This window comes from Streptomyces ambofaciens ATCC 23877 (genome assembly GCF_001267885.1).
GTDB lineage: Bacteria > Actinomycetota > Actinomycetes > Streptomycetales > Streptomycetaceae > Streptomyces > Streptomyces ambofaciens.
Map to the genome: position 1 here is coordinate 2,492,855 of NZ_CP012382.1, position 55,467 is coordinate 2,548,321.

55 protein-coding genes and 1 tRNA gene (1 of these 56 running past the window's edge) are annotated in these 55,467 nt (G+C 72.6%); 30 read left to right on the forward strand and 26 right to left on the reverse strand.

Going from position 1 to position 55,467, the window contains the following annotated elements; translation table 11 throughout:
• Positions 1-96: 96 nt before the first annotated feature.
• Positions 97-384, forward strand: coding sequence for a hypothetical protein (locus SAM23877_RS11235; RefSeq protein ID WP_053130001.1), 288 nt, complete (start codon positions 97-99; stop codon positions 382-384).
• A 15-nt stretch (positions 385-399) separates the two neighbouring features.
• Here the strand turns inward: SAM23877_RS11235 and SAM23877_RS11240 are convergent, their stop codons facing one another.
• Genes SAM23877_RS11240 through SAM23877_RS11250 form a run of 3 tightly spaced genes read right to left on the reverse strand, consistent with a single transcriptional unit; the run spans position 400 to position 3,592 of the window.
• Positions 400-1,488 (reverse strand): prenyltransferase/squalene oxidase repeat-containing protein, encoded by a 1,089-nt coding sequence (locus SAM23877_RS11240; RefSeq protein ID WP_053130004.1) that lies wholly within the window; start codon positions 1,486-1,488, stop codon positions 400-402.
• Positions 1,485-2,219 carry a class I SAM-dependent methyltransferase gene (locus SAM23877_RS11245; protein WP_030181520.1) on the reverse strand — a complete coding sequence of 245 codons (735 nt, stop codon included), beginning with the start codon at positions 2,217-2,219 and terminating at the stop codon, positions 1,485-1,487. The genes SAM23877_RS11240 and SAM23877_RS11245 overlap by 4 nt, the downstream gene beginning before the upstream one ends.
• Complete coding sequence (locus tag SAM23877_RS11250; RefSeq protein ID WP_053130007.1) at positions 2,213-3,592, reverse strand: glycosyltransferase family 4 protein; 1,380 nt, start codon at positions 3,590-3,592, stop codon at positions 2,213-2,215. Before SAM23877_RS11250 ends, SAM23877_RS11245 begins: the two co-directional genes overlap by 7 nt.
• 193 nt (positions 3,593-3,785) lie before the next feature.
• Here SAM23877_RS11250 and SAM23877_RS11255 point away from each other — a divergent pair, with 193 nt between their 5' ends.
• From SAM23877_RS11255 to SAM23877_RS11280, 6 genes are all read left to right on the forward strand, one after another.
• Positions 3,786-4,466, forward strand: a complete 681-nt coding sequence (locus tag SAM23877_RS11255; protein ID WP_053130010.1) for a TetR family transcriptional regulator — start codon at positions 3,786-3,788, stop codon at positions 4,464-4,466.
• Between the two features lie 253 nt (positions 4,467-4,719).
• Positions 4,720-5,985, forward strand: a complete 1,266-nt coding sequence (locus tag SAM23877_RS11260; RefSeq protein WP_053130013.1) for an SCO2321 family membrane protein — start codon at positions 4,720-4,722, stop codon at positions 5,983-5,985.
• Positions 5,982-6,635, forward strand: coding sequence for an SCO2322 family protein (locus SAM23877_RS11265; protein WP_053130016.1), 654 nt, complete (start codon positions 5,982-5,984; stop codon positions 6,633-6,635). The genes SAM23877_RS11260 and SAM23877_RS11265 overlap by 4 nt, the downstream gene beginning before the upstream one ends.
• On the forward strand, positions 6,622-7,932 hold the full coding sequence (locus SAM23877_RS11270) for an energy-coupling factor transporter transmembrane component T (protein ID WP_244902931.1): 1,311 nt from the start codon (positions 6,622-6,624) through the stop codon (positions 7,930-7,932). Before SAM23877_RS11265 ends, SAM23877_RS11270 begins: the two co-directional genes overlap by 14 nt.
• Positions 7,929-9,617: an ABC transporter ATP-binding protein gene (locus SAM23877_RS11275; RefSeq protein ID WP_053130019.1), complete on the forward strand. Its 1,689-nt coding sequence runs from the start codon at positions 7,929-7,931 to the stop codon at positions 9,615-9,617. The genes SAM23877_RS11270 and SAM23877_RS11275 overlap by 4 nt, the downstream gene beginning before the upstream one ends.
• Positions 9,614-10,456 carry an ECF transporter S component gene (locus tag SAM23877_RS11280; RefSeq protein WP_053130022.1) on the forward strand — a complete coding sequence of 281 codons (843 nt, stop codon included), beginning with the start codon at positions 9,614-9,616 and terminating at the stop codon, positions 10,454-10,456. Before SAM23877_RS11275 ends, SAM23877_RS11280 begins: the two co-directional genes overlap by 4 nt.
• A 125-nt stretch (positions 10,457-10,581) precedes the next feature.
• Here the strand turns inward: SAM23877_RS11280 and SAM23877_RS11285 are convergent, their stop codons facing one another.
• Positions 10,582-11,352 (reverse strand): calcium-binding protein, encoded by a 771-nt coding sequence (locus tag SAM23877_RS11285; protein WP_053130025.1) that lies wholly within the window; start codon positions 11,350-11,352, stop codon positions 10,582-10,584.
• Positions 11,353-11,722: 370 nt separating this feature from the next.
• Between SAM23877_RS11285 and SAM23877_RS11290 the strand changes: the two genes are divergently transcribed.
• Positions 11,723-12,397: a lytic polysaccharide monooxygenase auxiliary activity family 9 protein gene (locus SAM23877_RS11290; protein ID WP_466110417.1), complete on the forward strand. Its 675-nt coding sequence runs from the start codon at positions 11,723-11,725 to the stop codon at positions 12,395-12,397.
• Positions 12,398-12,578: 181 nt separating this feature from the next.
• Here SAM23877_RS11290 and SAM23877_RS11295 read toward each other — a convergent pair whose 3' ends face one another.
• Entirely contained in the window at positions 12,579-13,571 is a 993-nt protein-coding gene (locus SAM23877_RS11295) for a GlxA family transcriptional regulator (RefSeq protein WP_053130031.1), read from the reverse strand.
• 147 nt (positions 13,572-13,718) lie between these two features.
• Between SAM23877_RS11295 and SAM23877_RS11300 the strand changes: the two genes are divergently transcribed.
• Positions 13,719-14,309, forward strand: coding sequence for a cysteine hydrolase family protein (locus SAM23877_RS11300; protein ID WP_053130034.1), 591 nt, complete (start codon positions 13,719-13,721; stop codon positions 14,307-14,309).
• Positions 14,310-14,318: 9 nt separating this feature from the next.
• Here SAM23877_RS11300 and SAM23877_RS11305 read toward each other — a convergent pair whose 3' ends face one another.
• A complete protein-coding gene (locus SAM23877_RS11305; RefSeq protein WP_079030142.1) occupies positions 14,319-14,762 on the reverse strand; it encodes an ATP-binding protein in 444 nt (147 codons plus the stop codon).
• A 94-nt stretch (positions 14,763-14,856) separates the two neighbouring features.
• Between SAM23877_RS11305 and SAM23877_RS11310 the strand changes: the two genes are divergently transcribed.
• The 3 genes from SAM23877_RS11310 (at position 14,857) to SAM23877_RS11320 (ending at position 17,597) form a co-directional block, all read left to right on the forward strand.
• On the forward strand, positions 14,857-15,705 hold the full coding sequence (locus SAM23877_RS11310; RefSeq protein WP_053130037.1) for a helix-turn-helix domain-containing protein: 849 nt from the start codon (positions 14,857-14,859) through the stop codon (positions 15,703-15,705).
• Complete coding sequence (locus SAM23877_RS11315) at positions 15,665-15,871, forward strand: DUF397 domain-containing protein (protein WP_053130040.1); 207 nt, start codon at positions 15,665-15,667, stop codon at positions 15,869-15,871. The genes SAM23877_RS11310 and SAM23877_RS11315 overlap by 41 nt, the downstream gene beginning before the upstream one ends.
• Before the next feature lie 94 nt (positions 15,872-15,965).
• Positions 15,966-17,597, forward strand: a complete 1,632-nt coding sequence (locus SAM23877_RS11320) for a hypothetical protein (RefSeq protein ID WP_053130044.1) — start codon at positions 15,966-15,968, stop codon at positions 17,595-17,597.
• Here SAM23877_RS11320 and SAM23877_RS11325 read toward each other — a convergent pair.
• Positions 17,557-19,710: a bifunctional glycosyltransferase 87/phosphatase PAP2 family protein gene (locus SAM23877_RS11325; RefSeq protein WP_053130047.1), complete on the reverse strand. Its 2,154-nt coding sequence runs from the start codon at positions 19,708-19,710 to the stop codon at positions 17,557-17,559. The genes SAM23877_RS11320 and SAM23877_RS11325 overlap by 41 nt on opposite strands.
• Positions 19,711-20,165: 455 nt before the next feature.
• Between SAM23877_RS11325 and proP the strand changes: the two genes are divergently transcribed.
• Entirely contained in the window at positions 20,166-21,551 is a 1,386-nt protein-coding gene (gene proP, locus SAM23877_RS11330; protein ID WP_053130056.1) for a glycine betaine/L-proline transporter ProP, read from the forward strand.
• Between the two features lie 34 nt (positions 21,552-21,585).
• Here the strand turns inward: proP and SAM23877_RS11335 are convergent, their stop codons facing one another.
• Complete coding sequence (locus SAM23877_RS11335; protein ID WP_053130059.1) at positions 21,586-21,978, reverse strand: FHA domain-containing protein; 393 nt, start codon at positions 21,976-21,978, stop codon at positions 21,586-21,588.
• Positions 21,979-22,129: 151 nt separating this feature from the next.
• On the opposite strand from SAM23877_RS11335, the gene SAM23877_RS11340 reads away from it, so the two are divergent.
• The gene (locus tag SAM23877_RS11340) at positions 22,130-22,537 is read left to right on the forward strand and encodes a DnaJ family domain-containing protein (RefSeq protein ID WP_053130062.1); all 408 of its coding nucleotides are present in this window, start codon (positions 22,130-22,132) and stop codon (positions 22,535-22,537) included.
• A gap of 10 nt (positions 22,538-22,547) precedes the next feature.
• On the opposite strand, the gene SAM23877_RS11345 is transcribed toward SAM23877_RS11340, so the two are convergent.
• Positions 22,548-23,189 carry a hypothetical protein gene (locus tag SAM23877_RS11345; RefSeq protein WP_053130067.1) on the reverse strand — a complete coding sequence of 214 codons (642 nt, stop codon included), beginning with the start codon at positions 23,187-23,189 and terminating at the stop codon, positions 22,548-22,550.
• 5 nt (positions 23,190-23,194) lie between these two features.
• Entirely contained in the window at positions 23,195-23,863 is a 669-nt protein-coding gene (locus SAM23877_RS11350) for a hypothetical protein (RefSeq protein ID WP_053130070.1), read from the reverse strand.
• Between the two features lie 167 nt (positions 23,864-24,030).
• Between SAM23877_RS11350 and SAM23877_RS11355 the strand changes: the two genes are divergently transcribed.
• Together SAM23877_RS11355 and SAM23877_RS11360 are read left to right on the forward strand one after the other, a co-directional pair.
• Positions 24,031-24,531, forward strand: a complete 501-nt coding sequence (locus tag SAM23877_RS11355) for a GNAT family N-acetyltransferase (RefSeq protein WP_079030143.1) — start codon at positions 24,031-24,033, stop codon at positions 24,529-24,531.
• Positions 24,532-24,706: 175 nt separating this feature from the next.
• Positions 24,707-26,077: a peptidoglycan-binding protein gene (locus tag SAM23877_RS11360; protein ID WP_053130076.1), complete on the forward strand. Its 1,371-nt coding sequence runs from the start codon at positions 24,707-24,709 to the stop codon at positions 26,075-26,077.
• Between the two features lie 462 nt (positions 26,078-26,539).
• Here SAM23877_RS11360 and SAM23877_RS11365 read toward each other — a convergent pair whose 3' ends face one another.
• A complete protein-coding gene (locus tag SAM23877_RS11365; RefSeq protein WP_053130078.1) occupies positions 26,540-27,205 on the reverse strand; it encodes an HAD family hydrolase in 666 nt (221 codons plus the stop codon).
• 249 nt (positions 27,206-27,454) lie between these two features.
• The gene (locus tag SAM23877_RS11370) at positions 27,455-28,036 is read right to left on the reverse strand and encodes a TMEM165/GDT1 family protein (RefSeq protein ID WP_053130086.1); all 582 of its coding nucleotides are present in this window, start codon (positions 28,034-28,036) and stop codon (positions 27,455-27,457) included.
• Positions 28,037-28,459: 423 nt separating this feature from the next.
• On the opposite strand from SAM23877_RS11370, the gene SAM23877_RS11375 reads away from it, so the two are divergent.
• The 4 genes from SAM23877_RS11375 to SAM23877_RS11390 all read left to right on the forward strand — a co-directional run bounded on the left by SAM23877_RS11375 (position 28,460) and on the right by SAM23877_RS11390 (position 32,411).
• Positions 28,460-29,104, forward strand: a complete 645-nt coding sequence (locus SAM23877_RS11375; protein ID WP_053130089.1) for an HNH endonuclease family protein — start codon at positions 28,460-28,462, stop codon at positions 29,102-29,104.
• Between the two features lie 88 nt (positions 29,105-29,192).
• A complete protein-coding gene (locus SAM23877_RS11380; protein ID WP_053130091.1) occupies positions 29,193-30,827 on the forward strand; it encodes an alkaline phosphatase D family protein in 1,635 nt (544 codons plus the stop codon).
• 239 nt (positions 30,828-31,066) lie between these two features.
• Positions 31,067-31,522, forward strand: a complete 456-nt coding sequence (locus SAM23877_RS11385) for a DoxX family protein (protein ID WP_053130093.1) — start codon at positions 31,067-31,069, stop codon at positions 31,520-31,522.
• Between the two features lie 214 nt (positions 31,523-31,736).
• Positions 31,737-32,411 carry a DedA family protein gene (locus tag SAM23877_RS11390; RefSeq protein WP_053130096.1) on the forward strand — a complete coding sequence of 225 codons (675 nt, stop codon included), beginning with the start codon at positions 31,737-31,739 and terminating at the stop codon, positions 32,409-32,411.
• 55 nt (positions 32,412-32,466) lie between these two features.
• Here the strand turns inward: SAM23877_RS11390 and SAM23877_RS11395 are convergent, their stop codons facing one another.
• Both SAM23877_RS11395 and SAM23877_RS11400 read right to left on the reverse strand, forming a co-directional pair.
• Entirely contained in the window at positions 32,467-32,700 is a 234-nt protein-coding gene (locus SAM23877_RS11395; RefSeq protein ID WP_053130102.1) for a DUF2277 domain-containing protein, read from the reverse strand.
• Between the two features lie 4 nt (positions 32,701-32,704).
• Entirely contained in the window at positions 32,705-33,238 is a 534-nt protein-coding gene (locus SAM23877_RS11400) for a GNAT family N-acetyltransferase (RefSeq protein WP_053130107.1), read from the reverse strand.
• Between the two features lie 115 nt (positions 33,239-33,353).
• Between SAM23877_RS11400 and SAM23877_RS11405 the strand changes: the two genes are divergently transcribed.
• Positions 33,354-33,710: a hypothetical protein gene (locus SAM23877_RS11405; protein ID WP_053130110.1), complete on the forward strand. Its 357-nt coding sequence runs from the start codon at positions 33,354-33,356 to the stop codon at positions 33,708-33,710.
• 105 nt (positions 33,711-33,815) lie between these two features.
• Here SAM23877_RS11405 and SAM23877_RS11410 read toward each other — a convergent pair.
• A tRNA-Val gene (locus tag SAM23877_RS11410) sits at positions 33,816-33,890 on the reverse strand.
• Positions 33,891-34,108: 218 nt separating this feature from the next.
• Here SAM23877_RS11410 and SAM23877_RS11415 point away from each other — a divergent pair.
• The 4 genes from SAM23877_RS11415 to SAM23877_RS11430 all read left to right on the forward strand — a co-directional run bounded on the left by SAM23877_RS11415 (position 34,109) and on the right by SAM23877_RS11430 (position 37,978).
• Positions 34,109-34,879 carry a DUF4097 family beta strand repeat-containing protein gene (locus tag SAM23877_RS11415; RefSeq protein WP_053130113.1) on the forward strand — a complete coding sequence of 257 codons (771 nt, stop codon included), beginning with the start codon at positions 34,109-34,111 and terminating at the stop codon, positions 34,877-34,879.
• Positions 34,880-34,950: 71 nt separating this feature from the next.
• Positions 34,951-36,357 carry a coiled-coil domain-containing protein gene (locus SAM23877_RS11420; RefSeq protein ID WP_053130115.1) on the forward strand — a complete coding sequence of 469 codons (1,407 nt, stop codon included), beginning with the start codon at positions 34,951-34,953 and terminating at the stop codon, positions 36,355-36,357.
• Between the two features lie 257 nt (positions 36,358-36,614).
• Positions 36,615-36,842: an FmdB family zinc ribbon protein gene (locus SAM23877_RS11425; protein ID WP_053130117.1), complete on the forward strand. Its 228-nt coding sequence runs from the start codon at positions 36,615-36,617 to the stop codon at positions 36,840-36,842.
• A 290-nt stretch (positions 36,843-37,132) separates the two neighbouring features.
• Complete coding sequence (locus tag SAM23877_RS11430; RefSeq protein WP_053142367.1) at positions 37,133-37,978, forward strand: DedA family protein; 846 nt, start codon at positions 37,133-37,135, stop codon at positions 37,976-37,978.
• Here SAM23877_RS11430 and SAM23877_RS11435 read toward each other — a convergent pair.
• The 3 genes from SAM23877_RS11435 to SAM23877_RS11445 all read right to left on the reverse strand — a co-directional run bounded on the left by SAM23877_RS11435 (position 37,896) and on the right by SAM23877_RS11445 (position 42,416).
• Complete coding sequence (locus SAM23877_RS11435) at positions 37,896-38,708, reverse strand: HAD family hydrolase (protein WP_053130119.1); 813 nt, start codon at positions 38,706-38,708, stop codon at positions 37,896-37,898. The two genes, SAM23877_RS11430 and SAM23877_RS11435, sit on opposite strands and share 83 nt — an antisense overlap.
• Positions 38,708-41,185: a phosphoribosyltransferase gene (locus SAM23877_RS11440; protein ID WP_107408722.1), complete on the reverse strand. Its 2,478-nt coding sequence runs from the start codon at positions 41,183-41,185 to the stop codon at positions 38,708-38,710. Before SAM23877_RS11440 ends, SAM23877_RS11435 begins: the two co-directional genes overlap by 1 nt.
• A gap of 64 nt (positions 41,186-41,249) precedes the next feature.
• On the reverse strand, positions 41,250-42,416 hold the full coding sequence (locus SAM23877_RS11445) for an HpcH/HpaI aldolase/citrate lyase family protein (RefSeq protein WP_053130123.1): 1,167 nt from the start codon (positions 42,414-42,416) through the stop codon (positions 41,250-41,252).
• 210 nt (positions 42,417-42,626) lie between these two features.
• On the opposite strand from SAM23877_RS11445, the gene SAM23877_RS11450 reads away from it, so the two are divergent.
• On the forward strand, positions 42,627-43,595 hold the full coding sequence (locus tag SAM23877_RS11450) for a TerD family protein (protein ID WP_053130127.1): 969 nt from the start codon (positions 42,627-42,629) through the stop codon (positions 43,593-43,595).
• A 21-nt stretch (positions 43,596-43,616) separates the two neighbouring features.
• Here the strand turns inward: SAM23877_RS11450 and SAM23877_RS11455 are convergent, their stop codons facing one another.
• The 6 genes from SAM23877_RS11455 to SAM23877_RS11480 form a co-directional block, all read right to left on the reverse strand.
• The gene (locus tag SAM23877_RS11455; protein ID WP_053130129.1) at positions 43,617-44,354 is read right to left on the reverse strand and encodes a TerD family protein; all 738 of its coding nucleotides are present in this window, start codon (positions 44,352-44,354) and stop codon (positions 43,617-43,619) included.
• A 185-nt stretch (positions 44,355-44,539) separates the two neighbouring features.
• Positions 44,540-45,682 carry a DUF475 domain-containing protein gene (locus tag SAM23877_RS11460; RefSeq protein WP_053130132.1) on the reverse strand — a complete coding sequence of 381 codons (1,143 nt, stop codon included), beginning with the start codon at positions 45,680-45,682 and terminating at the stop codon, positions 44,540-44,542.
• A 49-nt stretch (positions 45,683-45,731) separates the two neighbouring features.
• Positions 45,732-46,307: a TerD family protein gene (locus tag SAM23877_RS11465; protein ID WP_053130134.1), complete on the reverse strand. Its 576-nt coding sequence runs from the start codon at positions 46,305-46,307 to the stop codon at positions 45,732-45,734.
• Positions 46,308-46,416: 109 nt separating this feature from the next.
• Entirely contained in the window at positions 46,417-46,992 is a 576-nt protein-coding gene (locus SAM23877_RS11470) for a calcium homeostasis/redox stress adaptation protein (protein WP_053130137.1), read from the reverse strand.
• Between the two features lie 142 nt (positions 46,993-47,134).
• Entirely contained in the window at positions 47,135-47,593 is a 459-nt protein-coding gene (locus tag SAM23877_RS11475; protein ID WP_053130140.1) for a peroxiredoxin, read from the reverse strand.
• A 124-nt stretch (positions 47,594-47,717) separates the two neighbouring features.
• Complete coding sequence (locus SAM23877_RS11480) at positions 47,718-48,155, reverse strand: DUF3052 domain-containing protein (protein WP_053130143.1); 438 nt, start codon at positions 48,153-48,155, stop codon at positions 47,718-47,720.
• A gap of 386 nt (positions 48,156-48,541) precedes the next feature.
• Between SAM23877_RS11480 and aceE the strand changes: the two genes are divergently transcribed.
• Positions 48,542-51,298, forward strand: a complete 2,757-nt coding sequence (aceE, locus tag SAM23877_RS11485) for a pyruvate dehydrogenase (acetyl-transferring), homodimeric type (RefSeq protein ID WP_053130146.1) — start codon at positions 48,542-48,544, stop codon at positions 51,296-51,298.
• Positions 51,299-51,376: 78 nt separating this feature from the next.
• Positions 51,377-52,234, forward strand: coding sequence for a potassium channel family protein (locus SAM23877_RS11490; RefSeq protein ID WP_079030145.1), 858 nt, complete (start codon positions 51,377-51,379; stop codon positions 52,232-52,234).
• A gap of 37 nt (positions 52,235-52,271) precedes the next feature.
• Here SAM23877_RS11490 and SAM23877_RS11495 read toward each other — a convergent pair whose 3' ends face one another.
• Both SAM23877_RS11495 and SAM23877_RS11500 read right to left on the reverse strand, forming a co-directional pair.
• Entirely contained in the window at positions 52,272-52,580 is a 309-nt protein-coding gene (locus SAM23877_RS11495) for a hypothetical protein (RefSeq protein ID WP_053130149.1), read from the reverse strand.
• 230 nt (positions 52,581-52,810) lie between these two features.
• Complete coding sequence (locus tag SAM23877_RS11500; protein ID WP_053130152.1) at positions 52,811-54,433, reverse strand: MFS transporter; 1,623 nt, start codon at positions 54,431-54,433, stop codon at positions 52,811-52,813.
• Between the two features lie 145 nt (positions 54,434-54,578).
• Here SAM23877_RS11500 and SAM23877_RS11505 point away from each other — a divergent pair, with 145 nt between their 5' ends.
• Entirely contained in the window at positions 54,579-55,253 is a 675-nt protein-coding gene (locus SAM23877_RS11505) for a TetR family transcriptional regulator (protein WP_053130155.1), read from the forward strand.
• 72 nt (positions 55,254-55,325) lie between these two features.
• On the forward strand, positions 55,326-55,467 hold the 5' end (the start) of the coding sequence (locus SAM23877_RS11510; RefSeq protein ID WP_053130157.1) for an alpha/beta hydrolase family protein. It continues 1,067 nt past the right edge of the window; 142 of the gene's 1,209 nt are visible here — the first part of the coding sequence; it begins with the start codon at positions 55,326-55,328; its stop codon lies off the right edge, out of view.

Here is a 55,467-nt window from a genome sequence, read left to right on the forward strand (position 1 = left end):
TCGCGCTCGGCCCAACGGCCCCCCGTCCGGACCCGGTTCCGGAAGGGGGGCCGTTCGCACAGGTTTCCGTCGGGCTTCCGGGGCCATACGCAAGGCATGTCTAGATACCACGGATCCAGCTCCGCGGGCAGGGCCATCGCGGTCGTCGCGGACATCATGGCCCTCATCCTCGGCCTGTGGATACTGATGTACCTGTTGGACGCCAACCGGGGCAACGACCTGGTGCAGTTCGTCCATGACGCGGCCAACTGGCTCGCCGGCTGGTCCCGCGACCTGTTCACCTTCGACGAGGCGTGGGCGCGTGTCGTCGCCGGCTACGGTCTGGCCGCCGTGGTCTACCTCTTCGTCGGCCACGCCATCGCCGGCCGCGTCGGCCATCGCTGACCGCCCGCTCACCGCTCAGACGCAGCAGTCCGGGTCGAGGCCTCGGGGCAGGCGGTCGCCGGAGAAGACCTGGCAGGTCGCCTCGTGTCCGCCGAGCGCGGCCACGGCGAGGAGCACGGAGCCGGCCGTCCACGTGGTCAGTTCCCGCGGCCAGACGGCGTCGTCCTCGAAGACGTAGCCCGTCCAGTACAGGCCGCTGTCCGCGTCCCGCAGGTGCTGGATGGACTGGAGGATCTCCAGGGCGTGGTCGGACTCGCCCACCGCCCACAGGGCGAGCGCGAGTTCGGCCGACTCGCCTCCCGTGACCCACGGGTTGGGGACGACGCAGCGCACCCCGAGGTCCGGGACCACGAACCGGTCCCAGCTCTCCGCGATGCGGGACCTGGCCTCCGTGCCGGTCAGCGCGCCGCCCAGTACCGGGTAGTACCAGTCCATCGAGTAGCGGCCCTTGTCCAGGAACCGCTCCGGGTGGCGGCGGATGGCGTGCCGCAGCGCGCCCGCCGCCAGCTCCCAGTCGGGCTGCGGCTCTTCGCGCTGCTCGGCGATGGCCAGCGCGCAGCGCAGCGCGTGGTGGATGGAGGAACTGCCGGTCAGCAGCGCGTCGGTGGTGTCCGTGCCGTCGTCGTCGCGCCGCCAGCCGATCTGTCCGCCCGGCTGCTGGAGGCCCAGTACGAACTCGACCGCGGCGTGGACGACGGGCCACATCCGGTCCAGGAACGGGTCGTCGCCGGTGGCGAGGTGGTGGTGCCAGACGCCGACCGCGACGTAGGCGACGAAGTTGGTCTCCCGGCCGCGGTCGGTGACCTCGCCGAAGTCGCCGTCGGCGTAGGCCGCGTACCAGGAGCCGTCCGGGTTCTGGTGCCGGGCCAGCCACTCGTACGCCCGCTCGGCGGCCTCGTGCTCGCCGGCCGCGTCCAGTGCCATCGCGGCCTCGACGTGGTCCCACGGGTCGAGGTGGTGTCCGCGGAACCACGGGATCGCCCCGTCCTCGCGCTGTGCGGCGAGGATGCCGCGGACGGTCGCGGCGGCTTCGGCGTCGGTGAGGACGCCGGGCAGGACCAGGTGTTCGGTGCGGGGGGTGCGAGGGCTCCGGGGCGAGGTCACGCGGCGTCCACCGGCGGCAGGTGCGGCTTGGTCGCGTACGCCACGAAGCTCTTGCCGATCAGCGGGTTCAGCGCCTGCTCGGCGACCCGCGTCGCCAGCGGCTTCTTCATGATGTCCCAGACCAGCAGCTTGTGGTACGCCCGCACCGGCAGCGCCTTGTCGTTGTCGACGCCGAACGCGCACTTCAGCCACCAGTACGGCGAGTGCAGCGCGTGCGCGTGATGGGTGCCGTAGGGCTTCAGGCCCGCCTCGCGGATACGGGCGAGGAGCTGGTCCGCCCGGTAGATGCGGATGTGGCCGCCCTCGACCTCGTGGTAGGCGTCGGACAGGGTCCAGCACACCTTCTCGGGGCCGTAGCGGGGCACCGTGATCGCGATGCGCCCCCCCGGCTTCAGGACGCGGACCATCTCGGCGAGGACGCCCTTGTCGTCGGGGATGTGCTCCATCACCTCGGAGATGATGACGACGTCGAAGGACTCGTCCGGGAAGGGCAGGGCCAGCGCGTCGCCCTCCATCGCGGTGGCGGTGGCGCCGGCCGGGGCCTCACCGGCCTCCTCCATCGCCGCGAACCACTTGGCGACCTCGCGGATCTCCTCGGCGTTCCGGTCCAGCGCGACGACCCGGGCGCCGCGCCGGTAGCACTCGAACGCGTGCCGGCCGGCCCCGCAGCCGAGGTCCAGCACGCGGTCGCCCGGGGCGAGCGGGAACCGGGAGAAGTCGACGGTCAGCACGTGGCCCTGCTTTCGGGGTAGACGCCGGTGTCACTGGTGGGGGCCGCGGGGACGGGCCCCGGGGTGGTCGCGGAGGGGCCGACGGCCTCGCGGTAGCGGGCGGCCGTGCCCTCGGCGGCGCGGGCCCAGGTGAAGTGCCGCAGCACGCGCTCGCGGCCGGCCGCGCCGAGCCGGACCCGCAGTTCGCGGTCGCCGAGCAGCCGGTTCAACCCGGCGGCCAGGGCGCCCGCGTCGCCGGGCGGCACCGCGAGGCAGGTCTCCCCGTCGGGTCCGGCGACCTCCGGGACGGCCCCGCCGGTGGTGGCGAGCAGCGCCGTGCCCGTCGCCATGGCCTCGGCGGCCGGCAGCGAGAACCCCTCGTACAGCGACGGCACGCACGCGACCTCGGCCGAGCGCACGAGGTCGACCAGTTCGGCGTCCGAGATGCCCTTGACGAACTCGACGGCGCCTTCGAGGCCGTACCGCTCGATCGCCTGCGCGACGGGCCCTTCGGCGGGCCGCTTGCCGACGACGACGAGGTGCGCGCGGGGGTGCTCGGTACGCGTCTTCGCCAGCGCCTCGACGAGGAAGACCAGGCCCTTGAGCGGCACGTCCGCGCTGGACGTCGTCACGATCCGGCCCGGCACGACGGGCACCGACGGATCCGGCGAGAACAGGTCGGTGTCGGCGCCGATGTGGACGACGTGGATGCGGTCGTCCCGTACGCCGAGGTGGTCGATGATCTCGCTGCGGGAGGTGCCGGAGACGGTGAGCACCGAGGGCAGGCGGCGCGCGACGCGCTTCTGCATGCGGGTGAAGGCGTACCAGCGGCGCACGGAGCACCGGCGCTTCCAGCCGTCCGCGGCGTCGAGTTCCAGCTGCCGGTCGACGGTGATGGGGTGGTGGATCGTGGTGACGAGGGGGGCGCCCACGTCACCCAGCAGCCCGTAGCCGAGGGTCTGGTTGTCGTGGACGACGTCGAAGTCACCGCGGCGGGCGCGCAGATGGCGGCGGGCGCGCAGCGAGAAGGTCAGCGGCTCGGGGAAACCGCCGGTCCACATCGTGCCGACCTCCAGCGCGTCGACCCAGTCGCGGTACTCGTCGCGCTTCGGGGTGCGGAAGGGGTCGGGCTGGCGGTAGAGGTCGAGGCTGGGCAGCTCGGTGAGGGACAGCCGGTCCGCGAGACCCTCGTCCAGCACGGGGTAGGGCTGGGCGCCGATGACCTCCACCCGGTGGCCGAGGCGGGCCAGTTCGCGCGAGAGGTGGCGGACGTAGACGCCCTGGCCGCCGCAGAACGGGTTCCCCTTGTAGGTGAGGAGCGCGATGCGGAGCGGTCGCATGCCGTCGGCGGCGGGCTCGGGACGGGCACCCGTCCGACTGGCCTCAGCGGTCACTCCGGGCCCCCTTCTCACTGCATTGTCCCGCGACACTATGCCGGGACGTTAATCTAGAACAAGTTTCAGACTTGATCGTTCAGAGGCTCCGAATCTACCGGCAGGTAGGTGTGCTGTGACGAGTGGATCAGGTGATTCACGCCACGGCCGGGCGCCCCGTGCGGCACCCGGCGGGCCGGACGAGGGGGAGAAGGTGACCAAGGTGGACAACCCGGAAGCGGAAGCCTCCGTTCCGCCGCGCCGATCCGCCGCCCCGCCCCTCACCGAGCGGCAGCTGGCCCGCCGCCGCCGCATCCTGCACGCGACCGCCCGGCTGGCCTGCCGGGGCGGTTTCGAGGCGGTGCAGATGCGCGAGGTCGCGGAGTCCTCGCAGGTCGCCCTCGGCACGCTCTACCGCTACTTCCCGTCCAAGGTCCATCTGCTGGTCGCGACCATGCACGACCAGCTGGAGCAGTTGCACGGCACCCTGCGCAAGAGCCCGCCGGCCGGGGCGACGGCCGCCGACCGGGTGGCGCAGACCCTGATGCGGGCCTTCGCCGCCCTGCAGCGCGAACCCCGGCTGGCCGAGGCGATGGCCCGCGCCCTGACCTTCGCCGACCGCAGCGTCTCCCCGGAGGTCGACCAGGTCTCCCGGCAGACCACGGCGATCATCCTGGACGCGATGGGCGGCCTGGAGAACCCCACCGCCGAGCAGCTCTCCGCGGTCCGCGTCGTCGAGCACACCTGGCACTCGACCCTGATCGCCTGGCTCTCCGGCCGGGCGTCGCTCGCCCAGGTGGGCGTGGACATCGAGACGGTGTGCCGGCTGATCGACCTGACGGGCACCGGGGCGGACGGGCGGGCGCCCCGGCCCGGCCCTGTCGGCTCCGGGTAAAGTGGCCGCGTCGTCATCACACCCGTACGGGGGGAAGCCGGTGCAATTCCGGCGCTGACCCGCAACCGTGAGCCGTACGCCGCACCCCCGTGAGGGCTTTCGCGGCCGGTGAGCCGGACTGCCCCGGGCGGACGTGACCGGCTCACGTGCCCGGCACCCGCCGGCGCACGGGCACCGTCGAGGCATACGGGGCCGAGCCGCCCGGGGGTGCCCGTGCTGCCCGGCCCCGCGCAGGGAAAGGCACCCGCCGATCATGAACGTCCGCCGTCGCAGCAGCGCCGCGGCCCTGGCCGCCATAGCCGTGATCGGCGCCGCCGCCGCGCCCGCGGTCGCCGCCGATCCGTCGTCCTCCCCGTCCGCGTCCGCCCCGGCCAAGTCCGGGTCCACCGGCCTGTACGGCACCGCCGACCCCCAGTACGACGGGGTCTGGCGCCAGTCCCTCGCACTGCTCGCGCAGGACACCGTGGGCGTGGTCCCGTCGCCGAAGGCCGTGGACTGGCTCACCGGGCAGCAGTGCGACAGCGGCGCCTTCGCCCCCTTCCGCGCCGACCCCGCCAAGGCCTGCGACGCCAAGACCATGGTCGACACCAACAGCACGGCCGCCGCCGTCCAGGCGCTGTGGGCCGTCGGACGCGGTGACGTCGTCGACTCCGCCCTCAAGTGGCTGAAGTCCGTGCAGAACGAGGACGGTGGCTGGGGCTACACCCCCGGCGGTCCCAGCGACGCCAACTCGACCTCCGTCGTGATCGGCGCCCTGTCCGCCACGGAGACCGACCCCGAAAAGGTCGTGAAGGACGGCAAGTCCCCGTACGACGCCCTGCTGACGTTCGCCCTGCCCTGTGCCGAGGACGAGGGCGCCGGCGCCTTCGCCTTCCAGCCCGACAAGGACGGCAAGCTGCTCGCCAACGCGGACGCGACGGCCGCCGGAGTCCTCGGCGCGCTCGGCAAGGGCCTGGTCACCGAGGCCGGTACGGAGTCCGCCGCCGCCACCTGCGCCGACGCGAAGAAGCCCACCCGTGAGCAGGCCGCCGCGAACGGCGCCGCCCACCTCGCCGCGGTCGTCGCCGAGAAGGGTCACCTGACGTCCGCCCTCGGCGGCTCCGCCGACCAGCCCGACTACGGCAACACCGCCGACGCGGTCGTCGCACTCGCCGCGCAGGGCGGTGCCGACAAGGCGGCGAAGCCGCTGGCGTGGCTGGAGAAGAACGCCGCGACGTGGGCCGCGCAGAGCGGCCCGGCCGCCTACGCCCAGCTGATCTTCGCCGCCCACGCCACCGGTACCGACCCGCGCGCCTTCGGCGGCACCGACCTGGTGGCGGCGCTGAACGCGACGGGTCCGGGCCCGCAGGGCGGCAAGGTGAGCGACAGCGCCACCACCGGCGACGAGGACGGCGCGAAGGAGAACGACGAGAAGGACGACTCCGGCTTCGGCGTCTGGTGGTTCGTCGGCGTCTGCCTGGTCTTCGGCATCGGCGTCGGCTTCCTGCTGAGCGGCCGCAACAAGAAGCGCCAGCCGTGACCCGCCGCGTCGTCCTCCTCTTCCTGGCCGCGTTCCTGCTGATCGGGGGCGCGGGCCAGGCGCAGGCCGCCGGCTACCGCTACTGGTCCTTCTGGGACCGCGACGGCGGGAGCTGGACCTACGCCACCCAGGGACCGTCCCTCACCCGCCCCTCCGACGGCGACGTCCAGGGCTTCCGCTTCTCGGTGAGCGAGAACTCGGACGACGCGGCACAGCCGCGCGGCACCGCCGACTTCGCGTCGATCTGCGCGAGGACACCGGCCGAGGACGGCAGCAAGCGCGTCGCCCTCGTCCTCGACTTCGGCACCGCGTCCGACGCCCCGTCCGGCGAGAATCCGCCGGCCCCGCGCACGGCCTGCGCCCGGGTCTCCCCCGACGCGACGACGGCCGACGCCCTGGCCGCCGTCGCCGGTCCGCTGCGCTACGACACCAACGCCCTGCTGTGCGCCATCACGGGGTACCCGAAGGCGGGTTGCGGCGACCAGGTGTCGGGGAAGGAGCAGCCGGCGGCGACGGCGAAGACGGAGGCGAAGGGCACTCAGGACGACGACGGCCCCTCGGTCGGCCTCTACGCGGGCATCGCCCTGGTGGCGGTCCTCGCCGGAGCGGCGACCTGGCAGGCGAGGCGGCGCCGGAATGCCACCGACTGACCCTGCCCCCGGCACCCCGGCGCGCGTCCTGGCCGCGGGCGGTCGTACCGCCGCGACCCGGGCGGAGGCCGGGTACGCACCCGCCGGGGACCCTCCGGCGGCCCGGACGAGCGTCCCCGCCCCCCGCCACCGCCCCGAGAGCCTGCACCCCGGCGCCTGGTGGCTCTGGGCGCTGGCTCTGGGCACCGCCGCCACCCGCACCACCAACCCGCTTCTCCTCGCCCTCCTCGTCACCGTCTCCGCCTACGTGGTCATCACCCGCCGGCCGCACGCCCCCTGGTCCCGCTCCTACGGCGCCTTCGTCAAGCTCGCCCTGGCCGTCCTGGTCATCCGCCTGCTGTTCACCACCGTCCTGGGCTCCCCGATCCCCGGCACGCACACCCTCTTCACCCTTCCCGAAGTCCCCCTCCCGGACTGGGCGCAGGGCATCCGGCTCGGCGGCCGGGTCACCGCCGAGGGCCTCGCCTTCGCGCTGTACGACGCGATGAAGCTGGCCGCCCTCCTCGTGTGCGTGGGCGCCGCGAACGCCCTGGCCAACCCCTCCCGCCTCCTCAAGTCCCTGCCCGGCGCCCTGTACGAGACGGGCGTGGCCGTCGTCGTGGCCCTGACCTTCGCGCCGAACCTCATCGCCGACGTCCAGCGGCTGCGCGCCGCCCGCCGCCTGCGGGGCCGACCCGACAAGGGGGTGCGCGGCCTGCTCCAGGTCGGACTGCCGGTGCTGGAGGGCGCGCTGGAGCGTTCCGTCGCCCTCGCCGCCGCGATGGACGCCCGCGGCTACGGCCGTACCGCCCAGGTCCCCGCCGCCGTACGCCGGACCACCGCCGCCCTCACCCTGGGCGGCCTGCTCGGCGTCTGCGCGGGGACGTACGGGCTGCTGACCGCCGCGGGCGGCACGTACGGCGTCCCGGTGCTCGTGCTCGGCGTCGCCGCGGCCCTGGCCGGGCTGTGGCTCGGCGGTCGCCGGACCGTTCGCACCCGCTACCGCCCGGACCGCTGGGGCGCCCGCGCCTGGCTGGTCACCGCCTCCGGCGTCGCGGTCGCGGCGCTGATGTTCCTCGCCGCCGCGCGCGAGCCCGCGGCGCTGCACCCGGGCGTGGTCCCGCTGGTGGCTCCGGCCCTGCCGCTGTGGCCGGCGGCGGCCGTCCTCCTCGGCCTGCTCCCGGCGTTCGTCGCCCCCGCCCCCCACCCCGTCGCCCCCGTACCCCGACCCGCCGGTACGGCCCTGCGTCCCGGAACTCCCGCCCCGCACCCCACCGCTCCCGCCCCCCACCCCGTACCCGTCAAGGAGCCGTCGTGATCCGCTTCGAGGATGTCTCCGTGACGTACGACGGAGCGGCCGGACCCACCGTCCGGGGCATCGACTTCGAGGTTCCCGAAGGCGAACTCGTCCTGCTCGCCGGTCCGTCCGGCGTCGGCAAGTCCACCGTGCTCGGCGCCGTCAGCGGCCTCGTGCCGCACTTCACCGGCGGCACGCTGAGCGGCCGGGTCACCGTGGCCGGCCGCGACACCCGCACCCACAAGCCGCGCGAACTCGCCGACGTGGTCGGCTCCGTCGGCCAGGACCCGCTGTCCCACTTCGTGACCGACACGGTCGAGGACGAACTCGCCTACGGCATGGAGTCCCTCGGCCTGGCCCCGGACGTGATGCGCCGCCGCGTCGAGGAGACCCTCGACCTGCTGGGCCTGTCCGACCTGCGGGCCCGCCCCATCGCCACGCTCTCCGGCGGCCAGCAGCAGCGCGTCGCCATCGGCTCGGTCCTCACCCCGCACCCCGAGGTGCTCGTCCTGGACGAGCCGACCTCCGCGCTGGACCCGGCCGCGGCCGAGGAGGTCCTGGCCGTCCTCCAGCGCCTCGTCCACGACCTCGGTACGACGGTCCTGATGGCCGAGCACCGACTCGAGCGGGTCATCCAGTACGCCGACCAGGTCGTCCTGCTCCCGTCCCCGGGCGCGGCCCCGCTCCTCGGACCGCCGGCCGAGGTGATGGCCGTGTCCCCGGTGTACCCGCCGGTGGTGGGGCTGGGCAGGCTGGCGGGCTGGTCCCCGCTGCCGCTGACGGTCCGGGACGCCCGGCGCCGCGCGGCCCCGCTGCGGGAGCGGCTGGCCGGCCGCGAGATCCCGCACCGCACGCCACCGGCCGCCGCGCTCCCGGCACCCCCCGCTCCCCGCCCCCGCCCCCGCCGGGGGTGGCGCGGCAGGGCCGCCCCACGGACGCCCTCCGCCCCCGCCCCCTACGCCGCCGAAATCCGCTCCCTCCACGTCCGCCGCGACCGGATCCAGGCGCTGTACGACGTCGACCTGACCGTCTCCCCCGGCGAGACGGTCGCCCTCATGGGCCGCAACGGTGCCGGGAAGTCCACCCTCCTCTCCGCGCTCGTGGGCCTCGTCGAACCGTCCGCGGGTGCGGTGCGGGCCGGCGACGCCGTACCGCACCGCACGGCCCCCCGGGACCTCGTACGCCGGGTCGGCCTGGTCCCGCAGGAGCCGCGCGACCTGCTGTACGCCGACACGGTCGCCGCCGAGTGCCGGGCCGCCGACCAGGACGCGGGGGCGGCCGAGGGCACCTGCCGCGCCCTGCTGACGGAGCTGCTTCCCGGCGTCACCGACGACACCCACCCCAGGGACCTCTCCGAGGGCCAGCGCCTCACCCTCGCCCTGTCCGTCGTCCTGACGGCCCGCCCACCGCTCCTCCTCCTGGACGAGCCGACGCGCGGCCTGGACTACGCGGCGAAGGCCCGGCTGGCCGGCATCCTGCGCGGCCTGGCCGGCGAGGGCCACGCGATCGTGCTGGCCACGCACGACGTGGAGCTGGCCGCCGAGCTGGCCGACCGGGTGGTCCTGCTCGCCGAGGGCGAGGTGATCGCCGACGGTCCGGCGGCGGACGTGGTGATGGCCTCCCCGTCCTTCGCGCCGCAGGTCGCCAAGGTGCTGGCGCCGCGGAAGTGGCTGACGGTCGCACAGGTGCGGGAGGCCCTGGCATGACCGGCGCCGGCACCGCCCGCCGCGACCGCCAGGCCCGCGCCGTCCGCCTCGGCCCCCGTTCCGTCGCCGCCCTCGTGCTGGTCAGCGCGGTGGGGGTGGCGGGCTTCGGCTGGCCCTTCCTCGCCCCTCCGGACGCCTCGGTGAACGCCCACACCCAGGACGCGCCGTGGCTCTTCGCGGGCGTGCTGGTGCTCATGGTGGCGGTGGTCGCGGCGACGATCTCGGAGTCGGGTCTCGGACCCAAGGCCGTGGCGATGCTCGGCGTGCTGGCGGCGGCGGGCGCGGCGCTGCGTCCCATCGGCGCGGGGACGGCCGGTCTGGAACCGATGTTCTTCCTGATGGTGCTGAGCGGCCGGGTCCTCGGCCCCGGCTTCGGCTTCGTCCTCGGCTCGGTCACCATGTTCGCGTCCGCGCTGCTCACCGGCGGGGTGGGCCCGTGGCTGCCGTTCCAGATGCTGTCGATGGGCTGGTTCACGATGGGGGCGGGTCTGCTGCCCTTCCCCGACCGGCTGCGCGGCCGTGCGGAGCTGCTCGTGCTCGCCGCGTACGGTTTCCTGGCCGCGTTCGCCTACGGCGCGGTGATGAACCTCGCGGGCTGGACCTTCATGAACACGCTCGCCTCGAACATCGCCTTCGACCCGGACGCCTCCGTACCGGACAACCTGGCCCGCTTCGTCGCCTACTGCCTGGCCACGTCCCTCGGTTGGGACGGGGGCCGCGCCGCCGTGACGGTGGTCCTGACCCTCGCGCTCGGAACGCCGGTCCTCAAGGCGCTGCGCCGGGCCACCCGCCGGGCGGCCTTCGAGGCGCCGGTCGCCTTCGAGCGGCCGACGAAGTGAACCACCCCCCGCGTGACCGGGAACGCCGACGGCGGTAACCCCGCGCCCGCGACGCCGGTCGCGCCGCGGGGCGGGGCCTTCGTAGGGGGTGGCGCCCGCACGGGAGGACGGTGCGCCGGGTGCGCCTACGGGAGGACGAGGTCGCGGCCCGGTCCGCCGTCGACGGTGTCCTTTCCGAGGCCGCCACCGACGAGGTCGTCGCCGCCTTCGCCGTGCAGCATGTCGGCGCCGGGGCCGCCGAGCAGGATGTCGCGGCCGTCCCCGCCCATGGCGTGGTCGTCGCCGGAGCCGGCGTACACGGTGTCGTCGCCGCCGTAGCCCTCGATCATGTCGTCGCCCGCGCCACCCCACATCCGCTGGTTCTCGTCGTCACCCATGAGGTGGTCCATGCCGTCGCCGCCGTGCAGCACGGCGGGCCCCATGACCATGTCGTTCCCGTCGCCGCCCAGCACCGTGCGTGCGGTGTGGGCGTGCAGTTCGTCGTCGCCGGAGCCGCCGCTGACGGTGCCGACGCCGGGGGTGAAGGCGGCGACCGTGTCGTCGCCGTCGCCGAGGTGGATGTCGATCCGGTCGGGACGGGGGCCGTCGGCGGGCAGTTCGCAGACGACGGCGGTGGTGTCCTCGGGCGAGGAGTGCGCGCAGTGGTCGCCCGGTTGGAGCGGTACCACGTCGCGGAAGCCGATCCGCTGGATACCGTCGCTGGTGTACATGAAGAAGACGTTGAGGTCGTTGGTGTGGCCCGCGGCTGCCGTGAAGACGATCGACTGGGTCTCCCAGTCGGCTCCGACGCGGGACTTCGCCTCGGCGGCACTCGCGGCGGTCGCCGGGCCGAGGGCGAGGCCGGCGGTGCACAGGGCCACGACGAACGCGCCGACGGCGGTTCGGTTTCGGTTCATGGAACCTCATCTCGATGGAGTGACGGTTGACCGAACGGCTTGCGTGGTGCTGGCGGGGACTCGGCCGTGACGGCGGTCTCCTCTGCCGGCCCGGATGCACGGGACCGTGAACTGACGCGGCGTCATGGTAAGCCGTTGCCCCTCCGGATGCGATGGGTGGGACTCGACGGCAAGGAGTGGTTCCGGAGTCGCCGCGGGAGGGGCCGACGCCCGTTTCCGGGAGGGCGGCGGCTCCCGCACCAGGGCGGATTCCCCGACCTCGACCCACCCCCGTGATCAAGTTTGTCTGTTTCATTGACATTTCACTGAGGAGTCGTCACTTTGGGAGCGCTCCCATTACAGCCTTGCCTCTGGAAGGAGTTCCCCCCACATGCGCACAACGAGTCCGTTAACCGGGCGTTCGCGGTCGGCCCTCCGCCGGCCTCTCCAGGCGCTCGTCATGCTGTTCGCCGTGGTCGCCGGCGCGCTGGCCTGGTCGACCCCCGCCCAGGCCCACGGCACCATCGTCGGCCCCGCCACCCGCGCGTACCAGTGCTGGAAGACGTGGGGCAGCAACCACACGAACCCGGCCATGCAGACCCAGGACCCCATGTGCTGGCAGGCCTTCCAGGCCAACGCCGACACCATGTGGAACTGGATGAGCGCCCTGCGCGACGGCCTCGGCGGCCAGTTCCAGGCGAAGACCCCCGACGGGACGCTCTGCAGCAACAACCTGTCGAGGAACGCCAGCCTGAACAAGCCCGGCCAGTGGAAGACCACCAACGTCGGCAACAACTTCTCGGTGCAGCTGTACGACCAGGCGTCCCACGGTGCCGACTACTTCAAGGTCTACGTGAGCAAGCAGGGCTTCGACCCCAAGACCCAGACCCTGGGCTGGGGCAACCTCGACTTCATCACGCAGACCGGCCGCTACGCCCCGGCGCAGAACATCACCTTCCCCGTCCAGACCTCCGGGTACACCGGACACCACGTGGTGTTCGTGATCTGGCAGGCCTCGCACCTCGATCAGGCGTACATGTGGTGCAGCGACGTGAACTTCGGCTGAGCCGAGGAGCGCCGCGCACGGCACGGGCCTACGCCGGGCGTCGGTGACCCGACCGCCCGGCAGACCGCCCGGCAGACCGCCCGGCAGACCGAGCCCCGTCGGGGCAGGGGGCCCCTCGGCCACCCTGCCCCGACGGGGCCTCCCGCGCTCGGGGTTCCGTGACGCGGGGCGGGACGCGGGTTCAGGCGGGAGTGGTCCGAAACCGCCGCCGGTACTCCGTCGGGGTCGTGTCCAGGCGTCGGCGGAACGCCCTGACCAGGGTGTCGACGCTGCCGAAGCCGCAGGCGGAGGCGACCCGTTCCAGGGTGGCGTCGGTCGATTCCAGCTGGTGGCGGGCCGCCTCGACGCGGGCCGACTCGATGTAGGCGTGCGGGGTCGTGCCGAGTTCGGTCTTGAAGATCCGGGTGAGCTGGCGGTCGCTGACGTGCGCGCGGGCGGCGAGGTCCGCGACGGTGAGCGGTTCGGCGAGATGGCGCATGATGTGGTGCCGGAGCTCCTCGACCCGCCGCGTGGTGGAGACCTGCTCCAGGGGGACACTGAACTGGCTCTGCCCGCTCGGCCGCTTCAGGTACATCACGAGCTGCCGGGCGACGCGCAGGGCGACGTCCTCGCCCAGGTCGTCGGCGACCAGGGCGAGCGAGAGGTCGAGGCAGGCGCTGATGCCCGCGCCGGTCCAGACGTCGCCCTCGCGGATGAAGATCGGGTCGGCGTCGACCTCGACGGCCGGATGGTCCTCGGCGAGTTGCCGCGCGGTCGACCAGTGGGTGGTGGCGCGCTTGCCGTCGAGCAGCCCGGCCGCCGCCAGGACGTGCGCGCCGACGCAGACCGACGTCACCCGCCGGGTGCGGGCGGCGAGTTGCCGCACCCGCTCCACCACGCCGGGGTCGGTGAGCGGGTGCACCCGGCCCCGGTCGTCCACCTCGACGGCGCCGGGCACGATCAGGGTGTCGACGGCCCTGGTGCGCAGTGCGCCGAAGGTGGTGTCGGGCAGGACGCGGACCCCCGCGCCGGTGGTGACCGGGTCCATGGTCTCGGCGGCGAGGACGACGTCGTAGCCCGCCGCCTCGTCCGTCTCGCGCCGGGCCAGGGAGAACACCTCCGGCGGCCCGGTGACGTCGAGCAGGTCGACGCCCTCGAAGAGGACGATGACGATCAGACGGCTGACGGTGCGCACCGGACCCCCCGTACTCGGCACCAGCGATGTCGGTATCTGCAGGTTAGACGACATTGCCGACACCACCGGACCGGCCATAGCGTCATGAGCGCAGGTCACCACGTCGGTGAACTGCCCACCCCGACACACGACTTCAGGCGGTCCCCCATGCCCAGAACCACGCTGCGACAGCTCAACGGCCTCGACGACACCCCCGCGAAGCTCGCGGACTCGACCCTGGTCCTCATCGACTACCAGAACACCTACACGACCGGCGTGATGGAACTCGACGGCTGGCAGGAGGCGCTCGACGCCGGCGCCCGGCTCCTCGCGCGGGCCCGCCGCGAGGGCGCGAAGGTCGTCCATGTCGTCAACGACGGCGGCGAGGGCACCCCGTACGACGTCCGGGCCGAGATCGGCGCGATCCACCCGAGCGTCGCCCCGCTCGACGGGGAGCCCGTCGTCGTCAAGAAGGCGCCGAACGCCTTCGTCGGCACCGACCTGGACCGGCACGTCGACGCCGCGGGCCACGGCGACCTCGTCCTCGCCGGCTTCATGACGCACATGTGCGTCGCCTTCACCGCCCAGGGCGCCTTCCTGCGCGGCAACCGGCCCACCGTCGTGGCCGACGCATGCGCCACCCGCGCGCTGCCGGTCGCGGGCACCGAAGTGGACGCCCGCCAGGTGCACGTGAGCGCCCTCGCCACCATCGCCGACCTGTACGGGATCGTCGTCCCGTCGCAGGAGGAGCTCGCCTGACGAGGCCGTCTACGGGGCCGGGGTCCCGGCGCGGTCCGCGCACTCGAACCACACGGTCTTGCCGCCCTCGGGGCCCGGCCCCACGCCCCACTTGTCGGCCACCGCGTCCAGCAGCACCAGCCCCCGGCCGCACTCCGAGTCGTCGCGCACCGGCACGGCCAGTACGGGCTGCCGAGGGCTGCCGTCCGCCACCTCGACCCGGACCACGCCGCCCGTCTGCCGCAGTAGCAGCAGCGTGCAGCGGCGGTCCGGAACATGGCGTACGACGTTGGCGAGCAGCTCCGTCACGCCGAGTTCGACGGCGTCCGTCACGCCGGCGAGGCCCCACTCGGCGAGGAAGGAGCGGACGATCCGCCGCGCGTGCCGGGCGGAGTGCGCGCCGGCCGTGAAGCTCATCCGGTACTGGTCGGCGCAGTGGTGGCCCACGAGGGCCGAGGGAAAGTATGCGTTCACGGCACGAGCCTGACGTCGAATGACTACCGTGGGCTACCGAACGGATACAACCGGTTCCGGAGTGGACCGAGTTGTGCGAGAGGGGGCTCTGCGCATGACCCACATCAACGTCCTCGACCCTGGCGCCTCGCCGCTGGACTACTACGGCTTCGAACTGCGCCGCTACCGCGAGGCCGCCGGACTGACCCAACGGCAGCTCGGGGACATCGTGAACTACACGGGCTCACTGGTGGGCCAGATCGAGACGGCCCGGAAGCTGCCGACGCCGGAGTTCAGCGAGAGGGTCGACGCGGCTCTGGGTACGGGCGGGTTGCTGTCACGGCTGGTGGCACTGGTGATGCGCAGCCAGCAACCGGCCTGGTTCCAACAGGTCGCCGAGTTGCAGGCGAGGGCCACGGAGATCTACTCGTTCGAGACGCATATGGTGCACGGTCTGTTGCAGACCAAGGCCTACGCGCGTGCCGTCCTGGGCGCGCTGGACCAGAGCAACCTCGACGACCGCACCGCCGTCTGGATGGCCCGCCAGAACATCTTCGAGAAGGAGGAACCACCCCTCTTCTGGGCCGTGCTCAGCGAAGCCGCTCTGCGCCAGGAAACGGGAGGCCGAGCGATCATGCGGGCCCAGCTCGGTCACCTATTGGCCTTCGAAAGCAACCCACGGATCAACATCCAAGTCCTGCCCTTCTCAGCGGGAGCACACGCAGGGCTGCAAGGCTCGTTCGACGTCTACCGCTTCGCGAGTGACCCGTCCATCGTCTATACGGAGGGGTACGGAAGCGGGCATCCGACCGCCAATCCAGACACCGTCAAGGACTGCTCGCTCCGATACGATCATCTCCAGGCCTCCGCGCTCTCCCTCAGGGAATCGGCGGAGCTGATCCGGCGCTTGATGGAGGAACGCTATGGAGAGCAACGCGACTCTGACGGAGATCCAGTGGCGTAAGTCCAGCTACAGCGGCGACCAAGGCGGCAACTGCCTCGAAGTCGCCGCACTCCCCCACCACGCCACCGTCGCCGTCCGCGACTCCAAGACCCCGGCCGGGCCGGTCCTCACCCTGAGCCCCGCCACCTTCACCGCCTTCGTCGGGTGGGCCTCCACCCCGGAGTGATCTGACCGGGACCGATCAACTAATCTGTTCGATTTCTCGTCTACGCACGTGCACCCGCCGTGCCCGCCGATGAAACCGAACGGACTCCCCGACCGTGGTCCCTGCCGAACTCGCCGTCGCCCTCCCCGAGGGGCGCACGGGCAGACCCCCGCGCGGTGCCCTGCGTGCCTTCGGGCACCGGCACCGCGTGCCGCTGCTCGCGACCCTGCCCACCCTCCCGCTGTACGCGGTGTGGTGGGCGTTCCTCGCCACCGGCGGGGGCGACCTCGCCGCGCAGGTGGCGTGGACGGACTTCGTCACGCGGCACGGCGGTTCCCCGTACGGACTGTTCTGGTACGGCGGGGTGCACACCGCGAACTACAGCGTGATCTCGCCGTATCTGATGGCGGTGTTCGGCGTGCGTACCGTCACCCTCCTCTCCGGGCTGGCCGCCGCCTGGCTGGCGGCCGTGCTCGTCGTACGGACCGGCGTACGCAAGCCCGTGTGGGTGGCCCTGCTCGCCTCCCTCGCCCTGTGGTGCAACGTCGCCTCCGGGCGCACGACCTTCGCGCTCGGCCTCGCCTTCGGGCTGGCCGCGTGCCTGGTGCTGGTCCGGGAGCGGCGACTGGTCCTCGCCACCGGGTACGCGGCCCTGGCCACCATGGCGTCACCGGTGGCCGGGCTGTTCCTGGCCGTCGTCGGGGCGGGCTTCCTGCTCGGACGGGACCGGGGGCGCGCCCTGGTGCTCCTGATACCGCCCGCCGCCGTCGTCGCGCTCACCACGCTGCTGTTCCCGTTCCACGGGGAGCAGCCGATGCCCGCTTCCCGGATATGGCCGCCGGTCGTGCTCGGTCTCGCCGTGGCGGCGCTGGCCCCCCGCGACTGGCGGGTCGCGCGGTGGAGCGGGGCCGTGTACGCGGCCGGGACCGTCCTGACGTACTTCATAGCCTCCGCGGTCGGCACGAACGTCGAGCGGTTCGCGGAGTACTTCGCGCCTCCCGCGCTGCTCGCGGCGCTGCTCGGCACGGACCGGGCGCGGCGGGTCGCGCGGGGTCTCCTGGTCGTCGCGCTCGTCTTCTCCGTGGGGTGGACGGTGAAGAAGACCGACGACGACCTGCGGGAGTACACGGTGGTGCCCGCCTGGGCGACCGAGACGGACGGGGTCGTACGGGCGCTCGACGGGCTCGGCGCCGACCGCACACGGGTGGAGGTGGTGCCCGCCCGCGACCACCGCGAGGCCGCCGCGCTCGCCCCGCACGTCAATCTGGCCCGCGGCTGGAACCGGCAGCTGGACGTGGAACGCGCCCGCCTCTTCTACGACGGCACCTTCTCCGCGACCACGTACCGGGAGTGGCTGGACCGCTGGGCGGTCGGCTTCGTCGTGCTGCCGACCGCCAAGCCGGACGGCCCCGCCGAGGCCGAGGCGGCCCTCGTGCGGGACCCTGGGCTGCGCCCCGACTGGCTGGAGCCCGTCTGGCAGGACGCGCACTGGAGGGTGTTCCGGGTGCGGGACGCCGTACCGCTCGTCTCCGAGCCCGGCACCGTCGTGACGACGAGCAGCACCGACCTGGTGCTCCACGTGGACCGCCCCGGCCCGGTGACCGTGCGGGTCGCCTGGTCGCCGTGGCTGCGGGCCGACGGCGGGTGCCTCGCCCGGGACGGCGAGTTCACCCGCCTGAGCGTGGAGGCACCCGGCGCGTACCGGCTCAGCTCCCGGTACGGTCCTTCGCCGGGGGGTCGCTGCTGATCCGCCCGGCGGGCGGGGCGGTGTCCTCGGCCGGCGGCGGAGCGGGGGCGGGCACAGTGTGCGCGGACGCGGTGGGCTCCCCGGTCGCGGTCGGCTCCCCGGCCGCGGTCGCCGTGACCACCCGCGCCCTCGGGCCCTGGAACAGGTACGTCAGGCCGAAACCAGCGGCGACCACGGCCGCCCCGCCCACCGCGTCCAGCAGCCAGTGGTTGCCGGTCGCCACGATCGCCGCGACGGTGAAGGTGGGGTGCAGGAGACCCAGGGCCTTCATCCACATCTTCGGGGCGATGACCGCGATCGCCACCCCGCACCACAGCGACCAGCCGAAGTGCAGCGACGGCATCGCCGCGTACTGGTTGGTGAGGTGGGTCAGCGTGCCGTAGTCCGGTTTCGTGAAGTCCTGCACGCCGTGCACGGTGTCGATGATGCCGAGGCCCGGCATCAGCCGCGGCGGCGCCAGCGGGTACAGCCAGAAGCCGACCAGGGCCAGCAGCGTGGCGAAGCCGAGCGACGCGCGGGCCCAGCGGTAGTCGACGGGGCGGCGCCAGTACAGGACGCCGAGGACGGCCAGCGGGACGACGAAGTGGAACGACGTGTAGTAGAAGTCGAAGAAGTCCCGCAGCCAGCCGACCTTCACCACGGCGTGGTTGATGGCGTGCTCGACGTCGATGTGCAGGAAGCGTTCCATGTCGAGGATCTGCCGGCCGTGCTCCTCGGCCCGCTCCCGGCCCGCCGAGTTGCTGCCGCCGGTCGCCGCGAGGCGGACCTTGGAGTAGGCGGCGTAGGTGACCCGGATGAGGAGGAGTTCCAGGAGGAGGTTGGGGCGGGTGAGGACCCGGCGCAGGAACGGCAGCAGCGGGACGTGCCGGAAGCGGGTGGGGACCGGCGGCGCGTAGCTCGTGGGGACCGGCGCGTCGAAGTACGGCGACGTCCGGGACAGGAACGGCACGGCGACGGCGGCGGCCAGGGCCGCGAGCAGGACGACGTTGTCGCGCAGCGGGTGGAGGGCCGCCATGTTCGGCAGCATCATCTTCGCCGGCAGCGTCATCACCAGGACCACCGCGACCGGCCAGACGTACCGGTCGGAGGCGCGCCTGCCGACCCGGCCCACCACCGCGAGCAGCACCCACAGGAGCTGGTGCTGCCAGGTGGCCGGGGACACGGCGACGGCGGCGCAGCCCGTGACGGCGACGGCGAGCAGCAGCTGACCGTCACGGGCGTAGCGCACGGCGCGCCGCAGGGCCAGCACGGCGACGGCCGCGCCGAGCAGGAGGAAGAGGGCGGTCTCCAGGGGGCCGGTGAGCCCGAGGCGCAGCAGCGCGCCGTGCAGGGACTGGTTGGCGAGGTCGTCGGCCGCCCCGCCGAGGCCCACCCCGGCCATGTGGTGGACCCAGTAGGTGTAGGAGTCCTGGGCCATCGCGGCCCAGGCGACGGCCGTACAGGCGAGGAAGGTGACGCCGGTGGAGACGGCGGCCCGCCCGCGGTCGGTGAACCACAGCAGGGGGACGAAGAGGAGCACGGTCGGCTGGAACGCGGCGGCGACGCCGATCAGCACGCCGCCGGCCCGGTCGGCGTGTGCGCCGCGTACGGCGAAGCAGCCCAGCAGGACGAGCAGGACCGGGATGATGCTGGTCTGGCCGAGCCACAGCGCGTTGCGCACGGGCAGGGACAGCATCAGCAGGCTGACGGCGACCGGCGCCGCCAGCAGCGCCGTGCGGCGGCCCACCGGCTTGGGCAGGGCGCGGGCGGCGACCAGGCCCAGGGCCACCACCAGCAGCAGTGAGCCGAAGGTCCAGCCCCAGCCGAGGGCCTGCTCGGCGGCGCGGGTGAACGGTTTGAGGACCAGCCCGACGAACGGCGTGCCGGTGAACTGCGTCGAGTCGTACAGCGAGCCCTCGACGTGCAGGACTCCCTGCGGCCCGACCCAGGTCTCCAGGTCCGTCAGCCGCTCCCCCCGCGGGGTGCTGAGGACCGCCGCCAGCTGTCGTACGACGAGGAGGGCGGCGACCAGCCACAGCCCGAGGCGCGCGGCCCGCAGCCGTGCTCTGGTCGCATCGACGGCCGGGGCTCCGAAAGCCTCCGCCGGTCGCCCACTGTGCTCCGCATTCGCCACGCCTCGTCGGCCTCCCGCCCCGCTCCCACCGCGCCCGTGTACGCGATGTGTTGTTCCTGCGAACCCTATGAGGCTCGCACCGCCCCCGGAGCAAGACGCAGGCAACCCCCGCTCAACCTGACCGCCGTCCGCCTTTCGCCCCGCCTTTCTTCGACCTTCCGGCCGTTCGTTCGAACGAGGGAGGGTGCGGAGCGGACCCGGACACCTCTCGAAGGAGCGAGAAGGATCACAGGTCACAGGGGGTGGAGGCAGGTCGTGACGGGCGGACGTGCCTGCATGCGCGCCCTTTCGGTGCACTGTGCAACGATCAGCGTACCGGGCGTAAGCGGCGCATCAGCGCCTATGGTCGTTTTCTGCCCGTGGCCGTGTGCCGCGGGCTTCTTCCGGCCCGGCGACAGTGCCGCCGTGCGGGTCGTGGCGTCCCTGTTCCCGTCGAAAGGTAGGCGAGCGAAGTCTTGTCGGCTGCCCCCGTCGCCGCTCACCCGTCCCGCACGAGCCCCGCTTCCGCGCCCCCCGCCGCGCCCACCGTCACCGACCCCGCGCTCGTCAGGCGTGCGGTGAAGGCCGCGGCGCTCGGCAACGCGATGGAGTGGTTCGACTTCGGCGTCTACAGCTACATCGCCGTGACGCTGGGCAAGGTCTTCTTCCCGTCGGGCAACCCGACGGCCCAGCTCCTCTCCACGTTCGGTGCCTTCGCGGCGGCGTTCCTGGTCCGGCCGATCGGCGGCATGGTCTTCGGCCCGCTCGGGGACCGGGTGGGACGGCAGAAGATCCTCGCCCTCACCATGATCATGATGGCGGCCGGCACGTTCGCCATCGGGCTGATCCCGTCCTACGCGACGATCGGCGTCTGGGCGCCGGTGCTGCTGCTGGTCGCCCGGCTGGTGCAGGGCTTCTCCACCGGGGGCGAGTACGCGGGCGCGTCCACCTTCATCGCCGAGTACGCGCCGGACCGGCGGCGCGGGTTCCTGGGGAGCTGGCTGGAGTTCGGCACGCTGGCCGGGTACATCGGCGGCGCCGGACTGGTGACGCTGATGACGGCGCTGCTGTCCGACGGTGACATGACGTCCTGGGGCTGGCGCATCCCGTTCCTGATCGCGGGGCCGATGGGCATCATCGGGCTGTATCTGCGGATGCGGCTGGAGGAGACGCCGGCCTTCGCCGCCGAGGTCGAGAAGGCGGAGGCGGCCCGGCCCAAGGTGCCGCTGCGCGAGATGGTCACCGGGCAGTGGAAGGCGCTGCTGCTCTGCGTGGGCCTGGTGCTGGTCTTCAACGTCACCGACTACATGCTCCTGTCGTACATGCCCAGCTACCTGACGAGCGAGCTGAAGTACGACGAGACGCACGGGCTGCTGGTCGTGCTGGCGGTGATGGCGCTGATGATGGTCGTCCAGCCGTTCGCCGGCGCGCTGACCGACCGGGTCGGGCGGCGGCCGGTGATCGCGGCGGGCTGCGCGGGGTTCCTGCTCCTGTCCGTCCCGGCGCTGCTGCTGATCCGCGAGGGCAGCCTGCTCGCGGTGGGGCTGGGCATGGCGGCGCTGGGCCTGCTGCTGGTCTGCTTCACGGCGTCGATGCCGTCCGCGCTGCCGGCGCTGTTCCCGACGCGGGTGCGGTACGGGTCGCTGTCGATCGGCTTCAACGTCTCGGTCTCGCTGTTCGGCGGGACGACGCCGCTGGTGGTGACGGCGCTGATCGGTGCGACGGGCGACATGATGGTGCCCGCGTACTACATGATGGCCGCGGCCGTGGTCGGCGGTGTGGCGGTGTGGTTCATGTCCGAGTCGGCCGGCCGTCCGCTGCCGGGGTCGGCCCCGGCGGTCGAGGAGCGCGCGACCGCGTGACCCCGCGCCGGTGCCGCCGACGGGAGGCCCGCCCTCACGCCTCGTGGTAGAAGCCGACGTTGACGCTGCGCGGCTCCACGCGGTCCTGGACCACGATCTCGCCGCTGCCGCCCCTCGGCAGCCCCACGGTGTCGCCGTAGGCCACGGGCCGCGCGTGCCCGCCGACGGTGAGCCGGACCTCGGAGGAGGGGTCCGGCTGGGAGCCGCGCAACCAGGTCAGCTGCCACGTGCCGTCGGGTCCGCACCGGAACTCCAGGTGCACCCGGGAGACGAACAGCCAGTCGTCCGGCGTCGACAGCCGGCACACGGACCTGTCCCGGCCCACCCGCAGCACCGCTCCCGGCTCGCTGGGCGCCTCGGCCATCTGCATGCCGGCCGTGGCACCCGCGTCCGCCGCGGTGACGGCGGCCATGGTGAGTTCGAGCACGTGCGCTCCTTCGAAGACCTCAAGACGTCCGATTCCGTCGCCGTACGTCGCCGTACGTGGCCGTACACCGCCGCGCGCCGCCGTCGCTCGTTGGCTTGTCGCCGCCGCATGATAAATCGGTCCGGGGTGCGGTGTCCGGCACAATGGGGTCATGACCGAGCGAAAGCCACCGGGCGTCGACTTCGAGTCCTGGGTGGACAAGCAGATCCGGGACGCGGACGCGCGCGGCGAGTTCGCACAGCTGCCCGGCGCGGGCAAGCCCCTGCCGAGCGAGGTCGACAGCACCTACGACGAACTGTGGTGGGTCAAACGGAAGATGGCCCGCGAGGGCTTCTCCGTGCTGCCCCCGACGCTCGCGCTGCGCAAGGAGGCGGAGGACGCCCTGGAGGCGGCGGCGAAGGCCCCGTCGGAGCGGGTGGTCCGCCGCATCGTCGAGGAGATCAACGTCAAGATCCGCGACGTCATGTTCAAGCCGCCGCCCGGCCCCCCGCTGGGTCTGAAGCCCTACGACGTCGAAGAGGTCGTACGGCGGTGGCGGGAGGGCCGGGCGGAGCGGTGACGCTCGGGCGTCACAGATGCATCAGTCGGTCCGCCAGCTCGCGGTAGTCCCGCAGGGCGAGGCGGAGTTGTTCGGTGTCGGTGCTCGTCGCGCGGTCGTCCGCGCCGGTGTCGTGCCAGGCCGTGCGCAGGGTCTTGCGGCGGTGCGTCACCGCGTCGGTGAAACGGGCGGCGATCTCCTCCAGGACGCGGTCGGCCTCCTCCACGGAGGCGCGCGGCGCGTCGACGAAGCCGGCCACCGCGTGCTGGAGGCGCTGACCGAGCTTGTCCAGCTCGTCGTGCGGGAGGAGCGCGCCGTCACCGTGCGCGGACGGGGCGGAGGCGTGGTCCGGGTTGTCGGACCGCAGACCCGAGGTGTGCTCCGGATTGCCGGACCGCAGACCCGAGGCGTGCTCCGGATTGTCGGTGGGCAGCCCCGAGGCGTGCCCCGGGTTGTCGGACCGCAGGTCCGAGGTGTGCCCCGGGCCGCCGTCGGTCCGCAGGCCTGGAGTGGTCTCGCCCCGGGTGCCCGCCGCGTGGTCGGCGCGCGCTCCGGGAGCCGGGTCCGCCTCGTGCGGCAGTGTGGTGCCCAGGGCCGTCTCGCCCCGGGCGTCGGGGGTCTGCCTGTCTCGCTCGACGGGGATGCCGCCGGGCTGCCGGGTCACATCGGACATGTGGCTCAACTCTCCTTCGGCTGGCGCTTGTTGAACGACCAGGTGTGCTGTGCGCGGGTGGCCGGTGCCCGGCCGTCGCCGTCGGCTCCGGCGCGGTGCCGGCTGCCGTCGTGGCGGGAGGGCTGCACCAGCTCCTCGAAGAGCGCGCGGGCCGCGACCATGGCCTCGCGCATCTCCTCCGTGCCTGCGCCGCTGTCCTGCGCGCCGTCCACCCGCGCGTGCGTCACGCGGTGCACGCGCCGGTAACCGTCGACGTGGTGGGCGTGGTGCACGGACAGCGCCGCGAGCTGCTCCTCGTACTGCCCGCCGTCCGGGAAGCCCCGGGCGCCGGCCAGCTCGGCGAGCAGCCGGTCCGCCTCGCCGACCGCCTCGCGCGGGGAGTCGACGAAGCGCTCCTGGGCCGCGGTCCACCGCGCCTCGTAGCGCTCGCGCTCGGCCGGCTCCAGCGACTTCGTGGGCAGCGAGCCGTGCCGCTGCACGCGCTCGGCCAGCTCGCGCTCGGCGGCCTTGGTGTCGCCGTCGTGCCGGGCCACGGCCCGGTCGTACTCGGGCCCGAAGCGCCGCTTCAGGCTTCCGCCGTGCTGGGGGCCCCGCGCGCGCCGGGCCAGTACGGCCGCGACGACGAGCACGGCGGCCACGATCACGATCAACGCGATGATCACGCCTGTGGACATGAGTGCCTTCCGGGTTCTCGGCCCTTACCGGCTCTCCGAACGGGCCGGTTCGCTGTTCGGGTTGCCTCCAAGTCCCCCCCTCAAACAGCGCACGGGAGGCGCCCACGGCGCATCGGTGGGAAAATACGCTTGCGCCGGGGGCGGGTCCCCTCCCGACAATGCCGGCCATGACCTGGACCGTCGCCCCCGAACCCCACGACTCCCCCGTCGCCGCCGCCCTGTGGCGGGCGTACTACACGGAGGTCAGCGACCGCTGGTACCTGCTGCACGAGGGGCGGCCCACCGATCCCGCCGAGCTGGAACGTGAGATCGCCGCGGACTCGGGCGCCGACCTCGTGCCGCCGCGGGGGCGGTTGCTCGTCGCCCGCTACGGCGGCGAACCGGCCGGCACCTCGGGCGTACGGCTGCGGGACGCCGCCACCGCCGAGCTGACCCGGGTGTTCCTGTACGAGGGCGTGCGCGGCCGGGGCGGCGCCGCGCTGCTCGTACGGGCCGCCGAGGACGCGGCACGGGCGCTCGGCGCCTCGCGGATGGTCCTCGACACCCGCGGGGACCTCGTCGAGGCCCGCGCCCTGTACGCGCGGCTCGGCTACACGGAGACCGAGGCGTACAAGGAGGGCCCGTACGCCGAGCACTGGTTCGTGAAGCAACTCCCGCCCGAGGCCTGACGGGAGGTGACCCGCCGGGCGCCCGCTCCGGCCCGTCCTGGTCGGTGTGAGGGGTTATGAGCGGTTCAGTCCTGCGGGAAGCCGGCATTCCGGGGGCCGTGTGCGCGGAAGTGTGGAGAAGATCTGCATAATCCTTGGAGTTCGCGAGGGGAGTCGCGAAGGGAGGGACGAACGCGTGGAACAGCAGGAAGAGCCGCCGCAGGAGCCGCGGGAGCAGGCCACGGGCCACTCGTGCCCGGAGTGCGGCACGCCCAGGAGAGCCGACAACACGCCCTCCTGCGCCTGCGGAACGCGGGCGTCCGACGCCCTGCGCGCTACCCGCACGGCCCAGGCGGCAGCGGCGGAGGACTTCGACCCGCTGCGCATACGGCCCTACGTGGACCTGGACGGCCAGGGCGAGCCACCGGCACCGGGGCCCGGCTCGGCAGCGGCAGCGGCACCGGCACCCGGGGGCGGCGCAGCGCCGATGTCCGGGCCCGGCGGCTCGGCACCGGCGCCCGCAACACCCGGGCCCATGGCCTCCGGAAGCGACCGGGCCGCCATGGCCAAGCCTGCGACACCCCCACCCGGCACGCCGTCCGCCCCCGGCGCGACGCCCGCACCCGGCACGTCACCCGCTCCCGGCACCGCTTCCTCCCCCGGAACGGCGACGCCCCCGTCCGCGGCACCCCCGGCAGGAACACCCACCGCCCACGCGCCGGACGAGGACGCCACCATGACGCTGCGCGCCGTCGGCGCGGGCTCGGGCGGCTCGGGCGGCTCGGCGCCGACTGAGGCGACGGAGGCGACCTCCGTGCTGCCCACTCCCCTGGCACCCTCGACCGACGCGCCCAGCGCGCACGACCTGCGCCTGTTCGAGACGGGGGCGTCGCCCGCCGCGCCGCCGGAGCCCGCCGCGGAAGGCACCTCCGGCGGACGTCCGCCGCGCAGGCGCCGTCGGGGCGTACTGCTCAGCGCCGCCGGGGCACTCGTGGTCGTGGTGGGCGCGGCCGGGTTCGCGAGCGGACTGTTCTCCTACGAGACGCCCTCGCGGGACGGGGCGTCGCCGGACGAGGTCCGCGCGAGCGTGCCGGCCCCGTCCACCGACGCGGCGTCCACGGCACCCGTGCCGAGCCCCACGTCCGCCCGGCCGACCTCCCCGTCGCCGTCCCCGTCCGCCTCCGCGTCCCCCAGCGCGAGTCCGTCGGCCTCACCGTCCCCGTCGGCGTCGAGCGCCTCACCCACACCGTCCCCGTCGGCCGAGCCGACGCAGACCACGACGACCGCGCCGGCCGAGGACCCGACGCGGGAGTCCGACGACGACGACCGGGACCGGGACGGCGGCTCCGCGCTGCACCGCGGCGACCGCGGCCCCGAGGTCACCGAGCTCCAGCAGCGCCTGACCCAGCTGTACCTCTACACCGGCGAGATCCACGGCACCTACGACCACCGGGTCGAGGACGCGGTCCGCACCTTCCAGTGGGCGCGCGGCATCCGCTCCGACGAGCTCGGCGTCTACGGGCAGGACACCCGGCGCCAACTGGAGTCGGAGACACGGGAGCCGTGAGCGCGGGCGCCGGAACCCGCCGGCGCCCACCCGCACAAAACCTCCGGGCCCCGCCCCTCCGACACCCACCCCACGAAAACCTCCGGCCCCCGACCCGCCGACACCCACCCCACGAAAACCTCCCGCGCCCGACCCGCCGGCACCAGCCCGCGCACATCCCCGGCCCGCGGCCCGCCGACATCCACCCGCACGAAACCAGGCCGCCCCGGAGCTCCCCGGACGGAACCCCGGGCCCCAGCCGGCGAGAACCGCCCGCCACGAGACCCCCGGGACCCCACGAAACCCCCCGGCCTCCGGGCTCCGGGCTCCGGGCTCCGGAAACCACCAGGCCCCCCGCCCAACGACGAGAACCCACAGGCTGCCACCCGAAGGGAACCGCAGGCTCCGCCCCGCGAGAAGTCCAGGGCATCAGCCGGCCCGAGGGAGCCCGCCGCCAGGCGGCAACGGCCGCACCGGCCGCCGTCAGCCGATGTGCAGCCGCAGCGTCCCGTCCGCGCCGGCCTCCACCCGTACCCGCGTCAGGTCCTCCACGACCACGTCCGGCCCGTGGAGCCCGGCCCGGGGACCGACCCCCACGACCCGCATCCCGGCGGCGCGGGCGGCGGTGATGCCGGCGCCGGAGTCCTCGAAGGCGATGCAGTCGGCGGGGGCGATGCCCAGCTCGGCGGCGCCCTTGAGGAAGCCCTCGGGGTCGGGCTTGCTGGCGCCGACGGACTCGGCGGTGACCCGGACGTCCGGCTGCGCGAGCCCGGCGGCGGCCATCCGCGCCGTGGACAGCGGCACGTCCGCCGACGTCACCAGGGCGTGCGGCAGGCCGTGCAGCGAGGCCAGGAACTCCGGCGCCCCGGGGATCGCGACGACGCCCTCGGTGTCGGCGGTCTCCTCGGCGAGCATGCGCGCGTTGTCGGCGTGGTTCTGCTCCATGGGCCGGTCCGGCAGCAGCAGCGCCATCGACGCGTAGCCCTGCCGCCCGTGGACGACCTTCATGACCTCGTCGCCGTCCAGCCCGTGCCGGTCGGCCCAGCGCCGCCAGACGCGCTCGACGGCGGCGTCCGAGTTGACGAGGGTGCCGTCCATGTCCAGCAGCAGGGCACGGGCGGTGAGAACGGTGGTGGCGGTGGCCGTCATCGGCAGACTCCAGACGCGGGGAGGAAACAAGGCGGCCCCGCCCGCCGGTCAGGGAGAACGGGCGGGAGCCACTTTGTTCATCCACGGTACAAAACACACCGGGGATCGCGCCACCGCTCCGCGGAAACGTTCACGTGCCGTTCGCCTCACCCGGCACCCGGCACCCGTCCCGCGCCACCCCGCCCGCGCCCGGGCCACGCCCGGGACGCGCCCGCACGCCACCCGCCCGCGGGCCGCCGCTCGGCACGTTCAGCCCGCGACCGCCTCCCAGAGGCTCCACACGCCGAGGCCCAGCATCAGCAGCGCCGCGATCTTGGTGATCAGCGCCAGCGGCACCCGCTTCATCAGGGCCTTCCCGCCGACGATGCCGAGACCGGCCACCGCCCACAGCGCGAGCACCGCACCGAGGCCGACGGAAAGCGGGTCGTCGTAGCGGGCCGCGAGGTTCGCCGTCATGATCTGCGTGAGGTCGCCGAACTCGGCGACCAGGATGAGCATGAAGCCCGCCCCGGAGACCTTCCAGAAGGACTGGTCCTCCGGCTTGCGGATCTCCTCGTCCTCGTCGTCCTTCTTCATCAGCAGCACGGCCGCGCCGCCGAGGAACAGCACGCCGGTGACCGCGTGCACGATCTGCTGCGGCAGCAGGGTGAGCACGCTGCCGGCCGCGACCGCGAGCACGACGTGCAGCAGGAACGCGGCGGCCACGCCGGCGAAGACGTAGGAGGCCCGGTAGCGGGTGCCGAGCACGAGGCCGGCGAGCGCGGTCTTGTCCGGCAGTTCGGCGAGGAAGACGACGCCGAAGACGACGGCCGTCACGGTCAGGCTGATCAAGGGATCCTCTATCGGTCGGGGCCGCCCCACCGAGAGTGCTGGTCCTGCGCTGCGGACACCTCGGCACGGCAGCACACGGTCGCCCCCGCCGTACGGCGCGGGCGTGCACTGCTTGCCGAAGGTCTCGCTGGCCGGCCCCGCGCACGAGGCCTGCCTCCGGGCGCCGGCTCAGACGAGCTGAGCAGTATGTCGACGGTCCGGCGAAGAGCTACTCCCCTTCTGCGCCGTCCATAGTACGCGAGCCCCCGCGCGGCATCGAGGGGCGAAGGTCCCGGGGCGGACTGGTCACGAGTCCTGTCAGACCCGTAGACGCGCCATGCACACGTCACTAACTTCTTACCGACCGCACACCTGTGCGCCATGCGGCGTCGCGAGCATTCCCCTGCCCGCGTCCCAACACCCCCACCCCCCAAGGGAGTTCGCATGCCCAAGTTCTACGCGCGTCGACGGCTCGGTTTCCTCGCCGCGTTCACCGGACTCATAGCCTCCGCCGGGCTCCTCAACGGCCCGGCCGCCTCCGCCGCCCTCCCCACCCCGGTCAGCGGCGCCACCGCCCGCTCCTACCTCGCCACCCTCACGGTGAAGACGGAGAGCCGCACCGGCTACGACCGCGACCTCTTCCCGCACTGGATCACGCAGTCCGGCGCCTGCAACACCCGCGAGACCGTCCTCAAGCGCGACGGCTCGGGCGTCGTCACCGACTCCTCCTGCGCCGCCACCAGCGGCAGCTGGTACTCCCCCTACGACGGCGCCACCTGGTCAGCCGCCGCCGACGTGGACATCGACCACCTCGTCCCGCTCGCCGAGGCCTGGGACTCGGGCGCCGGAGCCTGGACCACCTCCCGGCGCCAGTCCTTCGCCAACGACCTGACCCGCCCCCAGCTCCTCGCGGTCACCGACAACGTCAACCAGTCCAAGGGCGACCAGGACCCGGCCACCTGGATCCCCTCGCGCACCGCCTACCGCTGCACATACGCCCGAGCCTGGGTACAGGTGAAGTACTACTACGACCTCTCGGTGGACTCCGCCGAGAAGTCGGCCCTGCAGAACCAGCTCGCGAACTGCTGAAGCCCCGTCCACCACGTGTTCGGCGCGGAGCCTGCCCGTCGGCCTCCGTCGTTCCGTACCGTACGGGGCGACGGAGGAGGGGATCACCATGGCCGGACTGCGCCTGGGACCACTGCTGAGATACACCGACGGCTCGTGCGCGACCGTCTGGGTCGAGACCGACCGGCCCTGCACCGCCGAGGTGCGCTGCGCCGACGGCGCCCGGGGCACGGCCCGCACCTTCCGCATCGCGGGCCACCACTACGCCCTGGTCCAGGTGAGCGGCCTGACGCCGGGCACGGCGACCGCGTACGAGGTCTTCCTCGACGACACGCGCGTGTGGCCGCTGCCCGACTCGCGCTTCCCGCCGTCGGTGATCGCCACGTCCCCGGCCGACGGGGACATGCGCATCGCCTTCGGTTCGTGCCGCTGGGCCGCGCCCCCGGCCGGCGGGAAGGACCCGGTGGGCCCCGACGCGCTGGACACCCTGTCCGCCCGCATCGCGGCCGATCCGGAGGGTGCCCGGCCCGACCTGCTGCTCCTACTGGGCGACCAGGTGTACGCCGACGAGGTCTCCGACGCCACGCGCGAGTGGATCTCCGGCCGCCGGAGCCTGGACCGGGCGCCGGGCGACCAGGTCGCGGACTACGAGGAGTACAGCCACCTCTACGACGAGTCGTGGACCGACCCGGACGTGCGCTGGCTGCTGTCCACCGTGCCCAGCTGCATGATCTTCGACGACCACGACGTCATCGACGACTGGAACACCTCCGCCGCCTGGCTCGCCGACATGCGGGCCACCGACTGGTGGAACGAACGGCTGCTGAGCGGGCTGATGTCCTACTGGGTCTACCAGCAGCTCGGCAACATGTCCCCCGACGAGCTGGCCGCCGACCCCCTCTACGCGGCCGTCCGCGAGAGCGACGACGGCACCGAGGCGCTCCGCAAGTTCGCCGCCCGGGCGGACACCGACCCGGCCTCCGTCCGCTGGAGCTACCGGCGCGACTTCGGGCGCGTACGGCTGCTGATGGTCGACTCCCGCGCGGCCCGCGTCCTGGAGGAGGACCGCCGCACGATGCTCGACCCGGGCGAGGCCGCCTGGCTGCGCGAGCAGGTCATGGACGAGCGGGACTCCTACGACCACCTCCTGATCGGCACCTCCCTGCCGTGGCTGCTGCCCCACCTGGTGCACGACGTCGAGGCGTGGAACGCCGCGATCTGCGGCGGCGAACGGGGCGCGCGCTGGGCCCGGCAGGGCGAGAAGATCAGGCGCGGCGCGGACCTGGAGCACTGGGCGGCCTTCCCGTCCTCCTTCGACGCCCTCGCGGACCTGATCGCCGAGGCCGGCACCGGGCCGGGGGCGCCCGCGACGGTGAGCGTGCTGTCCGGCGACGTCCACCACGCCTACGTGGCCGAACCGTCCTGGCCGGGGCGCGCCCCCGACGCCCGGGTGGCACAGCTGACCTGCTCCCCCGTCCACAACTCGGTACCGCTCTCGATCCGGCTCGGCTTCCGCTTCGGCTGGAGCGCCCCGGCGCGGGCCCTCGGCCGGCGCATCGCCCGGCACGGACGCTGCGCGGCGCCCGCGGTGGGCTGGCGCAAGACCGGCGGCCCCTGGTTCGGCAACCAGATCATGACGCTGACCCTGCGGGGGCGCTCGGCCCGGCTGCGCCTGGAACAGGCGCGGGCGGAACAGGACGGGACGCCCGCCCTGCGGACGATCACGGAGCGGGAACTGGCGTAGACACGAGGCGGACGGGCGGAGCCGGGTAGGAAACAAGTCATGCGGGCAGGCTCCGCTTTAGGTGTGGGAGCGCTCCCACCTGTGGTGTGGACCGCCGTCGAAGCACAACCGCACGTCACGTCATGGCCTAATGTTGAACTTGCAAGTACTCATTAGGCTCACCTAACGTGGGCAGCCCACTCGGTTCCGTCCCCCACCGGCCCCCCTCGGGCCGGCCCGACCGAAGGAGCACCCCCCACATGTCCGGACGCCTCGACAGCGCCCAGCCCTACGCCCTCGGCCTGTTCCGCATAGTCGTCGGCCTGCTCTTCGCCTGCCACGGCGCCGCCTCCCTCTTCGGCGTCCTGGGCGGCGCGTCGGGCTCCGGCGGCACGATCGACGCCGGCACCTGGCCGGGCTGGTACGCGGCCGTCATCCAGCTGGTCGGCGGCACCCTCGTACTGCTCGGCCTCGGCACCCGCGCCGCCGCGCTCGTCTCCTCGGGCTCCATGGCCTACGCGTACTTCAAGGTCCACCAGCCGAGCGCCCTGTGGCCGATGGAGAACGGCGGCGAGGCCTCGGCCATGTTCTGCTGGGCCTTCCTGCTGCTCGTCTTCACCGGTTCCGGCGCCTTCGGCCTGGACCGCCTGCTCGCCCGGCGCACGTCCGAGCGGGGGGAGTCCGTCGCCGAGCGGAAGACCCCGGTCGCGGCCTGATCCGGGCCGAACGGCCTCCGGCCGGGGCGCGGCCCCGCACGCCCCGACCACCCCCCCTCGCGAGCGGACACCCCGCCACGTGAGGGGGTGAACACCCCTTCCAGGTGAACGCTCCGTGGTGAAGACCCGAGCCCCCTGTGAACTGTCTGTCACACCCCCGGCGTACGCTGTATGGCTGTCACCGGCCGCTCCTGCCGTCCCCGCGTCCCGCGGCATGGCCCGGCCCACGGGGGAGGAACGGGGAGTTGTGGTGGTCGAAGGTCTCGGCAGTATCGGTTCGCTGGTCAGCAGTCCATGGATCTATGTGGTGGTGGCCGTCTCCGTGCTCCTCGACATCTTTCTGCCGGTCCTGCCGAGCGGTGTGCTGGTGATCACGGCGGCCACCGCGGCCGCCGCGGGATCGGGCGCGGCGGCGGCCGGGCGGGTCCCGCAGGACGTGCCCGACATCCTGGTCCTGACGCTGTGCGCGGCGACCGCCTCGGTCCTCGGCGACCTGGCGGTCTACCGCCTCGCCTGGCGCGGCGGTCCGCGTCTGGACCGCGCCATCGCCCGTTCCCGTCGCCTGGCGACGGCGCAGGAACGTCTCGGCGGGGCGCTCGCCCGCGGTGGCGGCGCCCTGGTCGTCGTGGCCCGTTTCGCCCCGGCCGGGCGCTCGGTGGTCTCCCTGCTCGCCGGCACCGCCCACCGCCGGGTGCGCGAGTTCCTCCCCTGGTCGGCCCTGGCCGGACTGGCCTGGGCCGCCTACAGCGTCGCCCTCGGCTACTTCGGCGGCCAGTGGCTGGGCGCCACCTGGCTGGCGACCGGGGTGTCACTGGCCGCCCTCTTCGGCGCGGGCGCGGGGGCCGCGTACCTGATGCGCCGCCGGCCCCGGGCGACGGAGGCTTCGTAGCGGACGGGTCCCGCGGAGGGCGCGCGCCGGTCCACGGCCGCGGGGGCAAGGAGCGTCACGAGGCCTTCCGGGCGCCGGCACCTCCCCGTACCTCCAGGCCGTCCAGCAGCTCGGCCGTGGCCGCGGTGATCGTCTCCACGGCCCGCTCGAAGACCTCCCGGTTGTGCGCGGCCGGCGCGCGGAACCCCGAGACCTTGCGCACGTACTGCAGGGCGGCGGCCCTGATCTCGTCCCCGGTGGCCTCCTCGGCCAGCACCGGCGGACGCAGTGTCTTGATGCTGCGGCACATGAGGTCAGTCTCCCTTCTCCAGGTCCACCCGCCAGTCGTTCGACCGGATCCAGTGGCCCTTCGGATACTCGAAGTCGGCCTGTCCCAGCAGGGTGAAGCCGGCCCTGCGGCAGACCGCGTTGGAGGCGGCGTGGCCGACGTCCGGGAAGGCGTGCAGATACCGGTGCGGGCCGGCGGCGCGGGCGGCCCGCATCACCGCGCGGGCCGCCCGGACGGCCAGCCCGCGCCCCTGGAACTCGGCCAGCACCGCCCATCCGGTCTCCCAGACCTCGGCGCCCCGCCAGGTCCGCTGCCAGTACCCGATCGAGCCGACGGTCTCGCCACCGTCCGCCAGCGCCACCCGGTACATCCGTCCCGTCCTCAGCTCGGTGTACCTCCTGTGCCGGCCGAGGAGCTGCTCCTCGCTCTCCGGGCCGCCCAGGTGCGCGGTCATCTCCGGGCTGTTGGTCCTGCGCAGCAGCCACAGGTCCTGCTCCGCCCAGGGGATCAGGCGCACCCGCTCCGCGTCGCTCCCGCTCCACTCGCCCACGCCGTCCATGCTCCTCACGGTAGAGCAGGGGTCTGACACCGGCCCCGGCCGCGAGGGCCACCCTTTCGCGTGAACCACCGAAGGGAACGCGCGCCTCAAAATCGAACAGGCGTATCATTGGGCCGTGGCTACGACCTATGACTTCCCCAGTGACCTCCTCGCCGGTCAGGAGGAACTGCACCAGGTCCGGGCCGAGCTGACGGCCCTGCTGAAGAGACTCCCCTGGTCCGTCGAGCCACTCGACGGCTTCAGCGACGACAACGGCTGGCGCAAGGTCGAGCGCCCGGCCTCCCCCGGCTGGTCGGCGGACGAGCAGGCCGAGGTGGAGAAGCTCCGGCGGCGCGAGCGCGAACTCGCCGTGTTCGTCAGCACCCACCGCTACTGGGCGCAGATCACCGGCCCCGACCAGGTGGACGCCCGCTCGGAGCTGAAGCGGGCCCATGACGCCCCGCCCGGCGACGCCCCGGCGGCGGAGGCGTGAGACGGACGGGACGGACACCGCCCCGAGGCGGCCTCGGCGCGGACACGCGAAAGGCCCCCGGAAGATCTCCGGGGGCCTTCGCACCGACGACGACGGCGCCGGTCCTGGTGGGCGCGGACGGTTTCGAACCGCCGACATCCTGCTTGTAAGGCAGGCGCTCTACCCCTGAGCTACGCACCCAGGACGAGTCGACAGCCTACATGGCCCCCGGCGGTGCGCCGCAACGCGCGGGGGGCTCGGGACCGCGGGCGGGGGGTTATCCCCACCCCCGATCCGCCGGTGACCCGGATCCCGCCGGGGCCCGCCGCTCCGTACGGTCGAGGAGTCTCGCCGCACCGGGTCCCGCACCGCGGATCGTCCCGGTGGCGCCTCGTCGTCCGTCCTTGGGGGAAACCGTCATGTCCCGCCGCATCCTTCCGGTCCGCGCGCTCGCCACCGCCGGAGCCGTCGCCGTCCTCGTCGCCGGCCTCGGCGCCTGCGCCTCCGCCGACGAGGACAAGGACCCCGACCACCGCACCTTCGCCTTCCAGGGCTCCACGCTGACCATCGACGCCGACGACTCCGGGCTGGAGATCGTGGCCGCCGACGGCAACCCGTCCGGCAAGGCCGAGGTGACCAGGTGGTTCCAGGGCTCGGTCGCCATCGGCTCCGACCCGGAGGTGACCTGGAGCATGGACGGCGACCGGCTGAAGCTGCGGACGCACTGCACCGGAGTGGTCGCCGACTGCGCCACCAAGCACCGCGTCGAGGTGCCGCGCGGCGTCGCCGTCAAGGTGAGGTCCGACGACGGCAGCGTGCGGGCACACGGCTTCCGGGACGGCCTGGAGATCCGTACGGCGGACGGGTCGGTGCGCGTCAGCGACTCCTCCGGGCCGCTGGAGATGCACAGCGACGACGGTTCGCTGCGCGCGGACGTCTCCGCCCGGCAGGTGAAGGCGTCGACCCGGGACGGCTCGGTCCGCCTGGTGCTCGCGACCGTGCCGGACCTGGTCGAGACCCGCAGCGACGACGGCTCCGTGACCGTCTCCCTGCCCCGGGAGACCTACAAGGTGTCCGCCGAGAGCGACGACGGCTCGGTCGACGTGTCCGTGCCCCGGGACGACGCGAGCTCCCACGTGGTGAACGCGCGGACCCAGGACGGCGAAGTCACGGTCCGAACCGCGAACTGACCGGCCCGTGTGTTCGTCCCTTACGGGTGGGAGAATGGACCCGGGCAGGACGGACGACACGGGAGAGGGATGTGACGGCGACACCATCGCAGCCGTACTCGCCGATGGTGCCGCGCGCGCGGCGCCTGCCGCACCGCTCCCGCCGGCGTCGCCCGCCCGGCGCCCTCCGGGACACCCTCACCCTCGTGGGGCTGCCGTTCCTCGCCGCGCTCGCGCTGCCCGCCGCGTTCGCCGGGGGCGGCACCCGGCGCTGGTTCGGCGGACGGGCCGAGAGCCAGCGGGCCGAGGCGCAGGCCGCGAAGGACGACGCGGCGGCCGCCTTCTACGAGCTGGACACCGCCCAGCGGGACCTGCGGATCTCGGTCGAGACGATCGCGGCCGTCGACGCCTCCCCCGCCGCCCGGCGCGCGGTCACCGCCTTCGAGGCGCTCGGCCGGCGCATCGACGAGGTCAGCCACCAGTACATCGACGCCGTCGACGCCCACGACCTGGACCGGGACGACCTGGAGGCGTCCGCCGCCTCCCGCGCCCGTGACGACCTGACCGCCGCCAGGACCGAACTCGGCCGGGTCAAGCAGGAACTGGACCGCTTCGCCGAGGGACTCGGCCCGCTGCTCGGCAAGGCCGAGACCCAACTGGCCCGGCTGGCGCCCGCCGTCGAACGCGCCCGGCAGGCCCTCCTCGCCGCCTCCGACGCCCTCGACACCGCACGGGAGGCCGGGCTGCGGGCGGACGACCTCGCCGCCCGGCTCGCCGCCCTGGGGCCGGAACTCACCCGGCTGAACCAGGGCGCCGGCCGGCACGGTGTGCCCCAGACCCTCGAACGGGCCGAACGAGTCACCCGGGAGGCCGAGTCGGTCCGCGCCGAGGCCGAGCGGCTGCCGGAGCGAGCCGCCGAGATCGATCACCGTCTGGTCTCCCTGCGCACCCGCGCCCAGGCCCTGACCACCCGCAGCGAACAGGTCGAGCCGGTGCTGAGCGAGCTGCGTCGGCGCTTCACCGCCGCGTGCTGGCAGGACCTCCAGCACGTGCCGGACCAGGCCGGGGAGTCGGTCCGGCAGGCCGAGCGGAAACTGGCCGAGGCCCGGACCGCCCGCGACGAACAGCGCTGGCCGGACGCCACCGCTCTGCTGTCGACCGTACGGGCGCTGCTGAACGCGACCGACGAGGCCGTCTCCGCCGCCGGTGACCGGCTGGGGCGGCTGAACGCGGTGCAGAAGAACCCCGAGCAGGAGATCGAACGCACCCGCTTCGCGATCCGTGACGCCCAGCGCCTGGCCATGGCGGGCCGCAACACCCCCGACCCCCGGCACGCGCGCCCCCTGGACGAGGCCGTGGCCCGGCTGGAGCGGGCGATCACCACGCTGGAGGGACGGCACCCCGACTACTGGCACTTCCTGACCGAGACGGAGGGGGTCCGGCACACGGTGGCCGACGTGGTGGCCGGTATCCGGGAGGAACGCGGAGCCGGCCACTGACCACCGGGCGACGGCCGCCGGGCCACCGACCGCCCGTCCGCCCGGCGTGCTGCCCCACCCGGCCTGCTGTCCCGCCCGGCGGGCTGTCCCCGCCCGGCCTGCTGCCCCGCCCGGCGGGCTGTCCCGCCCGGCCAGGGTCACCCCGCCGGACCGAGGTCCCCGCCGGACCGAGGTCCCCGCCGGACCGGACGTCCCCCAGCCGGCCGGGGTTTCCCCGCCGGAGCTGCCTGCCCGGCCCGGCCGGTTAACCTGTGCGCATGCCTCGCTACGAGTACCGCTGCCGGACCTGCGGCGACACCTTCGAACTGAGCCGCCCCATGGCCGAGTCCTCCGCCCCCGCCGCCTGCCCGGGGGGCCACGACGACACGGTGAAGCTGCTGTCGACGGTCGCGGTCGGCGGCTCGACCTCCGCGCCCGCCCCGGCGCCCTCGTCGGGCGGCGGCGGAGGAGGCGGCGGCTGCTGCGGCGGAGGCTGCTGCGGCTGACCGCCCCGCCCGGGCGACGGGCCCCAGTGGCGCGGACCGCAGGTGCCGCGCCGGCTCACCCTCCGGTTCCACCCCGCCGAATAATCCCGGCACGGCGAGGAACACGAGAGGGAAGCCGTCCAACCGCCGAGGCCGATCGAACCGGAGTCCTCCATGCCGTACAGCCCGAAGGTGCCGCACCCGAGGCCGATCCCGGCCGTCGGCGTCCTCGCCCCGGCCGTCGGTTGCGGCAGTAGGTCTCGCGGCCGTCCTCAGGCTCCCTTCAGCTGCGGTTTCCTAGCGTGGTCGGCATGACAGCCAGCGCAGTGCAGACGGCCGCGGGCAGCGGTGCGGCACCGGAGTGGATCAACGACCTCATGGACGGGCTGGGCGCGCCGGGCGCCGGCCTGGCCATCGCTCTGGAGAACCTCTTCCCTCCCCTGCCGAGCGAGGTGATCCTGCCGCTCGCCGGGTTCGCGGCCAGTTCCGGCCGGATGAACCTGATCGCCGTCCTGCTGTGGACGACGGCGGGCTCGGTGATCGGCGCGCTCGCGCTGTACGGGATCGGCGCCCTGCTCGGCCGGGACCGGACGGTGGCGATCGCGGGCAAGCTGCCGCTGGTGAAGGTGTCCGACATCGAGAAGACGGAGGCGTGGTTCCTGAAGCACGGGACCAAGGCCGTCTTCTTCGGCCGGATGATCCCGATCTTCCGCAGCCTGATCTCCGTACCGGCGGGTGTGGAGCGGATGCGGCTGCCCGTCTTCCTCGGCCTGACCACGCTGGGCAGTGCGATCTGGAACACCGTGTTCGTGCTCGCGGGTTACGCGCTCGGGGACAACTGGTCCCAGGTGTCCGGCATCGCCTCCACGTACTCGAAGGTGATCCTCGCGGTCGCCGCCCTGGCGCTGCTGGTCTTCGTCGGCATGCGACTGATGCGCCCGGGCGCCGGTCACCGCAGGCGGGGCGACGGACGAGGCCGCGGGCAGGACGTACGCCGCCCGGCCGACGACGACGACCGCTCCGGCACCGGTGACGGTGCCGGGGACCAGGACGCCGCCGGCCGGGACGCCGGGGTCAGCGGGCCGGACGCGCCGCGTGCAGGAACTCCCGCAGGATCCGCTCACCGGCCAGCACACCGCGCTCGGGCAAGGCGCTGATCGCCGGGGCCGTCCAGTCGGAGTCGGCCAGCTCCCCGTGGCCGGGGCGCCATCCGCGGTCCGCGACGAGGAGCAGGTCGGCGTCGAGGAGAGAGTCGCCGGCGGCGAGGGTGAGATCCGCGCCGGTGCGGCGGGCGACCTCGCGCACGGCGGCGCTCTTGGTGAGCGGCTTCGGGACGGCGTAGATCTTGCGGCCCTGGAGGGACACCGTCCAGCCGCGGTTCTCGGCCCACACGGCGAGTTCCTTCACCCACTCCTCGGGGAGCAGCTCCCGCTCGACGACGAGGTAGGCGAAGAGGTCCTCGGCGACCCGGTGCTTGCGTACCCACAAGGGGTCGGCGGTGTGCATGAGGTGGTCGCGGACCTCGGCCAGCGAGGCGCACTCGTCGGCCAGCCGTGCGGTCACCCGCGCGTGCCAGTCCGGGTCGGAGACGCCGTCCACCAGCAGGTGCCCGCCGTTGGCGCAGATCGCGTACTTCGACGGGGGGCCGGGGAGGTTGATGCGCTGGTACTGCTTGCGGGTCCGGGTGGTGGTCGGCACGAACACCGCCGCGTCACCGAGGTCGGTCAGCAGCCGGGCCGCCGTCTCCGTCATGTAGGAGAGGGGTCTGCTCTCGTAGACCTCCACGCACAGCAGCCGCGGTGCCCTCAGGTCGGGCATGGTCAGCCCCAGGGCGGCGGCGGAGTAGATGAGCGTGCGGTCGAGGTCGCTCGCGACGAGTACCGGCATCAGAGCGCCACCGCCTTGCCGTCGGCGCCGGTCGCGCCCCGCGTGTACTTGGGGTGGATCAGCCCTACGCAGGTGTAGGGGAGGTCTGCGCTCTCCTCCACGGGTACGCCCCGTTGTTCGGCCAGCAGGCGCACGTGGTCCAGGTCGGCGCCCGCGCCGGCTCGCGCGAGCACCTTCCACGGCACGCGGCGCAGCATCACGCGGGTGGTCTCGCCGACGCCGGGCTTGACGAGGTTCACGTCGTGGATGCCGTACTCCTCGCTGATGCGCTCGACGGCGGCCCAGCCCTCCCAGGTGGGCGTGCGGTCGGCGGCCAGCAGCTCCTTGGTCTGGGCGTCGACCGTGTCGGCGACGTCCGGGAACCGGGCGGAGACGGCGTCGAGGAACGCCGTCGACAGGTCGGCGCCGGCGAGTTCGCGGTAGAACTTCGCGCCGTGGAAGTCGTGCGGGCCGACCAGGTCGGCGCGGAGCACGGTGCGCGAGATCAGCCCGGAGACGGTGGAGTTGAGGCAGGCGGAGGGGATGAGGAAGTCGTCGCGGGTGCCGTAGGTGCGTACGCAGGAACCGGGGTCGGCCAGGACGGCGATCTCGGGGTCGAAGCCGGTGATGCCGTCGGAGGCCTCGAAGGCGCGCAGGGCGGCGGCGAGTTCACGGGTGATGGCGCCCTTGCCGGTCCAGCCGTCCACGAAGACGACGTCGGCGGGGTCGTGACGGCCGGCCAGCCAGCGCAGGGCGTTGGCGTCGATGCCGCGGCCCCGGACGATCGACACGGCGTAGTGGGGGAGGTCGAGGCCGTGACGGAACCGCGCCCAGCGGCGCATCAGGATGCCGACGGGTGTGCCCGCGCGGGCGAGGGAGACCAGCACGGGGCGGGGCGAGCGTTCGGTGAGCACGATCTCGGTGACGGCGCCGACGGCGCGGGCCAGCCGGGCGGCGGACGTCGCCAGCGCCGCGTGGAACAGCTCCTGGTACTGCTCGCTGGGCTGGTACTCCACGGGCAGCGACTCCGCGTAGTGCGCGCCGCCGCTCTGGATGGCCTCCTCGCGCTCCTCGGTCGGCGCCTCGAGCGTCACGTCCGACAGGTCCTGGAGCAGCCAGCCGACCTCGTCGGCCGCGTACGAGGAGAAGTCGGGGCCGCGCAGGGGCTCGGACAGCATGGAGGGCCTTTCGGAGGCGTGCGGGGTCCGCGGGACGTACGACGGGACGACCGCGAGCAGGACGTGCGGGACATGGGCGGCGAGCCGGGCCGGCAGTCCGTCACAGGCGTGCAGGGCGGGGGTGTCGGCGGCCGAGTCGACGACGGCGACCACGGCGTCGAAGCCGCCGCCCGCGACGTTGTAGGCGTAGCGCTCGCCGGGGCCGTCGGCCGGGTCGTCGTGCGCGGGGAAGACCAGGCGGGTACGTATCGCGTAGCCGGGGTCGTCGACCGCGAGGACGGGAGAGCGGGTGGTGGTGGAGTAGCGCACCTCGGCGTCGACGGTCCGCTCCAGCGCGTGGGCCAGGCGCAGCGGGGCGTACATCAGCTCCTCGAAACCGAGGACGAGCACACGGCGGGCGCCCGTGGGCAGTGCCCCGGCGATCCGCGCCGCCATGTCCGGCAGCGCGTTCTCCAGCCGCTCCCGGTGGGCGGCCGTGAAGCCGTGCCGCCCGCCGTCGGGGACCCCGTCGGGCCAGCGCAGGTCGACGCGGGCGACGCGGCCGGCGACTCCTCCGGCATCGGCGCCGGCACCCGCGCGCGTCCCCTCGTCCTCGTACCGCGCGACCAGTTCCCGCCCCTTGTCCAGCACCCCCGGCGGCAGCCGGACCGTGCCCGAGGCGGCCGTCACCAGGTCGACGCGGGCGCCGATCTCGCGGGCGAACTCCTCCAGCCGGCCCGCGTCGGCGGGCGAGCGCATGTCGACCAGGGCCACCACGACGTACCGCTCGCGGGGGTAGCGCTCGTGCAGGGCGCGCACGGTGTTGAGCACCGTGTTGCCGGTGGAGAACTCGTCGTCGACGAGGACCAGCGCCCCGTCCCCGGCCAGCAGCGCCGGATCCTCGGGCAGCAGCAGGTGCGAGGTCGCGTGCGAGTGGGACTCCTCGAAGCCGCCCGCCCGGGCGACCCCGGCGACCGGACGGCGGGTGGAGTGCAGGTACGGGGCCGGCCCGAGGCCGTCGGCGACCGAGTGGCCGAGGCCGGTGGCGGTCTCCGCGTAGCCGAGGACGACGGCCCTCTCGGCCTCCTCGTCGCCGAGCAGGTCACGGACGCGCCGGCCGAGGGCGACGCCGTGGCCGTACACCACGGAGGGCGACTGCGGGACGTGCTTGCCGAGCACGTTCGAGACGAGCAGGTGCGCCCGCTTGGGGTTGCGGCGCAGGGCGAGGCCCAGCAGGCCGGTCAGCGTGTCGTCGCCCGCGAGTTCGACGCCGAGCCGCTCGGCCACCCAGCTCCCGGACCAGACCTCGGCCCGCCCCTCGGCGCGCGCCCTCTCCGTCATGTACTCGTGCCTCCCGTTGTCCACCGCGGCATGGGTCCTTGCGTCGGTCATGGATTCCTTGCGTTCATTCGGCCAGTCCGGCGGCGAGCAGTTCCACGAAGCCGATGTCCTCGTTGGCCACCCCGAAGACCTCGGCGCGCAGCAGCGTCCGTTCGGCCCAGGCGCGGTGGGGCTTCACCTCGTTCATCTTGTTCGTGTAGGCCGACCGCAGGACACCCCCACCGCAGCGTTCCGGCCGCAGGATGTCCTGGGCGTCGCTGAACTCCTCGTGGCTGACGACGGAGAGCGCGTGCACGGGCAGCACGTGCGAGGGGTGGATGCAGGTCTTGCCCAGCAGGCCGTTGGCGCGGTCCAGGGAGATCTCCCGCAGCAGACCGTCCATGGAGTGTTCGATCAGCTTCTGGCGCAGTGCGACGGCCTGGCCCTCCAGGAAGGGGCTCTGCCGCAGCTGCGGTTTGAACATCCGCTCCTGGACGCGGAAGTACTCCCAGACCGGTCCGGTCACCGTGAATCCGGTGCCGTCGACCCGGGCCAGCATGTTCACCACGTCGGCGATCACGGAGGCGACGATCTGGATGTCGTACGCCGTCATGTCGGGGCCTCTGCGCAGCCCGTAGGAGGAGCAGAAGTCGGTCACGCCGAGACGCAGGGCGAGCACCCGGTCGCGGTACTTGTCGACGGCGCGGAAGATGCCCTCCAGCGTCTGCACACGGGACTCCCGGTACAGCAGGTCGGGCGACTCCAGCACGGGCATGGCGAAGAGCCTGCGGTCACAGGCCGCCTCGGCGGTGGAGAGCGCCTCCAGGAAGGGCACGCCGCGTTCCTCGGTGAACTTCGGCAGCACGAATCCCGACAGCAGCCGCACCGCGGGGCCGAGGCGCCGTACGAGGTCGGGGATCTGCTCGGGGGTGCGGACCCGGACGAACAGCAGGGGGACGTCGGCGCCGGGACGTTCCGCCAGGTCCGTGAGCTGACGGACGAGGTTCTCCTCGCCGACCGGTACGTCGGCGTCGTCGATCGAGTCCTCCAGGCACAGCACCATCGAGACCACGCCGCCGGCGCCCTGCTTGAGGATGTCGTCGGCCAGTCTGGGCCGGGTGGCCGGACTGTAGAGCGTGGCGCCCAGGGCCGCGGCCAGCAGCCGGGCCGGCGAGTCCGCCGTGAAGGTGCAGGGCTCCTTGTGGAAGAGGCGCTTCCGCACTTCGGGGGCAATCTGCCCGAAATGACGCATGAGAACTCCCCCGCTAGTGTCTGGGCGACCTGCGAACTGTCCGAAGGTGGCCGGTAATAGTACGTACGTATCCATGTCGGAGGTTCCCACCGGGCATGAATTCCAGGTAACCCGGTCGTGTCGACGGCGGCGACCGGGGTGAGACGACACGACCCCGAGTACCCGCCCCCCACATTGTCGTGACCAGGACCGAGAGGGCAGGATGACGGTATGACGCACGCGATGCTGAAGGGGTCGAACGTCCCGCTGCAAGCCACAACGGTACGCGCCGTACTGCGCTGGGCGCCCGGGCAGGGGGTCCCCGACGTCGACGCCTCCGCGTTGCTCCTGGGGCCGGACGACCGCGTGCGCTCCGATGAGGACTTCGTCTTCTACAACCAGCCCCGGCATCCCTCGGGCCAGGTCTGGCGGCTGGGCAAGAAGCGGGTCGCCGAGGACCTGACCGACACGATCCAGACAGACCTGACCGGGGTCGAGGCCGCGGTGGGCCGGATCCTGCTGGTCGCGTCGGCGGACGGCGTCTCCTTCGACCGGGTCCGTTCCCTGCGCATCCTGCTGTACGACGCCTCGGCCGCCGACGCGGAACCGCTGGCGTACTTCGACGTCAAGCCGGAGACGGGCCAGGAGACGGCGCTGATCTGCGGCGAGCTGTACCGGCGCGGGGAGGGCTGGAAGTTCCGGGCGCTGGGCGAGGGCTATTCGAACGGACTCAAGGGCCTGGCGACCGACTTCGGCATTTCGGTGGACGAGTCGGAGGGGGCGGGCGACCCCATGTCGGCCCCGCGGCCCGCGTCGTCCCCGCACACGTCCGACCAGGACCGGTCCGCTCCCCCGCGGCCCACCCCCGCGCAGGCCGCGCCCGTCCCGCCGACCGCCGGTCCGGACGAGCCGACGACCGTGCAGCCCCTCCCGGAGGTCTCGCGTCCGCTGCCGCCCGAGCGGCCCACGGGGGTACCGGCCCAGCCCGCCTACGGCTATCCGCAGCAGCCGCCGGCGGCCCAGCCGGCCTACGGCTATCCGCAGCCGACCGGCCGGCCGGCCTACGGATATCCGCAGGCGCCCGCCGCCGCGGGGGTCAGCGGTGCGCAGGCCGGCTACGGCTACCCGCCGCCGGCCACCGGGGCGCCTGACCCGGATTTCCGGCTGCCGCCGCAGGGCCCCCAGTTCGTCGGACGCTAGCCGCCGCGGCAGGGCCGGGCGTCAGCGCTCGGCCTTGCTCTTGTGTCCCCGGCCCCATTGCAGGCCCCACCCGTACAGCCGGTCCAGCTCGCCCTGGAAGCCGTACACGAACTTCACCTCGCGGCGGACGAACATCTCGCCCTTCACGTTCTCGATCATCACCACGGCGCAGGACCGGGCCTGCGGGTGACGCTCGTCGAGGCCTATCTCGATGCGCGGGCCGTTGCTCGGGTACAGCGTGACGATGGCGTGGGTCCGGTCGAAGGCCGGGGTCTGGTCGTAGATGTAGGCGAAGAGCAGGAGCCGCTTGATGGCGTCCTTGTGGTCGAGGTTGACGTAGATCGTCTCGCCGGAGGCGGAGCCGAACCGGTCGTCGCCGCTGAGCTTGACGTACGGCGGGGCGTTGACGTCGCCCAGGAATCCGCCGAGCGGCTGGACGACCCCGCGGGTGCCGTCCTGGAGCTCGTAGAGACAGCCGAGGTCGAGGTCGACGTTGACCATGCTCTGGCTGTGGCCGATGACCTCGGGGGGCTTGAGCGCCTTGAAGGGGTGCCGCAGCAGGCTCTCGCGCTGCGAGCCCATGATGTCCGAGGTCCGCATCCGCCAGGTGAGGTTGACCCGCAGGTTGCCGGTCGCCGCGCCCTGCCGGTCCAGGGAGACCTGGCTGTGCCGTTTCGTCAGCTGGATGGAGTTGCTCGCCGCGCTGCCCGAGTCGAACTCGTTCTCGCGACCGCGCCACAGCCCGTCAAAGAAGCCCATTCCCGCCCCCACCTTCACTCGACCGTCGAACGCCGACACAGACCGCTGACGCAGACCGCCGACGGGGCGGCCCCGAGGAATCGTCCTCGTCGGCCGCCCCGCACAGAGCGTTCCTCGTCCGGGCCCTGTTCACACCAACGGAGCAGGCGCACCGGGGGTGAACCCGGCCCGGAGAGAGCAGGCTTTCACACCCCGGAGGAGACCTCCGCCTTCTCCTTGCCGCCGTCGCCCCCGGCCGCGGCGAGCCGCTTGTTGCGGCGGACCGAGGACCAGAAGGAGGCGCCGATCAGGACGACGCCGATCATGCCGGTGATGAACTCGTTGATCTCGTACTGGATGGTCACCAGGAGGACGGCGGCGAGGGCGCCGATGGCGTAGTGGGCGCCGTGCTCCAGGTAGACGTAGTCGTCGAGGGTGCCCTCGCGGACCAGGTAGACCGTCAGGGACCGGACGTACATGGCGCCGATGCCGAGGCCGAGGGCCATCAGGACGATGTCGTTGGTGATGGCGAAGGCGCCGATGACGCCGTCGAAGGAGAACGACGCGTCCAGGACCTCCAGGTAGAGGAACATGAAGAACGCCGCCTTGCCGGCCAGCTTGACGGCCGACTTGGGCTTGCCGGCGCGCTCGGCCTGCTCCTCGGCCTCGTGCTCGCGCTCCTCTTCCTCCTCGAGCTTGTCCTCGAAGAACCCGGAGAGGCCGCCGACGACCAGATAGGTGATCAGACCGGCGATACCGGAGAGCAGGACCGTCTCGGCCTTGTCGGCGTGCGTGCCGCCGTGCTGGTGGGCGTGTGCGCCGAAGGTGATGGCGGAGACCAGCAGCACGATCAGGGCGATGCAGACCGACAGCATGTCGACCTTGCCGAGCTTGGCCAGCGCGCGCTCCAGCGGAGCGAGCCACTTGATCTCCCGGTCCTCGAAGATGAAGTCGAGGAAGATCATCAGGAGGAACATGCCACCGAAGGCGGCGATCGACGGATGGGCGTCCGTCACCAGCTCCTGGTAGCGGTCCTTGTCGGTGAGCGCGAGGTCGACGGCCTCGATCGGCCCGAGCGACGCGCTGATCGCGACGATCACGACCGGGAAGACCAGGCGCATACCGAAGACGGCGATCAGAATGCCGATGGTGAGGAAGATCTTCTGCCAGAAGGCATTCATCTTCTTCAGGATCCCGGCGTTGACCACCGCGTTGTCGAAGGACAGCGAGATCTCCAGGACGGACAGGATCGCCACGACGCCGAAGGCGGCCCACCCCCCGTAGAAGACCGCGGCCACCAGGCCGAGCGCGGTGACCGCGAACGACCACCCGAAGGTTTTCAGAACCACTGGCTACCCAATCGTATGTGTACGGGGCTCCCCCGCGCCGTACGCGGCTTTACGAAACGTTGACTCCGAAGTCTAGAGCGATGCCCCGGAGCCCCGACGCGTACCCCTGCCCCACCGCGCGGAACTTCCATTCACCCTGGTAACGGTAGAGCTCACCGAAGATCATCGCGGTCTCCGTGGAAGCGTCCTCGCTGAGGTCGTACCGGGCGAGCTCCTGGCCGTCGGCCTGGTTGACGACCCGGATGAAGGCGTTGCTGACCTGGCCGAAGGTCTGGCCCCGCTCGTCGGCCATGTGGATCGAGACCGGAAAGACGATCTTGTCGCAGTGGGCCGGCACCGCCGAGAGGTCGACCAGCACCGACTCGTCGTCACCGTCACCCTCACCGGTGAGGTTGTCGCCGGTGTGCTCGACCGATCCGTCCGGGCTCTTGAGCTGGTTGTAGAAGACGAACCACTCGTCGCCGAGCACCCGGCCGCTGCTGCACACCAGTGCGCTGGCGTCCAGGTCGAAGGGTGCTCCGGTCGTGGAACGCGCGTCCCAGCCCAGCCCGACCAGTACCTGTGTGAGGTTCGGTGCGGCCTTGGACAGGGAGACGTTGCCTCCCTTGGCAAGCGTGACGCCCATGGTGATCCCTCCCCGGGTGATGGTTCTCGGGTTTCCTGCGCGTCCGGCGCCGCACGTAAACCGTGCGGCGCCGGACGGTCGGGGCTGTCGCCCCGGACGTAGCGGTGACTCAGACGTTCACGCCGAAGTCCTGCGCGATGCCGCGCAGGCCCGAGGCGTAGCCCTGGCCGATGGCGCGGAACTTCCACTCCGCACCGTGCCGGTACAGCTCACCGAAGACCATGGCGGTCTCGGTGGAGGCGTCCTCGCTGAGGTCGTACCGGGCGATCTCGGCGCCGCCGGCCTGGTTGACGACGCGGATGAACGCGTTGCGCACCTGGCCGAAGGACTGCTGGCGGTTCTCGGCGTCGTAGATCGAGACCGGGAAGGTGATCTTCTCGACGTCGGCGGGGACGGTGGCGAGGTCGATCTTGATCTGCTCGTCGTCGCCCTCGCCCTCACCGGTGAGGTTGTCACCGGTGTGCTCGACCGATCCGTCCGGGCTCTTCAGGTTGTTGAAGAAGATGAAGTGCGCGTCGCTGGCGACCTTGCCGCCGCTGTTCAGCAGCAGCGCGCTGGCGTCGAGGTCGAAGTCGGTACCGGTCGTGGTGCGGATGTCCCACCCCAGACCGACGATGACCGCGGTGAGGCCGGGGGCCTCCTTGGTCAGCGAAACGTTGCCGCCCTTGCTGAGGCTGACTCCCACGGGTCCTCCATTGGTGTCCAGGGGCGGGGAGCCCCGTAGTGCGTGGATATCGGATCAACGATTCGATCCTAGTGACGGGTTCCCGCCCCCCGCAGGCCCTGGGACCGACGAATCGCTCGGTGTCGACCGGAGTCGGTGCCGATCAGAGGGAGTCGAGCGCCTTCACGTACTCGGTCAGGTCGCGGGCGTCCGGCAGGCCGTTGCGCACGGTCCAGCGGACGACGCCCTCCCGGTCGATGATGAAGGTGCCGCGGACGGCGCACCCCTTGTCCTCGTCGAAGACGCCGTAGGCGCGCGAGACGTTGCCGTGCGGCCAGAAGTCGGACAGCAGCGGGTACTCCAGGCGCTCCTGCTCGGAGAAGACGCGCAGGGTGTGGATGGAGTCGTTGGACACGGCGAGCACCTGGGTGTCGCGGTCGGAGAACTGCGGAAGGTTGTCGCGCACCTCGCACAGCTCGCCGGTGCACACACCGGTGAAGGCGAAGGGGTAGAAGAGCAGCACGACGTTCTTGCGGCCGCGGAAGTCGGACAGCCGGACGGTCGCGCCGTGGTTGTCCTTGAGTTCGAAGTCGGGGGCCTTCTCGCCGACCTGGATCGTCATGTCCTGTTCGTCCCTTCCGAGGATGGTTCGCTGGAAACACCCTACGCAGGGACCGTCACGGACCCACGGACGGGCCGACGGCGGTCGGCCCGTCCGGAGTCGGGGTGGTGCGGAGCCCGGCCGGCTACCGCTTGGACTTGGCGGCCTTGGGCGTCGCCAGTCGGCTGCCGCTCCAGTCCTTGCCGACGCTGACGCTCTTGGACGCCGTCAGTCCGGCCGTCGTCGCGGCTTCCGAGATGTCACTGGCCTCGACGTACCCAGACCGGCCGGTCTTCGGCGTCAGAAGGAGGATCGACCCGCCCTCTTCGATGTACGTGGTGGCATCCACCAGCGCATCCGTCAGGTCGCCGTCGTCGTCACGGAACCACAGCACGACGGCATCGGCCACGTCCTCGTAGTCCTCGTCCACCAGCTCGCCCTCGACGGCGCCCTCAATGGCCTCGCGGAGCTCCTGGTCGACGTCGTCGTCGTAGCCGATCTCCTGGACCACCTGCCCGGGCTGGAAACCCAGCCTGGCGGCAGGGTTCGTCCGCTCCTCCGCGTGGTCCGCGGTCGCGCTCACGGGTTGCCTCCTGATCATGTCTTGGTGAATATCTCAGCCACGCGCGTGCGCGAAGCATTGGCCGTAGTCCACACGGGCGGGACGGATCGCGCAAGTACCCGGCGACTGGGACCGCCGAAACGGTGACGATCCCGGCCGTGTCGCCGCAACTCCAGCCATGCCGTCCAGACCAAAGGTGACGTACACCACACCTATCTGCCCCGTTTGCGTATTTGGGAACCACGTGTGGGTACGAGACTCGAATGAACGTGCCCCCGATCCCCATGGGGGAACCGGTTACCCCACGGTACAGATGACGTTTGCCCCCGCGAGGTACACGATGGTGAATCGGCGGGGAATCGGCGCAGACACCCGGCAAAGTGGCCCTCTGACAGCGAAGGAACAGCGTGGCTTCCGCATCCGATCGCAGTGATCGCAGCCCGATCATCATTGGCGGCCTCCCGAGTCAGGTCCCCGACTTCGACCCCGAGGAGACCCAGGAGTGGCTCGACTCCCTCGACGCCGCCGTCGACGAGCGCGGCAGGGAGCGGGCCCGCTACCTGATGCTGCGGCTGATCGAGCGGGCCCGTGAGAAGCGCGTGGCCGTGCCCGAGATGCGCAGCACGGACTACGTCAACACCATCCCGACCAAGAGCGAGCCGTTCTTCCCGGGCAACGAGGAGATCGAGCGCAAGATCCTCAACGCGACCCGCTGGAACGCGGCGGTCATGGTCTCGCGTGCCCAGCGGCCCGGCATCGGCGTCGGCGGCCACATCGCGACCTTCGCCTCCTCGGCGTCCCTGTACGACGTGGGCTTCAACCATTTCTTCCGCGGCAAGGACGACGGTGACGGCGGTGACCAGGTCTTCTTCCAGGGCCACGCCTCGCCGGGCATCTACGCCCGCGCCTACCTGCTGGACCGGCTCGACGAGGAGCACCTGGACGGCTTCCGGCAGGAGAAGTCCAAGGCGCCGAAGATGCTGTCGTCGTACCCGCACCCCCGGTCGATGCCGGACTTCTGGGAGTTCCCGACGGTCTCGATGGGTCTCGGCCCGATCGGGGCGATCTACCAGGCGCGGATGAACCGCTACATGCACGCGCGCGGGATCGCGGACACCTCGCGCTCGCACGTGTGGGCCTACCTCGGCGACGGCGAGATGGACGAGCCCGAGTCGCTGGGCCAGCTCTCCATCGCCGCCCGCGAGGGCCTGGACAACCTGACCTTCGTCGTCAACTGCAACCTCCAGCGCCTGGACGGCCCGGTGCGCGGCAACGGCAAGATCATCCAGGAGCTGGAGTCGGTCTTCCGGGGCGCCGGCTGGAACGTGATCAAGCTGGTGTGGGACCGCACCTGGGACCCGCTGCTCGCGCAGGACCGCGACGGCGTGCTGGTCAACCGGATGAACACCACCCCGGACGGGCAGTTCCAGACGTACGCCACCGAGTCCGGCGCCTACATCCGCGACCACTTCTTCGGCGACGACCACCGGCTGCGCGCGATGGTCGAGAACATGACCGACGACCAGATCCTGCACCTGGGCCGCGGCGGTCACGACCACCGGAAGATCTACGCGGCGTACAAGGCGGCCCTGGAGCACAAGGGCCAGCCGACGGTCATCCTCGCCAAGACGATCAAGGGCTGGACGCTGGGGCCGAACTTCGAGGGCCGCAACGCCACGCACCAGATGAAGAAGCTGACGGTCGACGACCTCAAGCGCTTCCGCGACCGGCTGCACCTGCCGATCTCCGACAAGGAGCTGGAGTCCGGCCCGCCGCCGTACTACCACCCCGGGCGGGACACGGAGGAGATCCAGTACATGCACGACCGCCGGCTGGGGCTCGGCGGCTACGTCCCGACCCGCGTCGTGCGGTCGAAGCCGCTCGCGCTGCCGGACGACAAGACGTACGCGACCGTGAAGAAGGGGTCCGGCCAGCAGTCCATCGCCACGACGATGGCCTTCGTGCGGCTGCTGAAGGACCTCATGCGGGACAAGGAGCTCGGCAAACGGTTCGTGTTGATCGCGCCGGACGAGTACCGCACGTTCGGCATGGACTCCTTCTTCCCGAGTGCGAAGATCTACAACCCGCTCGGGCAGCAGTACGAGTCGGTGGACCGGGAGCTGCTGCTCGCCTACAAGGAGGCGCCGACCGGGCAGATGCTGCACGACGGCATCTCGGAGGCGGGCTGCACGGCCTCGCTGATCGCGGCGGGATCGGCGTACGCCACGCACGGCGAGCCGCTCGTCCCGGTGTACGTCTTCTACTCGATGTTCGGTTTCCAGCGCACCGGTGACCAGTTCTGGCAGATGGGCGACCAGTTGGCGCGCGGTTTCGTGCTGGGCGCGACCGCGGGCCGTACGACCCTGACCGGTGAGGGGTTGCAGCACGCGGACGGCCACTCGCAGCTGCTGGCCTCGACGAACCCGGCGTGCGTGGCGTACGACCCCGCCTTCGGCTTCGAGATCGCGCACATCGTCAAGGACGGGCTGCGCCGGATGTACGGCGGGGACGAGCAGCACCCGCACGGCGAGGACGTCTTCTACTACCTCACCGTCTACAACGAGCCGATCCGGCACCCGGCCGAGCCCGAGAACGTGGACGTCGAGGGCATCCTCAAGGGCATCCACCGCTTCAGCGAGGCCACGGGCGGTTCGATCCCGGCGCAGATCATGGCGTCCGGTGTCGCGGTGCCGTGGGCCGTTCAGGCGCAGCGGATCCTCGCCGAGGAGTGGGACGTACGGGCCGACGTCTGGTCGGCGACCTCCTGGAACGAGCTGCGGCGCGACGCGGTGGCCTGTGAGGAGCACAACCTGCTCCACCCCGAGGAGGAGCAGCGCGTCCCGTACGTGACGCGCAAGCTGGCCGGTGCGCAGGGCCCGTTCGTGGCGGTCTCCGACTGGATGCGGGCGGTTCCGGACCAGATCGCGCGCTGGGTGCCGGGCACGTACCAGTCGCTGGGCGCGGACGGGTGGGGCTTCGCGGACACGCGCGGTGCGGCGCGGCGGTTCTTCCACATCGACGCGGAGTCGATCGTGGTGGGAGTGCTGAGCGAACTGGCGCGGGAGGGGAAGGTCGACCGGTCGGTGCTGAAGCAGGCGGTGGACCGGTACCGGCTGCTCGATGTGACGGCGGCCGACCCGGGCGTGGCCGGCGGGGACGCCTAGGCGCGGGCACGGCGTCCGGGGCGGCGGGGTTCCGACTCCGCCGCCCCGGGCGGCCTCCGGGCTCCCTACGATGCGGGGATGACGCGTACGGGCGAGGGCATCGAGGGGCGGACGGCACGGGAACGTTGGGAGCGGCGCACCCAGCGGCCGCTGCTGGCGCTGGCCGTGCTGTTCGCCGTGGCGTACGCGGTTCCCATCGTGAACAGTTCCGCGAGCGGGTCCCTGACCCGGGCGTGCGTGCTGGCGGAGTGGCTGGTGTGGGCGGCCTTCGTCGTGGACTACGTGGTGCGGCTGGTGCTCAGCGAGAACCGCCGGCGGTTCGTCCGTACGCACTGGCTGGACCTGTGCGCGGTGGCGCTGCCGATGCTCCAGCCGCTGCGGCTGCTGCGGCTGGTCTCCACCCTGCTGCTGGTCGGGCGGCGTGCCCGAATGGCCCCGCAGATCCGGCTGACGACGTACGTCGCCGGGGCGGTGGTGGGACTGCTGATGTTCGGCTCGCTCGCCGTGCTGTCCGTGGAGCGGGACGCGCCCGGCGGGAACATCCGCACGCTGGGGGACGCGCTGTGGTGGTCGTTCACCACGATGACGACCGTGGGGTACGGGGACCACGCGCCGACCACCGGCGTGGGGCGGTTGCTGGCCGTCGGCCTGATGCTGTCCGGCATCGCCCTGCTCGGTGTGGTGACGGCGAACATCGCGGCGTGGTTCCTCGCGCGCTTCGAGCGGGACGACATGGAGGAGCGGCGGCAGACCGAGGCGATCCGGGCGCTGGCGGAGGAGGTGCGGGCCCTGCGCGCGGAGGTCGCGGGGCTGAGGCGGGCCGCGGAGCCCGGGCCTGCCGGTGCTGCTCCCGCGTCCGTTCCCGGTCCCGCGTCCGTTCCCGCGTCCGTTCCCGCCTCGGCCCGTGTCCCCGCGGCCTCAGACGCTGCGGATTAGCGAAGGCGCGGGTACTCTCCCCCGACGTGGTCGCAGGTCAGAGGAGACCGTTGCCCAGGGGTGCCGCGCCGATGAGCCACAGAACCGCCAGGACCGTGTCGATGATGCCCAGGACGACCGCGACCACGGCCGGTACCGGGCGGGCCCCCGCCCGGCTTCGGCCCATGGCCAGTCGGCCGCAGACGATCGCGGCGGGGCCGAGGACGATCCCCAGCACGAAGAAGCCGGCGACCGCGCAGACGATTCCGACGACGGCGAGGGTCGCGCGATCCGGCCCGGTCCGTGACCACGTCCGGCCACGTGAGCGGGGGTGCCTGCGCGCGCCCTGTCCGAAGCTCGCCATCATCAACTCCCTGAACTCCTCATGGAGTTCGGGTACCCCCTTGCGGCGTCTCATGCCTGCCGCGGACGTGCTGCCTGCGCGCTGCCCCCCTCCGGCAGCGCGCCGCAGCCTCTCGCCCCCGTGCCCTGCGGAGGACTTGACCCACTGTGACCTGCGCGGCCCTCGGCGCGGGAGGGTTCGCCGGCCCCGTCACCCGGATGGGCGAACAGGGCCGGGACGCACGGGAGATGTGCTCAGATGTGGCCCACGCCCGCGCCGGCCTCCGCGTTCACACCGCGCTTGGTGAGGAAGGCGACCAGCACGGCGACGGCCGCGACGCCGGCGGCCACGAGCGACGCGAGGCTCATGCCGGAGATGAAGGTGTCGTGCGCGACCTCCGTGACCTTCGCGGCCATCGGCCCCGGCATACCCTCGGCCACCGGTGCCGCGCCGACCTGGACCGCCTCGGAGGCCTGGCCCAGCTCTTCCGGCGTCAGCTTCGGAAGGCCGGCGTCGGCCCAGTTGCCCGCCAGGTCGTTGTCGACCTTGGAGGCCATCACGGCGCCCAGCACGGCCGTGCCGAGGCTGCCGCCGATCTGCATCGCGGCCTGCTGGAGACCGCCGGCGACACCGGACAGCTCCATCGGCGCGTTGCCGACGATGACCTCGGTGGCGCCGACCATGACGGGCGCGAGGCCGAGGCCCAGCAGGGCGAACCAGAGCGACATGACGCCGCTGCCGGTGTCCGTCTCCAGCGTGGACATGCCGTACATGGCGAGCGCGGTGCACGCCATGCCGCCCGCGAGCGGGATGCGCGGGCCGATCTTGGTGATCATCACGCCGGCCAGCGGCGAGCCGACGATCATCATGCCGGTGAGCGGCAGCAGGTGCAGGCCGGCGTCGATGGGGCTCATGCCGTGCACGTTCTGGAGGTAGAACGTCACGAAGAACAGGCCGCCCATGAAGGCGATCGCCATCATGACCATGAGGACGACACCCGCCGACAGCGGGACGGAGCGGAACAGCCCCAGCGGGATCAGCGGCTCCCTGACCCTCGTCTCCCAGAAGGCGAACAGCCCGAAGCCCACGACGGACACGACGAGGAACAGCCACGTCTTTCCGTCGCCCCAGCCCCACTCGGGGGCCTTGATGAGGGCCCAGACCAGGCAGAACATCGCGGCGGACAGCAGGGCTATGCCGAGGACGTCGAAGGAGCGCGGGGCGTTCACCGCGCGGTGGTCCAGCAGGATCATGACACCGAGGACCACGGCGAGGACGCCCACCGGCACGTTGATGAAGAACACGGACTGCCAGTTGACGTGCTCGACCAGGACACCGCCGAGGATCGGGCCGCCCGCGGTGGAGGCACCGATGACCATGCCCCAGATGCCGATGGCCATGTTGAGCTTCTCGGCCGGGAAGGTCGCCCGGAGCAGGCCGAGCGCGGCCGGCATCAGCAGGGCACCGAAGACGCCCTGGAGCACACGGAAGCCGACGACCAGCGGAATCGTGTCGGACAGGCCGATGGCACCGGAGGCGGCGGCGAAACCGACCACGCCGATGAGGAAGGTCTGCCGGTGGCCGAAGCGGTCACCGAGCTTGCCCGCCGTGATCAGCGAGACCGCGAGGGCGAGGAAGTAGGCGTTGGTGATCCACTGGACGTCGGCGAAGCTGGCCTTCAGGTCGACCTGGATGGCCGGGTTGGCGATGGCCACGATGGTGCCGTCGAGGGCCACCATCATGACCCCTACGGCGACGGTGACGAGGGTGAGCCACGGGTGGCCGCGCAGTCCGCCGGCCGGTGCCGGGCCCGACGGACCGGACGAGGTTCCCCCGTCCCCCGATCCCGTCTTGTCGATGGTGGTCTGACTAGTCATACGTTCGAGGCTAGTGACAGCCACTGACAGTTGACAAACCATTTCACTAGTCGGTAACTGACATGTCATCTCCCTATAGCCTGAACTGCGAAAACGACGGCGGGGCACCACGCCGGAGCCGACCCGAGGAGCGAACCTTTTGAACATGGCGGACACAGCGACACCACCGGGCCTGCGCGAGCGCAAGAAGCAGCGCACCCGGGACACGCTGCTGCGGTCCGCCCTGGAGCTGTTCACCGAGCGGGGCTACGAGGAGACGACCGTCGACGACATCGCCGAAGCGGCCGATGTCTCGCAGCGCACCTTCTTCCGCTACTTCGCCAGCAAGGAGGACGCGGCCTTCTTCGTGTCGCGGCTCGCGGAGTCGCACTTCGTCGAGGCCGTGCGCCGCCGCCCGCCCGGCGAGGCGCCGCTGGACGCCATGCGCCAGGCGCTCGGGGAGAGCTGGGACACCATCGGCGAGGCCGTGGGGCGGCTGGTCCCGCTGGAGCTGCACATGCGCTTCTACCAGGTGATCGAGTCGACGCCCGCGCTGCTCGCCGCCCATCTGCGGCGGGCGGCGGAGCTGGAGGAGGAGATCGCCCGGGTCGTCGCCGAGCGCGAGGGCCTCGACATGGAGGCGGACCCGCGCCCGCGCGTGGTGGTGGCCGTCTTCGGCGCGGTGATAAGGGTGACGGAGCGGATCTGGTCGGCGCGCGGCGACGCCAGTCTCGCGGCGCTGCGCGAGCTGACCGCCACCTACCTGGACCAGGTGGAACCCGCGCTCATCGGCGACTGGCGGAGCGCTCGCGGGGCCGGACGGGCGGAACCGACCCCGTAGCGCGTGATCGAAACGTGATCCGTGTCACTGGATTCACGCGAGACCGTCCCGTTCTCCTAGTGTGTCCTCCCAGTGACTTCCTTCGACACCTCTCCGCAGCTGAACGTCTGGCGCGCACTGCTCGCCCTGGCCGTGGTGTTCGTGATGCTGGCGACCACCGGCTGGACCGCCCTGCGCAACCAGCGGGGCCCCACCGCCCTCGAAGCGTCGGTCA

Excerpts from the sequence above, each read along its gene's own strand:
- SAM23877_RS11235 (WP_053130001.1), top strand. The coding sequence starts at position 97 with ATGTCTAGATACCACGGATCCAGCTCCGCGGGCAGGGCCATCGCGGTC.
- SAM23877_RS11260 (WP_053130013.1), top strand. The coding sequence starts at position 4,720 with ATGAACGTCCGCCGTCGCAGCAGCGCCGCGGCCCTGGCCGCCATAGCC.
- SAM23877_RS11270 (WP_244902931.1), top strand. The coding sequence starts at position 6,622 with ATGCCACCGACTGACCCTGCCCCCGGCACCCCGGCGCGCGTCCTGGCC.
- SAM23877_RS11280 (WP_053130022.1), top strand. The coding sequence starts at position 9,614 with ATGACCGGCGCCGGCACCGCCCGCCGCGACCGCCAGGCCCGCGCCGTC.
- SAM23877_RS11285 (WP_053130025.1), bottom strand. The coding sequence starts at position 11,352 with ATGAACCGAAACCGAACCGCCGTCGGCGCGTTCGTCGTGGCCCTGTGC.
- SAM23877_RS11290 (WP_466110417.1), top strand. The coding sequence starts at position 11,723 with ATGCGCACAACGAGTCCGTTAACCGGGCGTTCGCGGTCGGCCCTCCGC.
- SAM23877_RS11300 (WP_053130034.1), top strand. The coding sequence starts at position 13,719 with ATGCCCAGAACCACGCTGCGACAGCTCAACGGCCTCGACGACACCCCC.
- SAM23877_RS11310 (WP_053130037.1), top strand. The coding sequence starts at position 14,857 with ATGACCCACATCAACGTCCTCGACCCTGGCGCCTCGCCGCTGGACTAC.
- SAM23877_RS11315 (WP_053130040.1), top strand. The coding sequence starts at position 15,665 with ATGGAGAGCAACGCGACTCTGACGGAGATCCAGTGGCGTAAGTCCAGC.
- SAM23877_RS11340 (WP_053130062.1), top strand. The coding sequence starts at position 22,130 with ATGACCGAGCGAAAGCCACCGGGCGTCGACTTCGAGTCCTGGGTGGAC.
- SAM23877_RS11345 (WP_053130067.1), bottom strand. The coding sequence starts at position 23,189 with ATGTCCGATGTGACCCGGCAGCCCGGCGGCATCCCCGTCGAGCGAGAC.
- SAM23877_RS11350 (WP_053130070.1), bottom strand. The coding sequence starts at position 23,863 with ATGTCCACAGGCGTGATCATCGCGTTGATCGTGATCGTGGCCGCCGTG.
- SAM23877_RS11355 (WP_079030143.1), top strand. The coding sequence starts at position 24,031 with ATGACCTGGACCGTCGCCCCCGAACCCCACGACTCCCCCGTCGCCGCC.
- SAM23877_RS11365 (WP_053130078.1), bottom strand. The coding sequence starts at position 27,205 with ATGACGGCCACCGCCACCACCGTTCTCACCGCCCGTGCCCTGCTGCTG.
- SAM23877_RS11375 (WP_053130089.1), top strand. The coding sequence starts at position 28,460 with ATGCCCAAGTTCTACGCGCGTCGACGGCTCGGTTTCCTCGCCGCGTTC.
- SAM23877_RS11380 (WP_053130091.1), top strand. The coding sequence starts at position 29,193 with ATGGCCGGACTGCGCCTGGGACCACTGCTGAGATACACCGACGGCTCG.
- SAM23877_RS11385 (WP_053130093.1), top strand. The coding sequence starts at position 31,067 with ATGTCCGGACGCCTCGACAGCGCCCAGCCCTACGCCCTCGGCCTGTTC.
- SAM23877_RS11390 (WP_053130096.1), top strand. The coding sequence starts at position 31,737 with ATGGCCCGGCCCACGGGGGAGGAACGGGGAGTTGTGGTGGTCGAAGGT.
- SAM23877_RS11395 (WP_053130102.1), bottom strand. The coding sequence starts at position 32,700 with ATGTGCCGCAGCATCAAGACACTGCGTCCGCCGGTGCTGGCCGAGGAG.
- SAM23877_RS11400 (WP_053130107.1), bottom strand. The coding sequence starts at position 33,238 with ATGGACGGCGTGGGCGAGTGGAGCGGGAGCGACGCGGAGCGGGTGCGC.
- SAM23877_RS11415 (WP_053130113.1), top strand. The coding sequence starts at position 34,109 with ATGTCCCGCCGCATCCTTCCGGTCCGCGCGCTCGCCACCGCCGGAGCC.
- SAM23877_RS11425 (WP_053130117.1), top strand. The coding sequence starts at position 36,615 with ATGCCTCGCTACGAGTACCGCTGCCGGACCTGCGGCGACACCTTCGAA.
- SAM23877_RS11430 (WP_053142367.1), top strand. The coding sequence starts at position 37,133 with ATGACAGCCAGCGCAGTGCAGACGGCCGCGGGCAGCGGTGCGGCACCG.
- SAM23877_RS11435 (WP_053130119.1), bottom strand. The coding sequence starts at position 38,708 with ATGCCGGTACTCGTCGCGAGCGACCTCGACCGCACGCTCATCTACTCC.
- SAM23877_RS11440 (WP_107408722.1), bottom strand. The coding sequence starts at position 41,185 with ATGACGGAGAGGGCGCGCGCCGAGGGGCGGGCCGAGGTCTGGTCCGGG.
- SAM23877_RS11445 (WP_053130123.1), bottom strand. The coding sequence starts at position 42,416 with ATGCGTCATTTCGGGCAGATTGCCCCCGAAGTGCGGAAGCGCCTCTTC.
- SAM23877_RS11450 (WP_053130127.1), top strand. The coding sequence starts at position 42,627 with ATGACGCACGCGATGCTGAAGGGGTCGAACGTCCCGCTGCAAGCCACA.
- SAM23877_RS11455 (WP_053130129.1), bottom strand. The coding sequence starts at position 44,354 with ATGGGCTTCTTTGACGGGCTGTGGCGCGGTCGCGAGAACGAGTTCGAC.
- SAM23877_RS11465 (WP_053130134.1), bottom strand. The coding sequence starts at position 46,307 with ATGGGCGTCACGCTTGCCAAGGGAGGCAACGTCTCCCTGTCCAAGGCC.
- SAM23877_RS11475 (WP_053130140.1), bottom strand. The coding sequence starts at position 47,593 with ATGACGATCCAGGTCGGCGAGAAGGCCCCCGACTTCGAACTCAAGGAC.
- SAM23877_RS11490 (WP_079030145.1), top strand. The coding sequence starts at position 51,377 with ATGACGCGTACGGGCGAGGGCATCGAGGGGCGGACGGCACGGGAACGT.
- SAM23877_RS11495 (WP_053130149.1), bottom strand. The coding sequence starts at position 52,580 with ATGATGGCGAGCTTCGGACAGGGCGCGCGCAGGCACCCCCGCTCACGT.
- SAM23877_RS11500 (WP_053130152.1), bottom strand. The coding sequence starts at position 54,433 with ATGACTAGTCAGACCACCATCGACAAGACGGGATCGGGGGACGGGGGA.
- SAM23877_RS11505 (WP_053130155.1), top strand. The coding sequence starts at position 54,579 with ATGGCGGACACAGCGACACCACCGGGCCTGCGCGAGCGCAAGAAGCAG.